The organism is Nonomuraea jabiensis (assembly GCF_014204795.1).
Lineage (GTDB): Bacteria > Actinomycetota > Actinomycetes > Streptosporangiales > Streptosporangiaceae > Nonomuraea > Nonomuraea jabiensis.
Window position 1 is genome coordinate 2677539 of sequence record NZ_JACHMB010000001.1, and the last position, 56353, is coordinate 2733891.

The 56353-nt window shown below is 70.3% G+C and carries 56 protein-coding genes (2 of these 56 only partly in view); 25 read left to right on the forward strand and 31 right to left on the reverse strand.

Annotated features, from left to right (window positions below):
• Window positions 1-752: the 5' end (the start) of a glycoside hydrolase family 9 protein gene (locus HD596_RS11640; RefSeq protein ID WP_185069272.1), read on the reverse strand. 1765 nt of this gene lie to the left of the window's left edge; 752 of the gene's 2517 nt are visible here — the first part of the coding sequence; the start codon lies at window positions 750-752; its stop codon lies beyond the left edge, outside the window.
• Entirely contained in the window at window positions 749-3703 is a 2955-nt protein-coding gene (locus HD596_RS11645) for a glycoside hydrolase family 48 protein (protein ID WP_313043651.1), read from the reverse strand. Before HD596_RS11645 ends, HD596_RS11640 begins: the two co-directional genes overlap by 4 nt.
• A gap of 267 nt (window positions 3704-3970) precedes the next feature.
• Here HD596_RS11645 and HD596_RS64730 point away from each other — a divergent pair, with 267 nt between their 5' ends.
• On the forward strand, window positions 3971-6322 hold the full coding sequence (locus HD596_RS64730; RefSeq protein WP_185069273.1) for a glycoside hydrolase family 6 protein: 2352 nt from the start codon (window positions 3971-3973) through the stop codon (window positions 6320-6322).
• Window positions 6323-6433: 111 nt separating this feature from the next.
• Here HD596_RS64730 and HD596_RS11655 read toward each other — a convergent pair whose 3' ends face one another.
• From HD596_RS11655 to HD596_RS11675, 5 genes are all read right to left on the reverse strand, one after another.
• Window positions 6434-6829 carry a DnaJ family domain-containing protein gene (locus HD596_RS11655; protein ID WP_185069274.1) on the reverse strand — a complete coding sequence of 132 codons (396 nt, stop codon included), beginning with the start codon at window positions 6827-6829 and terminating at the stop codon, window positions 6434-6436.
• Window positions 6830-6839: 10 nt separating this feature from the next.
• Entirely contained in the window at window positions 6840-7739 is a 900-nt protein-coding gene (folP, locus tag HD596_RS11660) for a dihydropteroate synthase (protein ID WP_313043654.1), read from the reverse strand.
• A gap of 45 nt (window positions 7740-7784) precedes the next feature.
• On the reverse strand, window positions 7785-8255 hold the full coding sequence (locus HD596_RS11665; protein ID WP_185069275.1) for an ATP-binding protein: 471 nt from the start codon (window positions 8253-8255) through the stop codon (window positions 7785-7787).
• A gap of 95 nt (window positions 8256-8350) precedes the next feature.
• Complete coding sequence (locus HD596_RS11670) at window positions 8351-9406, reverse strand: NAD-dependent epimerase/dehydratase family protein (RefSeq protein ID WP_185069276.1); 1056 nt, start codon at window positions 9404-9406, stop codon at window positions 8351-8353.
• Window positions 9407-9458: 52 nt separating this feature from the next.
• On the reverse strand, window positions 9459-10640 hold the full coding sequence (locus HD596_RS11675) for a zinc-dependent alcohol dehydrogenase (protein WP_185069277.1): 1182 nt from the start codon (window positions 10638-10640) through the stop codon (window positions 9459-9461).
• A gap of 194 nt (window positions 10641-10834) precedes the next feature.
• Here HD596_RS11675 and HD596_RS11680 point away from each other — a divergent pair, with 194 nt between their 5' ends.
• The 4 genes from HD596_RS11680 (at window position 10835) to HD596_RS11695 (ending at window position 16504) form a co-directional block, all read left to right on the forward strand.
• Window positions 10835-11884 carry a polyprenyl synthetase family protein gene (locus HD596_RS11680; protein ID WP_185069278.1) on the forward strand — a complete coding sequence of 350 codons (1050 nt, stop codon included), beginning with the start codon at window positions 10835-10837 and terminating at the stop codon, window positions 11882-11884.
• A 13-nt stretch (window positions 11885-11897) separates the two neighbouring features.
• On the forward strand, window positions 11898-12839 hold the full coding sequence (locus tag HD596_RS11685) for a 4-hydroxy-3-methylbut-2-enyl diphosphate reductase (RefSeq protein WP_185069279.1): 942 nt from the start codon (window positions 11898-11900) through the stop codon (window positions 12837-12839).
• A 30-nt stretch (window positions 12840-12869) separates the two neighbouring features.
• The gene (locus tag HD596_RS11690; protein WP_185069280.1) at window positions 12870-14294 is read left to right on the forward strand and encodes a family 2B encapsulin nanocompartment shell protein; all 1425 of its coding nucleotides are present in this window, start codon (window positions 12870-12872) and stop codon (window positions 14292-14294) included.
• Window positions 14295-14362: 68 nt separating this feature from the next.
• Window positions 14363-16504, forward strand: coding sequence for a terpene synthase family protein (locus HD596_RS11695; RefSeq protein ID WP_185069281.1), 2142 nt, complete (start codon window positions 14363-14365; stop codon window positions 16502-16504).
• Here HD596_RS11695 and HD596_RS11700 read toward each other — a convergent pair.
• On the reverse strand, window positions 16489-16830 hold the full coding sequence (locus HD596_RS11700) for an STAS domain-containing protein (RefSeq protein WP_185069282.1): 342 nt from the start codon (window positions 16828-16830) through the stop codon (window positions 16489-16491). The genes HD596_RS11695 and HD596_RS11700 overlap by 16 nt on opposite strands.
• 285 nt (window positions 16831-17115) lie before the next feature.
• On the reverse strand, window positions 17116-17436 hold the full coding sequence (locus HD596_RS11705) for a hypothetical protein (protein WP_185069283.1): 321 nt from the start codon (window positions 17434-17436) through the stop codon (window positions 17116-17118).
• Window positions 17437-17810: 374 nt separating this feature from the next.
• On the opposite strand from HD596_RS11705, the gene HD596_RS11710 reads away from it, so the two are divergent.
• Window positions 17811-18332 (forward strand): C40 family peptidase, encoded by a 522-nt coding sequence (locus tag HD596_RS11710; RefSeq protein WP_185069284.1) that lies wholly within the window; start codon window positions 17811-17813, stop codon window positions 18330-18332.
• 179 nt (window positions 18333-18511) lie between these two features.
• Here the strand turns inward: HD596_RS11710 and HD596_RS11715 are convergent, their stop codons facing one another.
• Window positions 18512-18778 (reverse strand): hypothetical protein, encoded by a 267-nt coding sequence (locus HD596_RS11715; protein ID WP_185069285.1) that lies wholly within the window; start codon window positions 18776-18778, stop codon window positions 18512-18514.
• Window positions 18779-19208: 430 nt separating this feature from the next.
• Between HD596_RS11715 and mads6 the strand changes: the two genes are divergently transcribed.
• Together mads6 and HD596_RS11725 are read left to right on the forward strand one after the other, a co-directional pair.
• Entirely contained in the window at window positions 19209-20555 is a 1347-nt protein-coding gene (mads6, locus tag HD596_RS11720; protein WP_185069286.1) for a methylation-associated defense system protein kinase MAD6, read from the forward strand.
• On the forward strand, window positions 20552-21070 hold the full coding sequence (locus HD596_RS11725) for a GNAT family N-acetyltransferase (protein WP_185069287.1): 519 nt from the start codon (window positions 20552-20554) through the stop codon (window positions 21068-21070). Before mads6 ends, HD596_RS11725 begins: the two co-directional genes overlap by 4 nt.
• Here HD596_RS11725 and HD596_RS11730 read toward each other — a convergent pair.
• Complete coding sequence (locus HD596_RS11730; protein ID WP_313043663.1) at window positions 21067-23757, reverse strand: AfsR/SARP family transcriptional regulator; 2691 nt, start codon at window positions 23755-23757, stop codon at window positions 21067-21069. The genes HD596_RS11725 and HD596_RS11730 overlap by 4 nt on opposite strands.
• A 108-nt stretch (window positions 23758-23865) precedes the next feature.
• Between HD596_RS11730 and HD596_RS11735 the strand changes: the two genes are divergently transcribed.
• Complete coding sequence (locus HD596_RS11735) at window positions 23866-24762, forward strand: M23 family metallopeptidase (RefSeq protein ID WP_185069288.1); 897 nt, start codon at window positions 23866-23868, stop codon at window positions 24760-24762.
• Between the two features lie 37 nt (window positions 24763-24799).
• Here the strand turns inward: HD596_RS11735 and HD596_RS11740 are convergent, their stop codons facing one another.
• Complete coding sequence (locus HD596_RS11740) at window positions 24800-25606, reverse strand: FKBP-type peptidyl-prolyl cis-trans isomerase (RefSeq protein WP_185069289.1); 807 nt, start codon at window positions 25604-25606, stop codon at window positions 24800-24802.
• Window positions 25607-25720: 114 nt separating this feature from the next.
• On the opposite strand from HD596_RS11740, the gene HD596_RS11745 reads away from it, so the two are divergent.
• Entirely contained in the window at window positions 25721-26752 is a 1032-nt protein-coding gene (locus HD596_RS11745) for a DUF2293 domain-containing protein (RefSeq protein WP_185069290.1), read from the forward strand.
• Window positions 26749-27129, forward strand: coding sequence for an MmcQ/YjbR family DNA-binding protein (locus HD596_RS11750; RefSeq protein WP_185069291.1), 381 nt, complete (start codon window positions 26749-26751; stop codon window positions 27127-27129). Before HD596_RS11745 ends, HD596_RS11750 begins: the two co-directional genes overlap by 4 nt.
• Here the strand turns inward: HD596_RS11750 and kynU are convergent.
• From kynU to HD596_RS11775, 5 genes are read right to left on the reverse strand one after another with little or no spacing between them, the layout of a single operon-like run.
• Window positions 27122-28321 (reverse strand): kynureninase, encoded by a 1200-nt coding sequence (gene kynU / locus HD596_RS11755; protein WP_185069292.1) that lies wholly within the window; start codon window positions 28319-28321, stop codon window positions 27122-27124. The two genes, HD596_RS11750 and kynU, sit on opposite strands and share 8 nt — an antisense overlap.
• Complete coding sequence (locus tag HD596_RS11760) at window positions 28318-29406, reverse strand: ABC transporter substrate-binding protein (RefSeq protein WP_185069293.1); 1089 nt, start codon at window positions 29404-29406, stop codon at window positions 28318-28320. The genes kynU and HD596_RS11760 overlap by 4 nt, the downstream gene beginning before the upstream one ends.
• 17 nt (window positions 29407-29423) lie before the next feature.
• Window positions 29424-29855 (reverse strand): RidA family protein, encoded by a 432-nt coding sequence (locus tag HD596_RS11765; RefSeq protein ID WP_313043674.1) that lies wholly within the window; start codon window positions 29853-29855, stop codon window positions 29424-29426.
• Window positions 29852-30649 carry a 2-keto-4-pentenoate hydratase gene (locus tag HD596_RS11770; protein ID WP_185069294.1) on the reverse strand — a complete coding sequence of 266 codons (798 nt, stop codon included), beginning with the start codon at window positions 30647-30649 and terminating at the stop codon, window positions 29852-29854. Before HD596_RS11770 ends, HD596_RS11765 begins: the two co-directional genes overlap by 4 nt.
• Entirely contained in the window at window positions 30642-32051 is a 1410-nt protein-coding gene (locus HD596_RS11775; protein WP_313043676.1) for an aldehyde dehydrogenase family protein, read from the reverse strand. Before HD596_RS11775 ends, HD596_RS11770 begins: the two co-directional genes overlap by 8 nt.
• A 123-nt stretch (window positions 32052-32174) precedes the next feature.
• Between HD596_RS11775 and HD596_RS11780 the strand changes: the two genes are divergently transcribed.
• From HD596_RS11780 to HD596_RS11790, 3 genes are all read left to right on the forward strand, one after another.
• The gene (locus HD596_RS11780; RefSeq protein ID WP_185069296.1) at window positions 32175-32888 is read left to right on the forward strand and encodes a dienelactone hydrolase family protein; all 714 of its coding nucleotides are present in this window, start codon (window positions 32175-32177) and stop codon (window positions 32886-32888) included.
• Between the two features lie 40 nt (window positions 32889-32928).
• Window positions 32929-33471 (forward strand): VanZ family protein, encoded by a 543-nt coding sequence (locus HD596_RS11785; RefSeq protein ID WP_185069297.1) that lies wholly within the window; start codon window positions 32929-32931, stop codon window positions 33469-33471.
• Window positions 33472-33623: 152 nt separating this feature from the next.
• Window positions 33624-34376 carry a GntR family transcriptional regulator gene (locus HD596_RS11790; protein WP_185069298.1) on the forward strand — a complete coding sequence of 251 codons (753 nt, stop codon included), beginning with the start codon at window positions 33624-33626 and terminating at the stop codon, window positions 34374-34376.
• A gap of 630 nt (window positions 34377-35006) precedes the next feature.
• Here HD596_RS11790 and HD596_RS11800 read toward each other — a convergent pair.
• Window positions 35007-35984, reverse strand: a complete 978-nt coding sequence (locus HD596_RS11800; RefSeq protein WP_185069300.1) for a hypothetical protein — start codon at window positions 35982-35984, stop codon at window positions 35007-35009.
• A gap of 149 nt (window positions 35985-36133) precedes the next feature.
• Here HD596_RS11800 and HD596_RS11805 point away from each other — a divergent pair, with 149 nt between their 5' ends.
• Entirely contained in the window at window positions 36134-36655 is a 522-nt protein-coding gene (locus tag HD596_RS11805; RefSeq protein ID WP_185069301.1) for a gamma carbonic anhydrase family protein, read from the forward strand.
• On the opposite strand, the gene HD596_RS11810 is transcribed toward HD596_RS11805, so the two are convergent.
• On the reverse strand, window positions 36627-37529 hold the full coding sequence (locus tag HD596_RS11810) for a DUF1349 domain-containing protein (RefSeq protein ID WP_185069302.1): 903 nt from the start codon (window positions 37527-37529) through the stop codon (window positions 36627-36629). The genes HD596_RS11805 and HD596_RS11810 overlap by 29 nt on opposite strands.
• Before the next feature lie 53 nt (window positions 37530-37582).
• On the opposite strand from HD596_RS11810, the gene HD596_RS11815 reads away from it, so the two are divergent.
• Together HD596_RS11815 and HD596_RS11820 are read left to right on the forward strand one after the other, a co-directional pair.
• Window positions 37583-38908 (forward strand): hypothetical protein, encoded by a 1326-nt coding sequence (locus HD596_RS11815; protein ID WP_185069303.1) that lies wholly within the window; start codon window positions 37583-37585, stop codon window positions 38906-38908.
• A gap of 214 nt (window positions 38909-39122) precedes the next feature.
• Window positions 39123-39284: a hypothetical protein gene (locus HD596_RS11820; RefSeq protein WP_020540796.1), complete on the forward strand. Its 162-nt coding sequence runs from the start codon at window positions 39123-39125 to the stop codon at window positions 39282-39284.
• A 109-nt stretch (window positions 39285-39393) separates the two neighbouring features.
• Here HD596_RS11820 and HD596_RS11825 read toward each other — a convergent pair whose 3' ends face one another.
• The 7 genes from HD596_RS11825 to HD596_RS11855 form a co-directional block, all read right to left on the reverse strand.
• Complete coding sequence (locus HD596_RS11825; RefSeq protein ID WP_138670633.1) at window positions 39394-39675, reverse strand: metal-sensitive transcriptional regulator; 282 nt, start codon at window positions 39673-39675, stop codon at window positions 39394-39396.
• A gap of 42 nt (window positions 39676-39717) precedes the next feature.
• Window positions 39718-40785, reverse strand: a complete 1068-nt coding sequence (locus tag HD596_RS11830) for a glycosyltransferase (protein WP_185069304.1) — start codon at window positions 40783-40785, stop codon at window positions 39718-39720.
• Window positions 40782-41585 carry a hypothetical protein gene (locus tag HD596_RS11835; RefSeq protein WP_185078423.1) on the reverse strand — a complete coding sequence of 268 codons (804 nt, stop codon included), beginning with the start codon at window positions 41583-41585 and terminating at the stop codon, window positions 40782-40784. The genes HD596_RS11830 and HD596_RS11835 overlap by 4 nt, the downstream gene beginning before the upstream one ends.
• Window positions 41586-41732: 147 nt before the next feature.
• Window positions 41733-43838, reverse strand: coding sequence for a (Fe-S)-binding protein (locus HD596_RS11840; protein ID WP_185069305.1), 2106 nt, complete (start codon window positions 43836-43838; stop codon window positions 41733-41735).
• A 138-nt stretch (window positions 43839-43976) separates the two neighbouring features.
• Window positions 43977-44561: a TetR/AcrR family transcriptional regulator gene (locus HD596_RS11845; RefSeq protein WP_185069306.1), complete on the reverse strand. Its 585-nt coding sequence runs from the start codon at window positions 44559-44561 to the stop codon at window positions 43977-43979.
• Window positions 44562-44673: 112 nt separating this feature from the next.
• Window positions 44674-45444 carry a class I SAM-dependent methyltransferase gene (locus tag HD596_RS11850; RefSeq protein ID WP_221519290.1) on the reverse strand — a complete coding sequence of 257 codons (771 nt, stop codon included), beginning with the start codon at window positions 45442-45444 and terminating at the stop codon, window positions 44674-44676.
• Window positions 45441-46250 (reverse strand): sugar phosphate isomerase/epimerase family protein, encoded by an 810-nt coding sequence (locus HD596_RS11855; RefSeq protein WP_185069307.1) that lies wholly within the window; start codon window positions 46248-46250, stop codon window positions 45441-45443. The genes HD596_RS11850 and HD596_RS11855 overlap by 4 nt, the downstream gene beginning before the upstream one ends.
• An 85-nt stretch (window positions 46251-46335) precedes the next feature.
• Here HD596_RS11855 and HD596_RS11860 point away from each other — a divergent pair, with 85 nt between their 5' ends.
• The 5 genes from HD596_RS11860 to disA all read left to right on the forward strand — a co-directional run bounded on the left by HD596_RS11860 (window position 46336) and on the right by disA (window position 50635).
• The gene (locus HD596_RS11860) at window positions 46336-47034 is read left to right on the forward strand and encodes a class I SAM-dependent methyltransferase (protein ID WP_185069308.1); all 699 of its coding nucleotides are present in this window, start codon (window positions 46336-46338) and stop codon (window positions 47032-47034) included.
• A gap of 343 nt (window positions 47035-47377) precedes the next feature.
• Window positions 47378-47746 carry a MerR family transcriptional regulator gene (locus HD596_RS11865; RefSeq protein ID WP_185069309.1) on the forward strand — a complete coding sequence of 123 codons (369 nt, stop codon included), beginning with the start codon at window positions 47378-47380 and terminating at the stop codon, window positions 47744-47746.
• A 2-nt stretch (window positions 47747-47748) separates the two neighbouring features.
• On the forward strand, window positions 47749-48054 hold the full coding sequence (gene trxA, locus HD596_RS11870) for a thioredoxin (RefSeq protein ID WP_185069310.1): 306 nt from the start codon (window positions 47749-47751) through the stop codon (window positions 48052-48054).
• A gap of 57 nt (window positions 48055-48111) precedes the next feature.
• Complete coding sequence (gene radA / locus HD596_RS11875) at window positions 48112-49518, forward strand: DNA repair protein RadA (RefSeq protein ID WP_185069311.1); 1407 nt, start codon at window positions 48112-48114, stop codon at window positions 49516-49518.
• 40 nt (window positions 49519-49558) lie between these two features.
• The gene (gene disA, locus HD596_RS11880) at window positions 49559-50635 is read left to right on the forward strand and encodes a DNA integrity scanning diadenylate cyclase DisA (protein WP_185069312.1); all 1077 of its coding nucleotides are present in this window, start codon (window positions 49559-49561) and stop codon (window positions 50633-50635) included.
• A gap of 519 nt (window positions 50636-51154) precedes the next feature.
• On the opposite strand, the gene HD596_RS61635 is transcribed toward disA, so the two are convergent.
• The 3 genes from HD596_RS61635 to HD596_RS11895 form a co-directional block, all read right to left on the reverse strand.
• Entirely contained in the window at window positions 51155-51355 is a 201-nt protein-coding gene (locus HD596_RS61635; RefSeq protein WP_246554366.1) for a hypothetical protein, read from the reverse strand.
• A gap of 240 nt (window positions 51356-51595) precedes the next feature.
• Entirely contained in the window at window positions 51596-52114 is a 519-nt protein-coding gene (locus tag HD596_RS11890; RefSeq protein WP_185069313.1) for a hypothetical protein, read from the reverse strand.
• 88 nt (window positions 52115-52202) lie between these two features.
• Window positions 52203-52877: a hypothetical protein gene (locus HD596_RS11895; protein WP_185069314.1), complete on the reverse strand. Its 675-nt coding sequence runs from the start codon at window positions 52875-52877 to the stop codon at window positions 52203-52205.
• A gap of 79 nt (window positions 52878-52956) precedes the next feature.
• Between HD596_RS11895 and HD596_RS11900 the strand changes: the two genes are divergently transcribed.
• Entirely contained in the window at window positions 52957-53838 is an 882-nt protein-coding gene (locus HD596_RS11900) for an HhH-GPD family protein (protein ID WP_185069315.1), read from the forward strand.
• Here the strand turns inward: HD596_RS11900 and HD596_RS11905 are convergent.
• Complete coding sequence (locus HD596_RS11905) at window positions 53831-54250, reverse strand: cupin domain-containing protein (RefSeq protein WP_185069316.1); 420 nt, start codon at window positions 54248-54250, stop codon at window positions 53831-53833. The genes HD596_RS11900 and HD596_RS11905 overlap by 8 nt on opposite strands.
• 60 nt (window positions 54251-54310) lie before the next feature.
• On the opposite strand from HD596_RS11905, the gene HD596_RS11910 reads away from it, so the two are divergent.
• Window positions 54311-54775 (forward strand): MarR family winged helix-turn-helix transcriptional regulator, encoded by a 465-nt coding sequence (locus HD596_RS11910; RefSeq protein ID WP_185069317.1) that lies wholly within the window; start codon window positions 54311-54313, stop codon window positions 54773-54775.
• A gap of 135 nt (window positions 54776-54910) precedes the next feature.
• Here the strand turns inward: HD596_RS11910 and HD596_RS11915 are convergent, their stop codons facing one another.
• Window positions 54911-55849 carry a sugar phosphate isomerase/epimerase family protein gene (locus HD596_RS11915; protein WP_185069318.1) on the reverse strand — a complete coding sequence of 313 codons (939 nt, stop codon included), beginning with the start codon at window positions 55847-55849 and terminating at the stop codon, window positions 54911-54913.
• 395 nt (window positions 55850-56244) lie between these two features.
• Between HD596_RS11915 and HD596_RS11920 the strand changes: the two genes are divergently transcribed.
• Window positions 56245-56353, forward strand: the 5' portion of a protein-coding gene (locus tag HD596_RS11920; RefSeq protein WP_185069319.1) for a dihydrofolate reductase family protein. It continues 446 nt past the right edge of the window; the window shows 109 of its 555 coding nt (coding positions 1-109); it begins with the start codon at window positions 56245-56247; the stop codon falls past the right edge of the window.

Here is a 56353-nt window from a genome sequence, read left to right on the forward strand (position 1 = left end):
GCGCCCCACACCAGTTCGTCGTTGTAGCCGCTCCAGGAGTTGTAGTAGCCCTGCGCGTCGGTGATGCAGTCGGTGTACTTCTTCCTGACGGTGTCGGCGAAGGAGTACAGCTGCTTGGCGTGCGTCAGCAGCGTGTCAGCATAAGTCGGATTTGTCGGGCGGAAGACGATCGAGGAGGCGGCCATCGCCGCCGCCGTCTCGCCCGCCAGGTCCGACCCGCCGCACGACGCGTCGATCTTGTACGCGGGCCGCGACATCTGCATCGCCTCGGCCGGGCCCCACCAGGCGTGGTCCGTGCCGCCGTTGCCGACCTGGCCGTAGAGCACGTTCGCCGACGGGTGGGCCTTGATGAAGTAGTCGTTGACGAACTTGAGGTTGTTGAGCAGGTGCGTGAGCTGGCCGGAGTTCGCGTACGCGTCGCGGTACTCCACCGCGCCCCAGGCCAGCATGGTCGTGGAGAACGCCATCGGGAAGCCGAACTTGACGTGGTCGCCCGCGTCGTACCAGCCGCCCGTGAGGTCCACGCCCACGTCCTTGCCGTCGTTCATGCCGGAGTCGCCGCGCCAGCCGACGCGGTTCCAGCTCGGCAGGTCGCCCGACTGCTGGGCCTCGTAGAACCACAGCGCCTTCTGCAGCGCCTCGCCGTACGCGAACGCCGGTGCGGCGGCGTGGGCCGCCGGCCCCGCCCCCACCTGCGCAAGCAGAGTGAGGGGCAGGACCAGCGACGCCACGGCGATCAGTGCTTTTCTCACGGGAAGAGCCGCCCGTACTCACCCAGGGCGACGGCGACGTCCACCTGCGCCCAGAACCGGTGATAGTTGAAGACCGGCGCGGGGCCCGTGCCCTTCAGGAAGGCGTCGACCTTCGGCCAGTCGGGGTCGTTCTTGTAGAACGACCGGATCGAGATGAACGTCGAGTTGGAGTTGATGGCGTCGCCGTTGGGCATCTTGCCGCTCCAGCCGGACGGCACGTAGACCGGGTCGTCCACGCGGTTGTAGTCGGTCTTGGTCTCGGGGACCGACACGCCCTTGGCGTCGCGGTTCTTCCACACGCCGTCGAGCAGCGCCTTGGCCATGTTCTTGGCCGCCGTGTTGTTCGCCTTGGCCGCGTAGTACATGAGCGCCTTGGCGTACGCGCCGGCCACGCCCACGTCGTTCGTGTAGTCGGCGATCGTCACGTGCAGGCCGGGGTTGGCCGGAGGCATCCCGGAGGTGGCGTTGAAGTCACCCACGGGCTGGCCGGTCCACCGCAGCGTGGACGGGATCTGGTACGAGCCGTCCGCGTTGATCGTGGTGTTGTTCATGGCCCAGGTGACCCACTTGTCGAGCAGCGCCTTGGCGTCGGCGTTGCCGGAGGCGTAGTACAGCTCGGCCACCCGCTCCATCGTCCACGCCTGGAAGCCGAACCACTGGTTCGACGGCGGGTCGTGGTAGACGGGCTGCCAGTCGTAGGTCAGGCCGTGGAACTTCGGCAGGCCGGCCGGCGGCGTCGCGTAGTGGCCCTCCCAGCTGTTGGTCGCGCCACCGGCGATGGCGCCCTCGGCCGACTGCAGCCAGCCGTAGAACTGCAGCTGCCGGGTGAGGCTGGCGCTCCAGTCAGCCACGCCGGTGCTGCTCTTGGGCTTCAGCTCGGCCACGTTCGCCAGCGCCCAGGCCGCGAGCGGGTTCTGGTAGCCGGAGTGGTTGTGGCTGGAGCCGATGCGCCAGGCCCAGCCGGCGCTGGAGTCGGTCGCACCGCCCCAGGCGTAGTACCAGCTCAGCAGGTAGTTGGAGGAGTCCTTGCCGGTGCCGGCCGCGCACTGCGGGCTCGTGCAGCCGGGCTTCTTGAAGTACTTGTCGTACATCGCGTAGCGCAGGTAGTCGCCCATCTTCGCGGCCTTGGCGACCGCCCCGGAGATCTGCGACTCCTTGCCCTGCGCCTTGGCCCACGTCTGCGCCCAGTACGCGGCCTGCACGGCGCGCGCGTCGGCGTCGGGGGCGTTGGTGTACCTCCACTGCTTGGCGTAGGAGCTGTCCTTGATGAACAGGTCCAGGTAGCCGTTGGGGCCGCCGTGCTTGAAGGTGTCGCAGGACGGCTGCGGGATCGTCTCGAAGACCGACTCCTCCGGGCCGCGCTGGTAGGTGTTGATGTAGGCGGGCTTGGTGGTGCCGTCGCCGCAGCGGCCGAAGCCGTAGGTGTTGTCGACGTCCAGCAGCCAGTGCATGCCGTAGATGTCGCGGGTGCCGTACGCGCTCTGCAGCTCGCCCGCGATCGGGTCGACGCCGGGCGTGACGCTGGAGTCGAGCGGGCTCGGATAGTTGCTGATCTGGTTCGACTCCGGCGCGTACGTGGCCGGCTTGTTCGGCGTGTAGAAGGAGTTCGTCGGCTGGTCGGCCGTGGCCGGGATGATGTACTTCTCCATCGAGGCCCAGGCGTTGTTGAACTTCGTCCAGTCGCCGGTGACCTGCCCGTAGACCGCCTCCAGCCACAGGTAGTAGCTGTAGGCCTCGGACGTGGTCTCGTGCCCGTGGTCCGGCGCCTCGACCATGAACGTCTCGATCGAGTGGTACGGCACGCCCTCGGGCGAGAAGTAGCCGTTGGCCGGGTCGTGGAGCTCGTTGTACATCTCGACGAAGCGCTGGACGTAGGTGTTGTTGCCGCCGACGTCGTCGTCCGCCTCGGTGGCGGTGACGTCCACCGCGGTGTAGCCGGTGGCGCTCACCCGGAACACGCCGGAGCCGGCGGTGGTGTCGCTGTCGTTGGCCGCCGCGAGCGTGACGTTCTGCGCCGTGTTCCAGTTGGACGGCGTGAAGGTCAGGCTGGCGCCGCCGGAGACGGTCAGGTCGGTGTCACCGCTGACGCGTGCCGTGGTGACGGTCACGTTGGCCGAGGGCGCCTGCGACAGCTTCACGCTGAAGCTCGCGGTCGCCGCCTCCGGCACGGACAGGCTCGTCGGGCTCACCACGAGCGCGGGGCCCGTGTTCTGGGAGACCGTGATCCCGACCGGCGTCGAGGTGGTGGTCGCGCCGCCGTTGTCGGTGGCCCGCGCGGTGATCGAGTAGCTGCCGGCCGCCACGTTCGTCCAGCTGTAGCTGTACGGCGCCGAGGTGTCGGTGCCCAGCAGCGTGGTGCCCTGGTAGAAGTCGACCTTCGAGATCGTGCCGTCGGAGTCGGCCGCGTTCGCCGCGATCGGCACGGTGGCCGGGGCGGTGAACGTCTGCCCCGCCGTCGGCGAGGTCAGCGACACCGTGGGCGCGGCGTTGGGGTTCCCGCCGCCGCCGCAGGTGACCCCGTTGACGGTGAACGTGGTCGGGTTCGGGTTGCTGCCGGTCCAGGTGCCGTTGAAGCCGATGGACACGGACGCGCCGGTGCCCAGGCTGCCGTTGTAGGACATGTTGGTGCCCGTGACGCGCGTGCCCGACTGGCTCCAGTTGGCGCCCCAGCCGGCCGGGGTGTACTTCTGACCTGTGGTCGGGAAGTCGAAGCCCAGGTTCCACGAGGTGATGGGGTCACCAGTGTTCTTCAACGTGATGCTCGCGGTGAAACCGCCCTGGCCGGGGCTGCTCGTCCATTGGTTGGCCGTGTACGTCACATCGCACGCCACGGCCGCCTGCGCGGGTCCGGCCGACACGGCCGAGGTCACACCCGCCACGAGGACAAGCGTCGCGGCCACGGCCAGCCGCCGCGACAAGCGGGAGAGAAGGGAAGGAGGTCTGTACTTCACGGGGTCTCCATGGGAGTAGAGGAGTGGGAGCGCTCCCAAACGGGATTGTGGGTGCCCTCACGCGTATGTCAACGGAATGGCGGTCCGGTAACCCCCGTGTTTCCTCTCACCAGGCTGCCCGGGATGAAAGTTTCATCCGCGTTCCGGGGCATTCAACGAGCATGCGGCGCGGCGGACACCTCCGCGAGAACCGCCCTCTGTACACGGATGGAACCACGACAGACCATGGGAGCGCTCCCAGCCCTCTAACACTGGAGATGATCGCTCGTGAGACTCCAACGCGGCCTCCGCAAATGGGCCGTGACCGTGACCGCCGCGAGTGTCGCGGCCTTAGGGCTCGTCGTCGGCCAGAGCACGGCAGCCAGCGCCGCCGTCGCCTGCGACGTGACCTACTCTGCCAATTCGTGGACGAGCAGCCCCGGCCAGGGCGGTTTCACCGCGAGCATCACGTTGAAGAACACCGGTGACCCCATCACCTCGTGGAACCTGGGCTTCGACTTCCCGACCACGGGGCAGAAGTACACCCCGACGGGCTGGGGGGCCAACTGGAGCCAGTCGGGCACGCGGGTGACCGGGACGAGCATGCCGTACAACGGCAGCCTCAGCACCGGCGGCTCGGTGTCCATCGGCTTCAACGGCACCTGGACCGGCAGCAACCCGAACCCGACCGCGTTCACCGTGAACGGGGTCACCTGCGGCGGCGGGACCCCCACCACCCCGTCGGTGGTCACCTCGGCCAGCGCGGTCGCGGTGAACGAGGGCGGCACGGCCACGTTCACGGCCCGGCTCTCCTCGGCCCCCTCCGCCAACGTGACCGTCACCACTACCCGGACCAGCGGTGACACCGACCTGTCCGTCAGCTCGGGCGGCTCGCTGACCTTCACCCCGTCCAACTGGAACACCGCCCAGACCGTCACCCTGGCCGCGGCCCAGGACTCCGACACGACCGCGGGCACCGCCTCCTTCACCGTCGGCGGCACCGGCGTCACCCCGGCCACGGTCTCGGCCACCGAGGTGGACGACGACGCCGTGGTGGAGCAGTCGATCATCGTGACGCCGACCGCGGTGACCGTGCCCGAGGGCGCCAGCGCCACGTACACCGTGCGCCTGGCCGCCGCGCCGACCTCGAACGTGACCGTCACCTCGACGGCGGGCACCGGTGACACCAACATCACCGTCTCCAGCGGCGGCAGCCTCACCTTCACGCCGTCCAACTGGAACACCCCGCAGACGGTCACCCTGGCCGCCTCCGAGGACTCCGACACGGCCAACGGCAGCCGCACCATCACCGTCGCCTCCACCGGCCTGACCTCCAGAACGGTCACCGCCACCGAGGCCGACAACGACGGCGGCACCACCCCCGGCGGCCACGTCGAGAACCCGTACGCCGGCGCCACCGGCTACGTCAACCCCAACTGGAAGGCCAAGGCCCAGGCCGAGCCCGGCGGCTCCGCGGTGGCCAACACCTCCACCGCCGTCTGGCTGGACCGCATCGCGGCCATCGCCGGCTCCTCCTCCGTCATGGGCCTGCGCGCCCACCTGGACGAGGCCGTCAGGCAGGACGCCGCCAACGGCTCCGCGCCGCTGACCGTCCAGTTCGTCATCTACGACCTGCCCAACCGCGACTGCTCGGCGCTGGCCTCCAACGGCGAGCTGCTCGTCTCCGAGAACGGGCTCAACCGCTACAAGGCCGAGTACATCGACCCGATCGCCGCGATCATGAGCGACTCGGCGTACGCGAACCTGCGCATCGTCACGGTCATCGAGCCGGACTCGCTGCCCAACCTGGTCACCAACCTCAGCTTCGCCAAGTGCGCCGAGGCCAACTCGTCCGGCGCCTACGTCGACGGCGTCCGCTACGCGCTCAACAAGCTGCACGCCATCACCAACGTCTACACCTACATCGACGCCGCCCACCACGCCTGGCTCGGCTGGGACTCGAACTTCAACCCGACGGTCAACCTCTTCTACAACACCGTGGCCGGCGCCACCGCCGGTGTGGACAGCGTGGACGGCTTCATCGTCAACACCGCCAACTACGGCGCGACCATCGAGCCGTATTTCACGATCAACTCGTCCCCGAACGGCACGTCGGTCCGGCAGTCCAAGTGGGTCGACTGGAACTGGTACGTCGACGAGCAGTCGTTCGCCACCGCCCTGCGCAGCGCCCTCATCGCCAAGGGCTTCAGGAACGGGCTCGGCATGCTGATCGACACCTCGCGCAACGGCTGGGGCGGCTCCGCCCGCCCGAGCGGGCCGAGCACCGCGACCAACGTGGACGACTTCGTCAACCAGTCGCGTATCGACCGCCGCATCCACGCCGGCAACTGGTGCAACCAGAGCGGTGCCGGTCTGGGCGCGCGGCCGACCGCCAGCCCGGCGGCCGGGCTCGACGCCTACGTCTGGATCAAGCCTCCGGGCGAGTCGGACGGCGCCAGCTCGGACATCCCGAACGACGAGGGCAAGAAGTTCGACCGGATGTGCGACCCGACCTACCACGGCAACAGCCTCAACGGCAACAACCTGAGCGGCGCGCTGCCCGACGCGCCGCTGTCGGGGCGCTGGTTCTCGGCGCAGTTCCAGGAGCTGCTGAGGAACGCCTACCCGCCCGTCAACTGACGCTCCCGGCATGAGCCCGAGAGACCCGCCTGACCCGGGTCTCTCGGAGGGACCCGCCTGACCCGGGTCCCTCGACCACCCGAAGGGGCCCCGTACGCGGGGCCCCTTCAGCTACCTCTGGGACCTGCGCCACTCCGAGACGATCTTGTCGACGTCGAACGGCATCAGGTTGAGCGGCGGCCCCGACAACCCCGTCCTGATCGCGTCGCGGATCTTCTGGTTGATCTCGTCGAGGATCCGCCGCACCTCGCTCTCCGTCCTGGCCCCGCGCGCCTGGGCCAGCGCCTCCTCCGCCTGCTTGCGCAGCGCCAGCGTGGGCGGCAGGGGCATCGACAGCCCTTCGCTCTCGATCTTCTGCTTGATCCACCACAGGTCGTCGTGCGGCCGGTCCGGCAGCGGCTTGCCGGCCCCGGGCAGGTTGTCGAACTCGCCGCGCTCCTGCGCCTCGCGGATCTGCCGGTCGACCCAGCTCTCGAACGGCATGCCCAGGGGTTTCCGTTCGGTCAAGACGCCCTCCTCAGGCCAGGTTGTGACTCGGGGCCAGCGGGCCACGCCAGCCGAGCATGGCCTCGGTCATGCGTACGGACGCGACCGTGGCGGCCACGTCGTGCACCCGCAGGATGCGGGCGCCCTTGACGATCGAGAAGACGTTGGCGGCGATCGTGCCCTCCCTCCGCTCCCCCTGGGGCCGGTCGAGCGTCTCGCCGATGAAGTCCTTGTTGGACAGGGCCACCAGCGTCGGGTAGCCGATCGCGGTGATCTCCTCCAGCCGCCGGGTGAGCTCCAGGGAGTGGAAGGTGTTCTTGTTCAGGTCGTGGCCGGGGTCGATGATGATCCGGTCCGGGGCGATCCCGGCCTCCAGCGCGTACGCGACCCGCTCGCGCAGGTAGCCGGCCACCTCGGCGACGACGTCCTGGTAGCTCGGCCGGAAGACGCGCCTGCCCGGGCCGCCGAGGCTGTGCGTGACGATCACGCTGACCCCCGACTTGGCCGCGAACTCCGCCATGCCGGGCTCGCGCAGGCCGTTGGTGTCGTTGATCACGTCGGCGCCCGCCTCGACGGCCGCCCGCGCCACGTCGGGCCGGTGGGTGTCGACGGAGATGACGGCGTCGGTGGCCTTCCTGACCTCGGCGATGACCGGGGCGACCCGGTCGATCTCCTCGTCCGCGCCGATCTGCGCCTGGGCCGCGCTGAAGGCGAACCCGCCGATGTCCACCCAGTCGGCCCCGTCGTCCACGGCCCGGCACGCGGCCGACACGGCGCGGTCGAGCTCGAACGTGCTGCCCTGGTCGTGGAAGGAGTTGGGCGTCCTGTTGACGATGGCCATGACGGCGACCTGGCGCGCGAAATCGAACTGCCGCCGCCCGATGCACCGGACGGGCGAGATGATCCCGGAGGAAAGCGCTTCGCCGCTCACGTGGCGAGCCTACCTGCCCCGCGACCAGCGGGGGCGGACCGGGGGTCAGGCGGTGAACCGGCCGAAGGGGCGGCAGCCGGCCATCACGCGGATGCGTTTCATGACCTCGTGGGCCGCGCGATCGGGCCCGCCCGGCAGCCGCATCGTGAGCAGGACCGTCGTCCCCTCGGGACCGGTGTCGAAGTCGGCCGTGTCGCACAGCCGGCGGATGAGGTAGATCCCCCTGCCGCCCTGCGCGAGGTCGAGCGGGCTGATGCTGCCGTTGACGTACCCGTTGGGGATGCCCGCCCCCTCGTCGGAGGTCTCCGAGCGGATGACGCCGTTCACGGTCCACAGCTTGAAGTACCCATGCCCGCCTCCGTGCTCCACGGCGTTGACGACGCTCTCGTGCACGGCCAGGACGAAGTCGTCCAGCCGGGGGCTGCTCAGCCCGCAGCTCCGGGCGCACTCGGCCACGCCGCGGCGCAGCCTGGTGACGTCGTCGAGGGTGAAGGGCTGGGCCATCAGGGTCCGCATGCGCTCCCTCCGTGTCGTCCGACAGGGCGGCTACAGGGCGGCTTTCGCGCTTCGGGACCTCGCGTCAGGTGTCACGTTCCCCCGGGGAAGACGACTTACACCCCGGACGTCCCACCGACACCGGTGGCGAGCTCCTTGACGCGGCCGACGGGCCCGCCGTCGGGGGCCAGCGGCGCGGTGTCCATGCCGGCCCCGTCGTGCAGCCCCTCGAACAGCTCCCGCACGGCCTCCCACGACGGGTGCCGCGGCGTCCACCCCAGCACGTCCCTGGCGCGGTCGGTCTTCATGATCGGGGCCTGCAGGACCAGGTCCAGCAGGCCGGGCGCGGCCGGCAGGAGCCGCAGGTGCCAGGCCGCCGACATGACCGTCCTGGCCACGGCGGGCGAGACCGGGACCGTACGGGTGCCGAGCAGTTTGGCCAGGTCGGGCGGGTCGAGCACGGGCGCGGCGGCGAGGTTGAACGCCCCCCGCACCTGCTTGGTGACGGCCAGCCGGTAGGCCTCCGCCGCGTCCTCCGCGTGCAGGGCCTGCAGCCGCAGGCCCGGGATGTCCGGCACGAACGGGATCCGCCCTTCCTTGATCAGCCATCCCGGCACGAACGGCCCGCCGAACAGCCTGCGCTGCTCGGTGGCGGCCACCCGCTGGAAGATGAACCCCGGCCGCATCCGCACCACCCGGATGCTCGGGTGATCGTGCTCGAAGACGTCGAGCACCCGCTCGACGTACGCCTTCTCCCGCCCGTACGCGGCCCCCGGCCAGCCGTGCGTGGGCCAGCTCTCGTCCACCGCCCGGTCGTCGGGCCCCGGCGAGTACGCGCCCACGGACGAGGCGTGGACGAGCGCGGGCACCCCCGCCTCGGCGGCGGCGCGGAAGACGCGCATGCTGCCCAGCACGTTCGCCCGCCAGGTGGTCGCCGGGTCCCTGGTGGGCTGGAACAGCCACGCGAGATGGACGACGGCGTCCGCCCCGTCGAAGATCCGCGTCAGGTCCGCGGTCGCGACGTCCGCCTGCCGCCAGTCGGTGCGGTCGATGCGCCACCCGGGCAGCCGACGGGCGACCCCGACGATCGAGGTCACGCCGTCGTCGGCGGCCAGCGCACGCACCAGGCTGGTGCCGACGTTCCCGGTTGCACCCACCACGACGACTCTCATGGGTGCTTCGCTGCCCGCCGATCGGGCAGCGAAACCCCTGTGACCTGCCAGATTATGGCTGGAGCAGGATCTTGACGGCTCCGTCGGACTTCTTCTGGAACATCTCGTACGCAAGGGGCGCCTGTTCCAGAGGCATCCGATGGGTGGCGAGGTCCATCACGCCGAGCGGATCCGACTCGTCGGTCACCAGCGGCATCAGCGCGCTGGTCCACCGCCGGACGTGGGCCTGCCCCATGCGCATCGTGATGCCCTTGTCGAACATGCGCAGCATGGGCATGGGGTCCGTCATGCCCCCGTAGGTGCCGATGACGGAGATGACGCCGCCGCGCCCTACGGTGTCGATGGCCTGGTTGAGGGCGGCGAGGCGGTCGACGCCCGTGTGCGACATGAGTGGCGCGGCCACCGCGCCGGGCAGCATCGTGGTGAGCGTCTGGGCGAGCTTGGCCGCCGGGGAGCCGTGGGCCTCCATGCCGACCGCGTCGATGACGGAGTCCGTGCCGCGCCCGGAGGTCCGCTGCCGGACCTCCTCGGGGACGTCGGTGACCTCGCTCGCGTCGATGACCTCGATGCCGTGGCGGCGGGCCATCTCCAGGCGCTGCGTGACTCCGTCCACGCCGATCACCCGGTAGCCGAGGTGGCGGGCGATGCGGCAGCACATCTGGCCGATGGGACCGAGGCCGAAGACGGTGACGCTGCCGCCCTCGGGGAGGTCCGCGTCCGCGACGGCCTGCCAGGCGGTCGGCAGCACGTCGGACAGGAAGAGGAAGCGCTCGTCCGGCGGCCCCTCGGGCACCTTGATCGGGCCGAACTGCGCCTCGGGCACCCGCAGGTACTGGGCCTGCCCGCCGGGCACCTGGCCGTAGAGCTTGGTGTAGCCGTATACGGCCGCTCCCGTGCCGTGCTCGCGCACCTGCGTGGTCTCGCACTGCGCGTAGAGCTGCAGGTCGCACATGTGGCAGTGGCCGCAGGAGATGTTGAACGGGATGACCACGCGGTCACCCGGCTTGATGTTCTCGATCGCGGGGCCGACCTCCTCGACGACGCCCATGGGCTCGTGCCCGAGGATGTCGCCCTCGGCCATGAACGGCCCGAGCACCTCGTACAGGTGCAGGTCGGAGCCGCAGATCCCGGTGCTGGTGATCCTGATGACCGCGTCGTTGGGCTCCTTGATGGCGGGGTCGGGAACCTCCTCGACCCGGACGTCGCGCTTGCCGTGCCAGGTGACTGCCTTCATGGTGTCTCCTCACAGAAGGGGCACAAATGCCGCATACCCCCGCATAAGCCGTCAAACGGGCGGCGGCACCGGGTGGCCTCCCGACACGCCCAGCTCTTGGCAAAGCGCGAACGGTCCGCGCCAAAACGCTTTACACGCTCTGTATTGGGTGAGTAACTATTGGTAGCTGACGCCTGACAGAAGGAGCCGCGCGCATGCCGGTGAGCTTCACTCAGCACAACGTTGGATCACGCATCGACCGCCGCCTGGCCGGTTTCCTCGAGACCTGGCGAGCTCCCGTCGACGACCCCGACGTCGAGGCGGCGTACCAGTTGCTCACCGACTTCGTCCTCAACGGCGGCAAGCGCGTCAGGCCGCAGCTCTGCTACTGGGGCTGGCGGGGCGCCGGCGGGGGTGACGGAGACGAGATCATCACCGCCGCCGCGTCCCTGGAGCTGTGCCACGCCGGCCTGCTCATCCACGACGACATCATGGACGGCAGCGAGCTGCGGCGCGGCCGGGCCACCGTGCACAGGAGCCTGGCCGGGCTGCACCGCGGGCCGGGCTCGGACGCGTTCGGGCAGGCGGGCGGCATCCTGCTCGGCACGCTGAGCCTGGCCTGGTCCGACACCATGCTGTCGTCGTGCGGCGTGGAGCCGCACCGGCTGCGGGCCGCGCACCACGTGTTCGACACCATGCGCACCGAGGTCATCAGCGGCCAGTACCTCGACGTCCTGGCCCAGCTCCGCTCGGGCGCGAGCGTGGACGAGGCGCTCACCGTGATCCGGTTCAAGACCGCCAAGTACACCGTCGAGCGGCCGCTGCAGATCGGCGGCGCGCTGGCCGGGGCCTCGCTGGAGCTGCTGGAGTCCTACTCGCGCTTCGGCCTGCCGCTGGGCGAGGCGTTCCAGCTCCGCGACGACGTGCTCGGCACGTTCGGCGTGGAGTCGGAGACCGGCAAGTCGGCGCTGGACGATCTGCGCGAGGGCAAGCACACCGTGCTCGTCGCGCACGCCGTACGGCGGGCCACCCCCGCCCAGCTCACCCATCTCAAGAGCTGGCACGGCAACCCGGAGCTGACCGAGGAGCGCGCCGAGGAGCTGCGGCAGATCCTGCGCGACACGGGAGCGCTGGCCGAGGTCGAGGAGATGATCGAAGACCGCGTGCGCGAGGCCGTGACGGCGCTGGCCGCGGCGCGGATGGAGCCGGAGTCGGCGCGAGCGCTGGCCGTGCTGGCCGACCAGCTCGCGCACCGCACCAAGTAGGGGGTTCCCCAGAATGGGACAGGTTCTTCTCGCGGCCCCGCGCGGCTTCTGCGCGGGTGTCGAGCGTGCGATCAGCACCGTCGAAGAGGCGTTGAGACGCTTCGGTCCGCCGGTCTACGTGCGCAAACAGATCGTGCACAACACCTACGTGGTCGACGACCTCACCCGGCGCGGCGCGATCTTCGTCGAGGAGCTCGACGAGGTCCCCGACGGCTCGCTGGTCGTCTTCTCCGCCCACGGCGTCGCGCCGGCGGTCAAGGACGAGGCGGGTCTGCGTGGCCTGCGGACGATCGACGCCACCTGCCCGCTGGTCACCAAGGTCCACAAAGAGGCCGTCCGCATGGCCGAGGCGGGCTACGAGATCGTGCTCATCGGCCACGCCGAGCACGAGGAGGTCGAGGGCACGTTCGGCGAGGCCCCCGAGCGCATCCACGTCGTGGACCCGGCCAGGCCGGACGAGCTGACGGCGGGCGGCTCGCGCCCGCTGAGCTGGCTGTCGCAGACCACGCTGGCCGTGGACGAGACCCTGCAGGCCGTTGCCGAGCTGCGCAAACGCTTCCCCGAGCTGGTCGATCCGCCCAGCGACGACATCTGCTACGCCAGCCAGAACCGCCAGGAGGCGATCACCAGGATCGCCCCGCGGTGCGAGCTGGTCATCGTCGTCGGCTCCGCGAATTCGTCGAACTCGCGGCGGCTGGTCGAAGTGGCCCTCAACGCGGGCGCGGGCGCGGCCTACCTGGTCGACCGGGCCGCCGACGCCGACGAGCGCTGGCTCGACGGCGTGCGGACCGTCGGGGTCAGCTCCGGCGCCTCCGTCCCCGAGCGGCTGGTCGGGGAGTTACTCGGCTGGCTCGCCGCCCACGGATACGACGACGTGGAGCCGGTGACCGTGACCGAGGAGACCCTCACGTTCTCCCTGCCGCTCGAAATCCGATCCACCCGCAACCCCGGCTAGGTCCCAAACCCAGATTGGTGGTGCAGCACGATGACCGAAACGACCAACTCGAGCACGCCTGAGGCCGTCAACGGCAACGGCAACGGCCAGCTCAGCCTCAGCACCGAGGCCGCCAGACAGCTCTCGACCACGACCAAGACGCCGCCGCAGATGCAGGAGATCACCTCCCGCTGGCTGCTGCGGCTGTTGCCGTGGGTGCAGTGTTCGGGCGGTGTGTTCCGGGTCAACCGGCGGCTGACGTACGAGCTGGGTGACGGCCGCATCACGTTCAGCACGACCGGTTCGGACGTGCGGGTCATCCCGGCGGAGCTCACCGAGCTGCCCATGCTGCGCGGCTTCGACGATACGGAGGTGCTGGGGGCGCTGGCCGACCGTTTCGCCCAGCGTGAGGTGGAGGCGGGCGAGGAGATCGTCTCCGAGGGCCGCCCCGTTGACCGGCTGGTGCTGATCGCCCACGGCCGGGTGGCCAAGGTGAGCCGCGGCGCGTACGGCGACGAGCAGAGCCTCGGCGTCCTGGCCGACGGCGACTATCTCGGCGAGTCGACACTGACGAGTGGTGGCCAGTTCGACTTCACCGCGCGGGCCAAGACCAAGACCACCGTTCTCACGCTGTCCCGGCAGGACTTCGAGCAGCTCGCCGACCAGTCGCCCGGGCTGCGCGAGCACCTGGACCGGTGGGTCTCGGCGAGCGGGGAGCACGCCCACAACGACTACGGCGAGGCGGCGATCGACCTGGCGGCCGGCCACAGCGGCGAGCCCGTGCTGCCCGGCACGTTCGTGGACTACGAGGTGAGCCCGCGCGAGTACGAGCTGAGCGTGGCCCAGACGGTCCTGCGGGTGCACACCCGGGTCTCCGACCTGTACAACCAGCCGATGAGCCAGCTCGACCAGCAGCTCCGCCTCACCATCGAGGCCCTGCGCGAGCGGCAGGAACACGAGCTGGTCAACAACAGGGAGTTCGGCCTGCTCCACAACGCCGACTTCAGCCAGCGCATCCGCACCCGCGGCGGCCGCCCCACCCCCGACGACCTCGACGACCTGCTGGCCACCGTGTGGAAGGACCCGGCGTTCTTCCTGGCGCACCCGCAGGCCATCGCGGCCTTCGGCCGGGAGTGCAGCAAGCGCGGCGTCTACCCGCAGTCCATCGAGGCCTTCGGGCACAAGGTGCCGGCCTGGCGGGGCATCCCGATCTTCCCGTGCAACAAGATCCCGATCTCCGCCACGTACACGACGTCGTTCCTGCTCATGCGGACCGGCCAGGAGAACCAGGGTGTCGTGGGCCTGCACCAGACCGGCATCCCCGACGAGTACCAGCCGAGCCTGTCGGTCCGGTTCATGAACATCAACGAGAAGGCGGTCATCTCCTACCTGGTGAGTGCGTACTACTCGCTGGCGGTGCTGGTGCCTGACGCGCTCGGCGTGCTGGAGGACGTCGAGGTCGGCAGGAACGGCTGAGCGAGGGACCGGACGGCCGGCACCGCCTGCGCGCGGTGCCGGCCGAGTACTTACCTGAAGGAGTTGCCATGAGCCAGCCGTTCGAACTGCCGGACTTCTACATGCCGTATCCGGCGCGGCTGAACCCGCATCTCGAAGAGGCTCGCGCGCACTCCCGGCAGTGGGCGCGCGAGCTGGGCATGTCCGAAGGTTCGGGCATCTGGGAGGAGGCCGACCTCGACGCCCACGACTACGCGCTGCTGTGCTCGTACACGCATCCCGACTGCGACGCCGTCGAGCTCTGCCTGGTCACCGACTGGTACGTGTGGGTCTTCTTCTTCGACGACCACTTCCTGGAGGTCTTCAAGCGCAGCGGCGACCTGGCGGGCGGCAAGGCGTACCTCGACCGGATCGCGCGGTTCATGCCGATGGGCGATGACCTGACCATGCCCGAGCCCACCAACCCGGTCGAGGCGGGCCTGGCCGACCTGTGGGTGCGTACGGTGCCCAGCAGGTCCGCGGACTGGCGGGCGCGCTTCGCCGAGAGCACCAGGAACCTGCTGAACGAGTCCCTCTGGGAGCTGGCCAACATCAACCGGGGACGGGTGGCCAACCCGGTCGAGTACATCGAGATGCGCCGCAAGGTCGGCGGGGCGCCCTGGTCGGCGGGGCTCGTCGAGCACGCGGTGGGCGCCGAGGTGCCCGCCCGGCTGGCCGGGACCCGGCCGCTGCGGGTGCTGAAGGACGCCTTCGCGGACGGGGTCCACCTGCGCAACGACCTGTTCTCGTACGAGCGGGAGGTCGGGGACGAGGGCGAGCTGAGCAACGGCGTGCTGGTGCTGGAGAGGTTCCTGGGGTGCGGCACGCAGGAGGCCGCGGACGCGGTCAACGACCTGCTGACCTCGCGGCTGCAGCAGTTCGAGCACACGGCGCTGGGCGAGCTGGGGCCGCTGTTCGTGGAGTACGGCGTCGACCCGCTCACCGCGGCCGGCGTGCTGGCCTACGTCAAGGGGCTGCAGGACTGGCAGTCGGGCGGGCACGAGTGGCACCTGCGCTCCAGCCGGTACATGAACAAGCGGGTCGCCGCCCGCAAGCCGCTGGGCATGCCGTCCATCGTCAACCTGCTGGGGGCCAAGCGGCTGCGTAACTTCACGTACGTGCCGTACCAGCGGGTGGGGCCCTCGCGGATCCCCGACCTGCCCATGCCCTTCCAGGTCCGGCTGTCGCCGCATCTCGACGCCGCCCGGCGCAACATCGTGGCCTGGTGCGGGGAGATGGGCATGCTCGACTCGACCCTGTGGGACGAGCGGCGGCTGGTCGACTTCGACCTGCCTCTGTGCACCGCGGGCCTGCATCCCGACGGCAGCGCGGAGGAGCTGGACCTGGCGTCGTACTGGATGGCTTGGGGCACGTACGCGGACGACTACTTCCCGGCCGTCTTCGGCCGGTCACGCAACCTCGCGGCGGCCAGGATCGCGGTGGAGCGGTTCTCGGCGTTCATGCCGCTGGACGGCTCGCCCGCGCCGCCGCCCGCGAACGTGCTGGAGCGGGGCCTGGCCGACGTCTGGGCGCGTACGGTGGGGCCGATGCCGCCGGAGGGGCGGCGCGAGCTGCGCGAGGCGGTCGAGACCATGTGCCTGGCCTGGCTGTGGGAGCTGGGCAACCAGTTCGCCCACCGCATCCCCGACCCCGTGGACTTCATCGAGATGCGCAGGCAGGCCGCCGGCAGCGAGCTGACCATGGGCTTCAGCCGGCTGCGGCACGGCCGCCGGCTGCCCCGTGAGCTGCGCGAGAGCGGGCCGATCCGGTCGCTGGAGAACACCGCCGCCGACTGCGGGACGCTGATCAACGACGTCTTCTCCTACCAGAAGGAGATCGAGTTCGAGGGGGACCTGCACAACGGCATCCTGGTGGTGCGGCACTTCTTCGACTGCGACTACCCGACGGCGCTCGGCATCGTGACCGACCTGCTGGACTCGCGGCTGGGCCAGTTCCAGCACATCGTCGAGAACGAGCTGCCGGTCGTGTGCGCCGATCTCGACGCGGAGACCCGGCAGGACCTCGACGCGTTCGTGGACGGGCTGCGTAACTGGGTGGCCGGGGTGTTCCACTGGCACCACAACTGCTCCCGGTTCGACGAGGACTCGCTGCTGCGCCACCACCGGGTGCCCGAGCGGCGGCTGGGCGGGCCGACGGGCCTCGGCACCTCGGCGGCCTACGCGGGCAGGTGATGGGCGCGGGGCTCGTAGAACCAGCCCATCATGCGGAGCAATCGGCGCTGGTACGGCGTGACATTGTGTAGGCGGATCCACCGCTCCGCGGGCGGCAGGGTGGGCATGACGAGCACCCGCAGGCCGGAGACGTCGATGAAGGTCAGCTCGCCCGTGTCGACGACGATGTAGGCGCCCTGGCGGCACCCCGCCAGGGCGTCGGCCACCGCTGGGCTGTTGGAGGCGTCGATCTCGCCGACCAGCGCGACAGCCGGCGGCCCGGGCACCGCGCGCACCGTGACGGTCAGCTGCCCATCCTGGTAGAGCAACCGCTCTTGGACGCTCACGCTCTTCGCCCCCCAACACGCACGCTCTGGGGGTGTAATCCTGCTCTGGCAAATAACCAGAACCCAGGTTACACGAAGTATGTTTGCGTATGTAATTTTCGCCGGAAAATGACCGAATTGCGGGGAAATTATGAAGGGCACGGCATGGCCGTGCCCTTGACTGCTGCGGAAGATCCGACTCGGACGGTGCTGCGCCGGCCCGGGGAGCGCTCCGGCAAGGTGCCGCCACCGGTGCCGCCGCCGGCATCGTGGCTACCGGAGCGCCCGCGCGTCAGGCGTGCGCGCTCAGTTGTTGTCGCCCACGTGGGACTGGTTGTTGAGCAGGTTGATGTCGAGATCCTGCAGGTGACCGATGGTCGCGAGGTCGATGTACTTCACGGAGTCGTTGAGGACGTCGTTGGCCAGCGTGAGATCGTCGAGCAGGCTCAGCTGGCTGAGGATCTGCTGCTTCTTGTTGAACGCATTGGGACCGACGTCGGCGGAGGCGCTCGTCGCCGAGAACCCGAGCAGGCAACCCGCGATCGCTGCACCAGCGAGAATGCGACGCATCATTTCTTGTTTCTCCTTCGTCGGAATTTGCGCGGGATGCGCGTCATCGTGAATCACTCGCACCGGGCTGCGAGATTCCAGGAATAACATTCTCGCGGCGTCCGGAGGGGTCGCAACCCGACTGCGCCAATCAGGAGTCAAATGCGCGCAGCATTTCCTTGATTGTTGATCATGGATCGTCCGGATATATACGATTAATCTGCATTTGCCCTGGGGTGGCATGGGGGCAGTTTTTCAGCTTATGGCCATACGGACGCCCCGTATGGCCAAAGTCCGTTTTATCGCTATAGAGAAGGAGGAATGCTACCGAGAGAACGGGGCGGCGGAGGCGTGGCGACGGGAGCGCTGAATATGTCATGAATGGAACACGGCGGCTGCTGCCAATAGCGCTGGCAGCGGCGATTCTGAGCGCGGTTCCGGCCATTCCCGCGATGGCCCGGCGATCGGCGGGCGGGGCGATCGCGGTGCGCGCGGCGATAGAGATGATCGGCGTCCCGTACTCGTGGGGCGGCGGCGGGGTGAACGGCCCCGGGTTCGGCACCGGGAGAGGCGCGAAGACGTGGGGATTCGACTGCTCGGGGCTCGCGGAATACGCGTGGGCGCGGGCGGGGGTGTCGATCGGCTCGACCACGCGGGAGCAGTGGCGCTCCGGGATCCGGATACCCAAGGAGCAGGCGGAGCCGGGGGATCTGGTCTTCTTCGACAACGACTCCCACAGTCCCGGGCCGGAGCACGTCGGCATCGTCCTGGACGCGACGCGGATGGTGCACGCCCCCTACACCGGGCAGACGGTCCGGGTGGACCCGCTCGGCAGGCGTACCCTCCTCGGCGTGGTCCGGCCGGCCGGCACCTGGATGAACGGCCACGCGCTGAGCTCCGCGGCCCCGGACGGCCGCGACGCCCCGGGCTCCGCCGCCGTGAACGGCCGCGCGACCCAGGCCGTCCTGCAGTGATCGACCTGGGCCACGCGGCGGAGAGCTCGGTGCGCACCGGGCCCATGCCGCGGACTCGCGAACGTCCACGGCCCGTTTTCGCGGTTCACCTCAAGGCACCAGGAAGACGACCTTGGCCGGACGGAATCCCCTCCCGGGAACCGCCGATCGGCTTCCTGCCTACGCCACGAGAGGAGCCGTCAGTTGTTGTCGCCCGTGTTCTCCTGGTTGTTCAGGATGTTGGCGTCGATGTCCTGCAGGTGGAGGAGGGTCAGGATGTCGACGTACTTCACGGAGTCGTTGAGGACGTCGTTGAGCGCGGTCAGGTCGTCCAGGGCGCTCAGCTGACTCAGGATTGACTGTCCGCTGTTGTGCGGGTTGGGGCCGACGCTGGCCGAGGCGCCCGTTGCGGCGAAGCCGAACGCGGCGGCCGCGATCGCTGCACCGACCAGAATGCGACGGATCATGTGTGATTTCCTCCCGGAACGGCGCCGGAATTCAGCGCCTAGTCGTTTGTGCAGGGCTGTGAGGTGCCGGAAATAACCATCGCGGCAGGCGGCCGTAACTGCAACTCAAAAAGCCCACACCGAGGCCCGGGCGGCGCCTCGCTTTCTTGGCACGGGGTTTTCGCACCCGTCAGCGAAAAGCGACTCGCACGCGAGGTTCGGAGTCCTTTTGCCGGGATTTATTTTGGCTCGTCCCGCACCTGATGGGCCGATCCCGCACCGCCGTTTAGCAAACGATCGCCCGAAACTTGAGCAGCGCGGCGGGATACGGAAACGACCATGAATTCCACTCCGCCGCCGGCCGCGTGCCGGAGCCGGGTGCGGCGACGGACCGGTGTCCCACAGGTCGGCCCCCACGCTGTCGATGCGTAGTCGTGGGAGGATACCCCTCATGGCAGAGATCGTCGGCGGGGGACGTCCGGTCAACGACGCCGAACGGCGGGTGATCGCTTATCTGCGCGACCACGCGCCCGCCGACTGGCTGCTGCTGCACAACATCGAGGTTCCGCGCGGCCACGACGTCTTCGAGGTCGACATCATCGTGCTGACCGGCCACTCGATCGTGGTCGTCGACGTCAAGGGCACCAGGGGCCGCATCGAGGTGTCGGGCACGCGCTGGTTCCCGCCGCGCAGGGAGGCGTTCGGCTCGCCCGTGGCCAAGCTGCGGGGCACCGCCAAGGCGCTGAAGGGCCTGCTGGTGTCCAGGGCCACCCAGCTGGAGCGGGTCTACGTCGACAGCCTGGTCGTGCTCTCCTCGCCCGACGCCGAGCTGATCGACCCGGCCGGGCGCGACGCGATCAACGTCACCGACCTGCCCGGTCTGCTCGCCACGCTCAGCGACGTCTCCAGGGTCAGGCGCGGCTGCAGCCCGGACACCAAGCCGTACCTGACCGCGATCCTCGACGCGCTCAACCAGAGCGTCCGCCGCAGCTCCGCGCCGCCGCGGTTCGGCAACTGGGAGGTCGAGGAGCAACTCGGCGGCGACACCAAGATCACCGAATATCGCGCGTTCAACGCCACGCTGCCGGGCAGCGAGACCGTGCTGCTGCGGGTCTACCAGGCCGACCCGCTGGCCGACCACCACGCGCGGGCGGCCGAGCGGCAGCGCATCGCCAACGCGTACCAGACGCTGGCCAGGATCCCCCCGCACCCGTGCGTGGTGCGCTCGCGCGACTTCTTCGCCATCGACGACGAGAGCCGGTTCGTGCTGGTGCTGGACGACGTGCACGGCGAGACGCTGCAGCTGTCGCTGGGCAAGGGCGCCCGGCTGGGCGTGATCCAGGACCTGCTGCGCGGGCTGGCGCACGCCCACGCCCACGGCGTCGTCCACCGGGCGCTGACCCCCGCCTCCGTCCTGGTCACCGACGACGGGCACGCGGTGCTGACCGGGTTCGACTACGCCAAGCCGGGCCCGCGCAACTACACCGTCGCCCACGAGCTGGGCAACGTGCTCGACGCGCACTACGTGGCGCCCGAGTGCCAGGAGCGGCCCGACCTCATGACGACCGCCTCCGACGTCTACGCGGCCGGCGCCATCGCCTACCAGCTCCTCACCGGCCAGTTCCCGACCAGCGCCGACGCCCACGGTCCCGACGTGCCGGAGGTCGTCCGCAGGATGCTCGACCACTCCCCGGCCAAGCGCCCGAGCGCCGCGCAGGCCCTTGACGCCCTGGAGAGCGCCCCGCTCCAGGAGTCCCGCCTCAAGCGACTGGTACGTCGTCTAGTGTCCGGATCATGACTGTTCGCCTGCGTCCCGTCGAAGAGGACGATCTGCCCTTCCTGCACCGGCTCACGAGCGACCCCGACAGCACGGGCGAGTTCCAGTGGTACGGCTTCCGGAACCCCCATCACATGCGGGCGCGCTGGCAGGAGAACGGCATGCTGAGCGACGACGGCGGCATCCTGATCATCGCGAACGGCGACGAGCGGGTCGGCTTCCTGTCGTTCGGCAAGCAGGTCGCCAACCGCGCCAGCTACTACTGGGAGATGGGGCTGATCGTCGCGCCGGAGCACCGCGGCCAGGGCCACGGCACCGAGGCGCAGCGGCTGCTCGCGCGCTACCTGTTCGACCACTCGACGGCCAACCGGATCGAGGCGTCCACGGAGGTCGCCAACGTGGCCGAGCAGCGGGCGCTGGAGAAGGCCGGGTTCACCCGCGAGGGCGTCATCAGGGGCTCCGGCTTCCGGGCCGGGGAGTGGCACGACGGCGTGCGCTACAGCATGATCCGCGCCGACCTCGGCGGAAGGTCCTAGACGGGAAGGCTGCGGCGCAGCGCGCTGGCGTGGCTGAGATAGGTGCGCGCCAGCCCCGTACGGCCGGCCGAGCGGTACAGCTCGCCCAGGAGCTGCGTGGAGGAGGCCGCGCCGCTGAGGTCGCCGAGCTCCTGGAAGATCTCCAGCGACCGCTCGAGCCCGGTGGAGGCCCGCGCCAGGTCCCCGCGCGCCGCCTGCAGCCCGGCCAGGCTCTGCAGCGCGTACGCCCCGCAGTGCCGGTCCCCCAGCGACTCGAAGATCTCCAGGGCGTGCTGGTGGAACGACATCGCCTGGTGCAGGTGCCCCATCTGGAGGCACACGCAGCCCTCCCGATGGGCGTCCCCCAGCTCCTGGGCCAGCCGCATGGCCTGGCCGAGCGACTCCGACGCCTGCTCCAGGTCGCCCGACTTCAGGCAGGCCCGGCCGATGGCCTGGCGGGCGAACGCCTCGCCGTGCCGGTCGCCGGTGGCCACGAAGATGGCCAGCGCGTTCCTGAAGTGGATGAGCGAGTGCGCGGGCCGGCCTCTGAACTGGCTCACGGCCCCGAGCCCGCAGATGGAGGTGGCCTCGGCCCGCCGGTCGCCCAGGTCGCTGAATATCTGGCGGGAGCGGGTGAAGCCGTCGGCCGCCTCATCGTAGCGGTCCTGGTAGAGGCTGACCTGCGCCAGGCCCCTGAGCATGGCGGCCTCGCCGTACCTGTCGCCGGCCGCCCGGGCGGCGGCCAGGGCGGCCGTGTGGGTCCGCCGCCAGGTGCCGAGATGGCAGTGCAGGTCGAGGTACGGGACCATGGCGGCGGCCAGCCCCCACGCCGACTCCGCGAGGCCGGACCCGGCCGCCACGTCCACCGCCCCGGCCAGCGCCTCGTGCTCCGCCTCGAACCACGCCACCGGGTCGGCCGTCAGCCGGTCGAGCGTGCGGCCGGGCAGCCGCCAGCGCGGCGCCCGGGCGGCCGTGAGGCTGAACACGGTGGTCGGCAGCCGCGCCATGGCGTGCTCCGCGGTCGCCGTCCACGCTGCCAGCACCCTGCCCACCGCGTCCGGCCCGGACCGTCCGGGAGGGAGGGCAGGAGCGCGTTCGAGTGCGTGGCGGCCGATGAGGTCGGGGACGCGGTAGCGCGGCTGGCCCACCCCGTCGGTGCCGACCAGGTCCAGCAGGCTGACGTCCACCAGCAGGTCGGTCACGTCGTCGGCCCCGTGCCGCCCGAGCGCCGCGTCGACCACCCATCCGGGCTGCGCGGACGCGCCGAGCAGGCGGAACGTCGCGAGCGTGCGGGCGGCCTCGGCGGGCAGGCGCGCGTACCCGTCGTCGAAGCTGGCCCGCACGTCCCGCAGCTCGCCGAGCCAGTCGTCCTCCAGCCGCTGCCTGAGCACCGACAGCGACCAGCCGGGCCGTGCGGCCAGGCGGGTGCCCGCGTTCCTGACGGCCAGCGGCAGCCCGCCGCAGGCGGCCACGATGGCCAGCGCGGCCTCGCGCTCGCGGGCCACCCGGTCCGCGCCCGCGATGGAGCCGAGCAGGGACAGCGCCTCGTCGGGGGCCAGCGGTCCGAGCTGGACCAGCACCGCGCCGGGCAGCTCGGTGACGCGGCGGCGGCTGGTGACGATCACCGCGCTGCCGTCGCCGGGCAGCAGCGGGCGCACCTGGTCCGCGTCGCGGGCGTCGTCGAGCAGCACCAGCATCGGCCGTTCGGCCAGCAGCGACCTGAACAGCGCGGACCGCTCGCCCACGGTCGGCGGCACGCCGGGGACGCCGAGCCCTCTGAGCGCCTCGGCCAGCAGGTCACCCGGCTCCCGCAGGCCGAGCTCCAGGTGGAGCTGCCCGGCGGGGTAGGCGCCGCACAGCGCGTGCGCCGCGTGCACGGCCAGCGCCGACTTGCCCGAGCCGGGCGGCCCCGAGATCACCGCGACGGAGAACGGCCGGCCCAGCGCGGCCACCTCGCCGGCCCGGCCGGTGAAGTCGGGCAGGCGGGGCGGGAGCTGGCGGGGCACGGCGGGCAGCGCCTCGTCCGCCAGGATCAGCTCGTACGCCCCGCGCAGGTCGGCCCCCGGCTCGACGCCGAGCTCGTCCACGAGCTGGGCCCTGACCGTGGCGTAGGCACGCAGGGCCTCGGCCTTCCTGCCGCCGCTGTGCAGCGTCAGCACCAGCCGCCCCCACAGGTCCTCGCGGTACGGGTGCTCGGCCAGCAGCCCGCGCAGCTCGGACGCGGCCCCGTCGTGGTCGCCGCGCTGGATCCGCCGGTCGATCAGCGCCTCGGCGGCCCACAGTCGTGCCCGGTGGAGAGGTTCGAGGCGGCGGTCCCAGACGGGGCTGCCGGGCAGGTCGGACAGCGGCGCCCCGCGCCAGAGCGCGAGCGCCTCGGCGAACTCGCCCCGGTCGACCAGGGCCTCGAACTCCAGCAGGTCGAGCGCGCCGTCCGCCACGTCGATCGCGTAACCGGCCCCGTCGGCCCGTAGGAGCGCGGGCCCGAGGTCGGAGCGGAGCGAGCTGACGTACGTACGGAGGTTGGCCTGGGCGGAGCGGGGCGGGCGGTGCGGCCAGAGCACGTCGGCGAGCCGGTCGGCGCCGACCACCCGGCCCGCGTCGAGCAGCAGCGTCGCCAGCAGCATGCGGGGCTTCCTGCCGGAGATCCGGACGGGACGGCCATCGCGACGGACCTCCAGCGGCCCGAGCACATGGAAGGTGACCGGCACATCGGCTCCTCTACGGAGGTCTGACAGCTTCCTGTATCGGTTCTGAACGATTCATGTGCGCTTTGTCCAGACCCTGGTCTCAGAGATCCCACGGGAAAGGATCACCCCATGAAGCTCGGCGCAGCAATGGTCGCGGGCCTCGCCTTGTTACTCAGCCTCGGTACGGCGTCAGTCGCCGCGGCCGACCCCGTGCCGGGGTCGGAAGCGCAGCTCCTGGCCACGAACTTCCAGCTCCCGTTCCCCTGCAACCAGACGTGGACGGGCAACTCCAGCAACAGCAGCGCGCACCAGTCGTGGGAGATCGACTTCAACCGGGGCAGCACCGCGGACGCCGACCTCGGCGACACCGTGGTGGCGGCCGCGGCGGGCACCGTGGTGATCTCCGCGCACCAGGGCTCGACCAACGGGTACGGCAACCTCGTCAAGATCGACCACGGCGGCGGCTGGGCCACGTACTACGCCCACCTGAACACCCGTACGGTCAGCCAGGGCCAGGCGGTGTCGCAGGGCCAGCAGATCGGCACGGTCGGCAACACCAGCAAGCCGGGCAACAACATCAGCCCCCACCTGCACTACGAGGTGCGGCTGGGCACCGACTACCCGGCCAACATCCAGAAGGCCGTCTTCAACGGCGTCACCTTCGGCTACCCGCAGCAGTCGGTGACCTCGAAGAACTGCGGCAACCCGCACACCCCGACGGAGGTCTGCGGCTCGGGCTACGACGTGATCGACTCGGCCACGCTCGGCAGTGACGGCGCCGTCTACCTGCTCTACAACTCCTCCAACGGCAACAACTGCGTGACGACGCTGAAGTACAGGAACGTCGGCACGGCCACCGCCACCACGGCCTACCTGGAAGTGGAGGGCAGTACGAGGAAGACGGACTCGGGCAACTTCTCCTACTACGCGGGACCGGTCATCGCCTCGGCGGCCGGCAAGTGCGTCAGGTGGGGCGGCAAGGCCGGCTCCTCGACCTACGACAGCCCGCTCGAACACTGCGACTGACGAGACAGGGGGCCGGGTGGAACGCGCCCGGCCCCTCTCATACGTGAACCGTGCCCAGCACGTCTATGACGTAGAGCGACGGCTCGTCGCCGCGGCCGGAGACCGCCACCCGGCTCCCGACCTGCCGCCCCACGAGCGCGCCCAGCCAGCCGTCGGGCACGTCCCCCTCCTTCAGCGTGAACGCGCTCGGCCCGCCCCTCCGGTAGGACGAGTCCACGACCTTCCGCCCGGGCCATGACGCGGCCACGTACTGGACCACCACCTTCGAACCGGCGAGGACCTCTTCGCCGGAGCCGGCGATGAGCGTGCGGGGCGGCGAGCCGGGCACGATGTCCGCCGGGACCACCGGCAGGGTGCGGCCGACCAGCCGGGCGTCGGGCGGGTAGCCGCCCAGGATGTCGAAGATCAGCACCAGCGTGTCGGCGGGCGAGAGACCGGTCGGCGCGAGGGGCGCGTCCGGGCCGAGCGCCTCGCCCGCGGAGCTGACCACCATGATGCGGCTGCCGGCCGACCGGCCGATGAGCGCCTGCCGCCAGGTCTCCGGCACCCGCCTGCCGTCGAAGACGACCGAGGTGGGCTGGTGGCCGTCGTACGTGCTCAGGTACGGCTGGTTGCCCGACCACCGCCGGATGTCCACGTCGGAGAGCACCACGTCGCCCGGGAGCGTGCGCCGCCCGCTGCCCGTCGACAGCACCGTGATCCGCGGGGTGCGGCCCGGGCTGCCCTTGGGGATGGCCACGACCGGCTTGGTACCGAACGCGCCGGTGACGACGGGCTGCGTGCCCTCCTCGGCCAGGCCACACGAGGTGGCGAGCATGAGCACGGCCGGCAAGAACAGGCGCACGATATCCTCCATGGCCTCACGGCCGGTGGTCCGAACGTGTTACTTGCCGCAAAGGGCAAAAGCAAAGCTGCCGGTCTCGCCATCTCACGACAAAGGCGCGGGAGACTTGGGGTCATGAGCAAGCCCAATCTGGCGCGGAGGGTCGCGGAGGCGGCCGAGGTCGCGCTGGCCACGCGGAAGTACGTGACGTTCATCGACGTGGTGACGGGCCTGCGCTGGCTGCACTCCAGGCACGTGGACACCTGGCGGCAGGGCCGGGCCGGCACGCTGGCCGAGCTCGCGGCCGTGGACGAGGACCGCCTGCTCGCGACGGCCGGCCTGCTGCGGGAGTGGGCGCTGGCCAAGGGGCTCAGGCCGGTGGACACGCCGTACGTGGCCGGCACCCGCGACCGGCGCGAGCTGCGCTTCACCTCCGGGCCCGGGCAGGAGCCGTTCCGCGTGCACTGGCTCTCGCCCGACCTCAGCGAGGCCAGGGTGCGCAAGCTGAGCGAGCCCAAGGTGCCCGACCTGGTGGCGGTGGCCCCGCTCAACGCCTGGACGTGCGCCACCTGCGGCGACACCGGCCCCTACCTGATCATGGAGGAGGACCGGCCGCACTGCCTGACCTGCGCCGACATGGACCACCTGGTGTTCCTGCCGTCCGGCAACGCCGCACTCAGCCGCCGCGCCAAGCAGGAGAGCGGCCTGTCGGCGGTGGTCGTGCGGTACAACCGGCGGCGCAAGGTCTACCAGCGCTTCGGCCTGCTGGTGGAGGAGGCCGCGCTGGCCGCCGCCGAGGAGCGGTGCCTGGCCGACGAGGAGGTGCGCGAGCGCCGCCGCGAACGCGACCGCGTCCGCAGGGCCGAGCAGGACGTCGACTTCCAGGCCCGGATGGCGGCCGAGATCGGCAGGCTGTTCCCCGGCTGCCCCCGGGACCGGGCCCAGGAGATCGCCGAGCACGCCGCCCAGCGCGGCAGCGGCCGGGTGGGCAGGACAGCGGCGGCCAGGGCGCTCGACGAGAACGCCATCACGCTGGCGGTCATCGCCTCCATCAGGCACCTCGACACCGACTACGACCGCCTGCTCATGTCCGGCGTGCCCAGGATGGAGGCCAGGGACAGAATCAGGGAACGCATCGAGCGCAAACTGGAGGAGTTCCGCGGATGAGCGACTGGCACGACGTACGGGAAGAGCTGCGCGCCTTCGCGCTCGGGCTGCCCGAGGCGCACGAGGACCACCCGTGGGGCGAGACCGTCATCAAGGCGAACAAGAAGGTCTTCGTCTTCCTCGGCATCGACGAGCAGACCGAGAAGTGGGACCCGATGTTCAGCGTGAAGCTGGTCTCGGAGGCGCACGGCCACGCGCTGACCGTCGAGGGGGCGGCGCCCACCGGCCACGGGCTCGGCAGGGCGGGGTGGGTGACGGTGCCGTTCCTGTCGGAGCTGCCCGAGACGGAGGTGCTGCTCGACTGGGTGGAGGAGAGCTACCGGGCCATCGCGCCCAAGCGGGCGGTCAAGCGGCTGGACGAGAACCCGGTCAGGTGACCGCCAGGCGCGTGGCGTACCGCTCGTCCCGCCACAGCTCCTTGTCCAGCACCTCGAGCAGCGTGGCCGCCGCGTCGTACACGTCGGCGTAGCCGATGTAGAGCGGCGCGAAGCCGAACCTGAGGACGTCCGGCGCGCGGAAGTCCCCGTGCACGCCCCGGTCGATCAGCGCCCGCATCACCGGGTAGCCGTGGGGGTGGCGGAAGCTCACCTGGCTGCCCCGGGCGGCGGCGTCGGCCGGCGAGACCAGCTGCAGCGCGTCGCCGACCAGGTCCACGAAGAGCGAGGTCAACGCCATGCTCTTGGCCCGCACCTGGTCCATCGGCACCCGCTCCCACACGTCGAGCGCCGCCTCCAGCGCCGCGAACGACAGCACGTGCGGGGTGCCCACCGCGAACCGCCGGACGCCCTCCGCCGGGCGGTAGCCGGTCTCGAACGCGAACGGCTCGGCGTGCCCGTGCCAGCCGGACAGCACGTTCTCGGCGGCGGCGTGGTGGCGCGGGTTGACGTAGAGGAAGGCGGGCGCGCCCGGCCCCGCGTTGAGGTACTTGTACGTGCACCCCACCGCGAAGTCGGCCCCCGAGACGTCCACGTCCATGGCCCCCACGCTGTGGCACACGTCCCAGACCATCAGCGCGCCGGCCTCGTGCACCCGGGCGGTGACCGACGGCACGTCGTGGCGGGCGCCGGTGCGGTAGTCGACCTCCGACAGCAGCACCACGGCCGCGTCGTCGAACCGCCCCTGCGCGAAGTCGCGCACCTCGTAGCCGCCGAGCAGCCCGGCCAGGCCCTGGACCATGTAGTGGTCGGTGGGGAAGTTCCGGACGTCGGAGACGATCACCCGGCGGTCGGGACGCAGCCGCAGCGCCGCGGCCACCGCCTGGAAGACCGCGATCGAGGTGGTGTTGCCCACCACGACCTGCCCGGGGCCCGCGCCGATCAGCGGGGCCAGCCGGTCGCCCGCGGTCAGCGGCTGGGCGTACCAGCCGGCGTGGTTCCAGCCGCCGACGAGCTGACTGCCCCACTCGTCCTCCACCGTCTGCCGCACCCGTTCCGCGGTGCGGCGGGGCAGCGCGCCGAGCGAGTTGCCGACGAGGTAGACGACCCCTTCCGGCAGCACGAACTCGTCCTTGAAAGCCCGCAGCGGGTCGTTCGCGTCTAGGGCGAGGCACTGGTCGCGGTCCACGTTCACTCCTGTTGCGGGGGGATGGTGGCGACTATCCGGTTGACGCCATTCTGGTACTCGCGGACGTACCAGTTCTGCACCGGGTTGTGGGTCGCGTCCAGCCGGAACGGCCCCCGAGGCCCGCCCAGCTCGCCCACCGCCGCCATTCCCCCGCTCGCGGCCAGGCCCCGGTCGATGAGCCGCATGGCGTCCCAGCCCTGGAGGGCGACCGCGGACGGGTTCCGGCCGGTCCTGGCCCGCCACCGGGCCACGAAAGCGGCGTTGTCCGGGTTGTCCAGCGCGGGCGAGTACATGCCGACGGTGGTGATGCCCTCGGCCTCCCGGCCGACGGCCCGCAGCACGTCCTCGTCCGTGAGGTTCTGGCAGCCGAGCAATGCGATCTTGGAGGCGTGCTGCCGGTATCCCTTCAGGAACTCGACCGCCTCTCCCCCGGCGTAGAACGCGTACAGGAGCTTCGTCCCGCGCGGGATCCGCGCGAAGTACGGCTCCAGGTCGGTGACCCTGCCGTAGGGCGTCAGGATGCGTTTGAGCGGCTTTGCGCCGTATCCCTCGGCGAAGCCCCTGAGCGTTTCGACGCCCGCCGAGTAGTCGGAGGCCATGAGCACCACGCCCTCCTTGCCGTACCGGTCGGCGGCGTACCGGCCGGCCGCGTAGCCGTGGTCGTGGTTGGTGTACGACACGCGGAAGACATCCGGGCCGCCCAGCGCGTCGGCGCCCGCGTTGGCGATCACCACGGGCGTGCGGCCCGCCACCTTGACCACCGACTCGGCGACGGGCGAGGAGAGGAGCCCGGTGATCACGTTCACGCCCTCGTCCTCGATGAGCCGCCTGGCCTGCTTCTGGCCCTCCTCCGGGTTGCCCGCGTCGTCGGCCACCACCAGCCCGGCCGGGCGCTCGCCCAGGCGCCCGCCGTGGTCGTCCAGGTAGAGGCGCATGGCGGCCTCCAGGTCGTCGCCGAGCGCGGCGTACACGCCGGTCTGCGAGATGATCGCGCCGACCTTGACCGGGGGATCGCCCTCGGCAAGCAGCGGCGTCGTCCCGCCGCAACCGGCGGCCATCAGCACCACCAGCCCCAGGACGGATGCGCGCACGGCTCACCCCCGGGACGTCATGGCCGCTCCTGCGGGCGGTAGGCGACGGCCTGCATCTCGATGAGCAGGTGGGGGTGCGGGAGCTGGTGGACCGCGACCGTGGCCCTCGTGGGCCCCTCCTCGTCGAAGAACTCGGCGTAGACCTCGTTGTAGCCCTTGAAGTCGTTCATGTTGACCAGGTACGTGGTGATCTGCACGAGGTCGCCGAGCGAGCCGCCGGCGGCCTTGAGGATGTCGCCGATGTTCTCGATGACCGCCCTGGTCTGATCGCGGATGTCCAGGTTCGTCGCGCCGAACGTGTCCACTTCCACGCCCACGAAGGTGCCGTCGGCGCGCCGGCAGTTCGTGCCCGAGACGTACAGGAGGTCGCCTGCCCGCTTGACGTGCGGGAACCTGCCCCGGGGAGTGGCCTTGCCGGGCACCAGGAGCCCTTTGGTGCGTTCGATCACTTCGAGAACACCGCCCGGACGGAGCCCAGCCCTTCGATGCGCGCCTCGAACTCGTCCTGCGGGCCGGCGGGCACGACCGGGCCGAGCGCGCCGGTCAGCACCACGTCTCCGGCGCGCAGCGCGTAGTCGGTGCGGCCGAGCCGGGAGGCGAGCCAGACGGCGGCGTTGAGCGGGTTGCCCATGACCAGCTCGCCGGAGCCGGTCGAGACCTCCTCGCCGCGCCGGGTCATCGTCATCCGGGCGGCCCGCAGGTCGAGCCCGGCCAGCGGGACGGGCGTGCTGCCCAGCACGAACGCGCCGGCCGAGGCGTTGTCGGCGACCGTGTCGGCCAGGGAGATGTCCCAGTCGGCGATCCGGGAGTCGGCGATCTCGATGGCGGGCAGCGCGAACTCCACGGCCCTGAGCACGTCGGCGGCCGTGAAGGGCCCGCCGGCCAGGTCCCTGCCGAGCACCAGCGCGACCTCGGCCTCGGCCCGCGGCTGCAGGAAGGCGTCCACGGGCACGGGGAGCCCGTCGCAGTAGGACATGTCCGCGAAGAGCATGCCGAAGTCCGGCTGGTCGATGCCGAACTGCCGCTGCAGCAGGACGTTGGTGACGCCGACCTTCCTGCCGACCAGCCGCCGTCCCGCTGCGAGCGCCCGCCGCGTGTTGATCTCCTGAATGGCGTACGCCTCGGCCACCGTGCCGACCAGGTCCCTGATCGGCGGGCACGGTTTGCCGGAGCTCGCGGCCTCCGCCAGCCGGTCGGCGACCTGGGATCGGGTGTCCACGGCCTCGGACCATTCGTCATGCATCGGGCTGCTCCAGTCTGATCGTGATCGTGGTGGGTTGGGAGTAGAAGTCGAGTGACTGGACGCCGCCCTCCCTGCCGATGCCCGACAGTTTCATGCCGCCGAACGGGGTGCGCAGGTCACGCAGATACCAGGTGTTCACCCAGACGAGTCCGGCCTCCAGCCGCTGCGCGACCCGGTGGGCGCGGTCGAGGTTACCCGTCCAGACCGTGGAGGCAAGGCCGTACTCGCTGCTGTTGGCCAGATCGACCGCCTCGGCCTCGCTGTCGAAGGGGGCGACATGGCACACGGGCCCGAAGATCTCTTCTCTGTTGAACCTTGACCACTCCGACAAGCCTGCCACCACCGTCGGTTCCACGAAATATCCGCAATCGCGGTTGTCGCCGAACGCGGGGACGCCGCCCCCCGCGAGCACCTTGGCTCCCTCCGAGCGGGCCAGGGCGTAGTAGGAGAGCACCTTCTCGCGGTGCTCCATCGAGATCATGGGCTGCGGCTCGAACTCCTGCGCGCGGGCCGCCAGCCGGGCGCAGAACTCTTCGAAGATCGGCCGCTGCACGTAGACCCGCTCGGTGCACAGGCACACCTGCCCGCCGTTGGTGAAGACCGACTTCGCGGTCCCCTCGACGGCCCGGTCCAACCGGCAGTCCTCGAAGACCAGCCCCGCGTTCTTGCCGCCCAGCTCGAACGAGATGGGCTTGACCCGGTCGGCCACCGTGTTCATGATCGCGGTGCCGGTCCTGGTGGACCCGGTGAACGTCACGGCGTCCACCCCCGGGTGCTCGACCAGGAGGTGGCCGGAGGAGCCGTACCCGAAGATGATGTTGACGACGCCCGCGGGCAGCCCGGCCTCGGCGCAGATCTCGGCGAAGACCGCCGCCGAGCCCGGCGTGTGCTCCGACGGCTTGACCACCACGGTGTTGCCGGCGACGAGGGCGGGCGCGAGCTTCCAGGTCATCAGCAGGAACGGCAGGTTCCACGGGACGATCACCGCGACCACGCCGAGCGGCCGGCGCACGGTGTAGCTGAGCACCCCGGACAGGTGGAAGGCGTCGTCCGGGCGCTGGGCGGCGATCTCGGCGAACGCGCGGAAGTTGGCGATGCCACGCGGGATGTCGAGCGTGCGGGTCTGGTCGATCGGCTGGCCCGTGTCGGCGATCTCCGCGTCCACCAGGTCGTCGAAGCGGGACTCGATGCCCTCGGCCAGGCGCCGCATCCACCCGGCGCGCTCGCCGACGGGCAGCGCCGCCCAGTCGCGGGCCGCCTCCCTGGCCGCGCGCACCGCACGGTCCACGACCTCGGGGTCGGCCTCGTGCACCTGCCTGATCACCGCGCCCGTCACGGGGTCGTGGACGGGGAACGTCTTACCCGCGCCCACCGGCTCGCCACCGATGAAATGGGTCAGCACAACACTCTCCTCTTCCCCCTGTATAGATCGCTGGGCGATGGGCGGACAACGGGTGCGCCGGGACCTTCCTGATCGCATCGTCTCCCCGGAACGCGACCCGCGCCATGCGCGATGCTGTTGCACATGCGAACCAGAACCGATCAAGTGGCTGCCCACGACGGCAGCTTCGACGTCCACCTGTGGTTCCCCGAGGCGGGGACGGGCCCCGGCATCCTGCTCGTCCAGGAGATCTACGGGGTTGGCCCCTACATCGAGAAGGTCGCGCTGGACCTGGCCTCGCGTGGCTACGTGGTGGCCGCGCCGGACCTGTTCTGGCGCCTGCACCCCGGCTGGCTGGGCGAGCACACCCCCGAGGGCACGGCGGCCGCGATCGAGCTGGCCGGCCGGTTCGACTTCGCGCAGGGAGTGGCCGACTGCGCGCTCACGGTGGCCCACCTGGGCGAGCTGCCCGAGGTGGCGGGCGGGGTCGGCGCGCTCGGGTTCTGCCTGGGCGGCTCGATCGACTACATGCTGGCCACGCAGGTGGAGCTGGCCGCGGTGCTGTCCTTCTACGGCTCCGCCGTGCCCGACTCGACGGGGCTCATGGAGCGCATCGCCGCGCCGCTCCTGCTGGTCTTCGGCGGCAGCGACCCGTACATCACGCGCGACCGGGTGGCCGTCGTCGAGCAGGCCGCGCAGGGCCGGCCGAACGTGGTCATGCACGTCGAGGAGGAGGCCGGGCACGCCTTCCACAACAGCGAGGCGCCGATGTTCCACCACCCGGAGGCGGCCGCGCGCACCTGGGAGGTGGCGCTCACCTTCCTGTCGGAGCACCTCCCGGTGACCCTGTCCAGATAGACATCTTCCGGTACCCCTAGATCATCGCCATTATGGGCGGATGGCGCGGACGTGGGAATTGTGGGGAAACGTCATTATTGCTGGTACTTTTGCACTTCCCCTGGCCTTGCTAGCAATCTTGCTCCTCTCCCGTCACCGCGTTCGCGCCGGCCACCCGGCACCGCTGCGCGCGTCGATCGCCGACGTCGGCATAGCGGTCGGCACGGCTCCGTGGATCTGGATGACCCTCACCCCCCGCAACGGTCAGACCGGAGTCAGTCTCGTCCCGTTCAAAGATCTCACCGACCTGGTCAGCGCGCCGTGGGAGGCGGTGTTGGTGCAGGTCGGGGGCAACCTGCTGGTGTTCGCCGCGCTCGGCGCGCTGCTCCCGGTGCGCAGCCGCGCGATGTCCTCTCTCGCGCGCGTTGCGGCGGTCGCGGCCGCATTTTCGGTCATCGTCGAGATCCTCCAGTACGCCTTGCGACTAGGCCGTTTCTCCTCCGTCGACGACGTGCTCCTGAACACGGCAGGTGCCGTGATCTTCGCTTTGGTTACTCGGCGCTGGTGGGCCGATCGGATACCGGCCGGGACCGTTCCACGATAACGGGCTGCTAAAACTCGCCGGAATTCACCACTCGGGCACGATCCGCTCAAAAGAAGGCCGCGACCATCCCTTCTATCTGTGCGATCGTGGACAAGACGGGGCAAGTTCTCTGGAGACGCCACAACCTGGTTGGTGACAGAGGGTGATCAAAGTTGTCTGAATCCCCGGTACCCCACGAGCCCCCTATCTATCGCCGCATCGCCGACGGCCTCCGCGCCCGGATTCTGTCCGGCGAACTGCGCGACGGGGACCGACTACCGGGCGAGAACGCGCTGATGGCCGAATACGCAATCGCACGAGCCACCGCCAGGCAGGCGCTTGCCGTACTGATCAACGAAGGGCTGGCGGTGCCCAAACGAGGTTCGGGGGTTTACGTGCGGCTGTTCAAACCCATCCGCAGGCACGGCTCACGCCGCCTGTCGAGAGAGCAGTGGGGTCAGGGGCGGGCCATCTGGGACGCCGACACGCGTGGCCGGCCTTTCACGGTGGACCGGGTGGAAGTGGTGTTGGAGCGAGCCGGCGAGGAGGTGGCGGGCGTCCTGGAGAGCGGCGAGGTATGGGTACGTCGCCGCCGCTACTCGGTGGACTCCAGACCCGTGCAGCTGGCCACCTCGTATTTCCCGGCGCACCTGGTCGAAGGCAGCGCGATCACCCTCGCGGACACCGGACCCGGTGGCGTCTACGCCAGGCTGGGCGATCTGGGCGTCTCCCCCGCCCACTTCACCGAGGAGGTGCGGGCCCGGATGCCCTCACCCCGCGAGATCGCGCTGCTCGACCTGCCGGGGGGCACGCCGGTGATCGTGATCGCCAGGACCGCCTACACGTCGGGCGGGGTGCCCGTCGAGCTCAACGAGATGGTGCTCGACTCCGCCGCGTACGTGCTCCAGTACGACTTCGATGCCTAGTTTGTCAAGGAAGGTGACCCTGTCCGGCACGATCATTGTGTTCTCTAGAGAAGTGCCGCATCGTCGAAGGAGATGGAAACCTCGCCTGGGGCCGGGAAAGGCGAAACAGCGATGTCCTTTGATCGGCATCTTGCCGAGATTGCCCGGGAGTATCCCCAATGGACCATCTGGCGGAGCGACGCGGGCCGCTGGTGGGCCACGAGACACCGTCCGCTCAGCGCGGCGCAGCGCGATGCCGGATGTGCGATGACCATCGACGCGGACGACCCGGACGGCCTGCGCGGCCGGCTCCGGGACCAGGAGAAGCGGGCCGGCGGGCAGCACCCGCGGGCCGGCCCCGCGCCTCCATGACGCCGGCCGTGGCTCGTCCCACGGCCGGCGCACCAAGAGCAGCCCGGTGCCGTGTCCAGCGTCTCGGCGGCCCCGGCACCGGGCCACCAAACAGGAGGGGCCACTGACGCGGAAGCCTCCGACCCAATCGGGGGCGGGGGCTTCCGCTCCGTGGACCGCCTGCACCGCGGGCCGCGCACCCCTTCCCCGCGCGGTCCCGCGGCTCTCACCGCCCGCTCGGCTGTGGGGCGGTCCCAGCCGGGCGGGCACGCCTCCAGCCGTGCCCGCCCGGGGTGTGGACTACTTGTTCACCTCGGACAGCCGGACGATGTGGATGTCGGTGTCGTCGGAGACGCCCCCCTCCTCCAGGGGCTTTTCCTCCTCGGTCTCCTCCACGATGACCCGCACGTCCTCCTGCGGCGAGACCGGCGAGACCGGCGGGACCGGGGCCGCGACCGCGTCGGGGACCAGCGGCCCGGCCGCCGACTCGGTGCGCATGAGGTCGCCGAGCACGGAGCTGATCTCGGTCAGCCGCCGCACGACCTCCGTGTGCGTGTTGGTCAGATATTCGACCCGCCGCCCCGTCTGCTCGTCGAGCGCGGCGGTGCGCTGCTGCGCGGAGGCCAGCATCGACTCCGAATCGTTGCGCGCGCCCGTCACCAGCTGCTCGGCCTGCGCGTTGGCGGCCTGCAGGATCTGCTCCGCCTCCGCCTGGGCGGCCGTGACCAGCCGCTCGGACTCGGCGCGCGATTCGCGCAGCAGGTCCTCGGCCTCGGTGCGGGCGGCCGCGAGCTGCTCCTCCGCATCCGAGCCCGCCTGGGCCAGCATCCGCTCCGCCGCCTGGGTGGCCTCGTTCACGCGCCGCTCCGCCTCCGCCTGGGCGGAGGTGAGGATCTTGTCGGCGGTCTCGCGGGACGACGTCAGCAGCCGGTCGGCCTCCGACTTGGCCGCGTCGCGCACGCTGGCGGCCTCGGCCTCGGCGTCCTCCCGCTTGGCCGCGGCCTCCTCCTCGCCGAGCCGCAGGATCTGGGCGAGTCTCGGGCTGAGGTCGTCGTAGCTCTGCGGCGCCTCGACCATGCGCCGCCTGGCCTCCGCGAGCTCGATGCGGCCCTGCTCTGCCTGGTCGATGGCCCGGGCCAGCCGCTCTTCCAGATCCCTTACCTGGTTGCGGGTGCGGATCATGTAGTCGTGAACCTGACGGCGGTTGTAGCCGCGCATCACGACCTCGAAGGTGTCCTCTTGCATCAGATCGGGAATGCTCTCGTGCTGGTTCATCATGGGGGTACCTAAGGGTGGTTTGCGTGAGGCGGGGGAAAATTGCGGGTTGTGAGGGTCTGACAACGAGACGTCAGGAAACGACTTTCCTGCCATCTGCCCACGTCCGCAACCGGAACGCCACAGCCGGACGGGGAATTACGATGGCTTGGATGTACATCGCATCATTGGATAACGGGGCAGTCCCGGACATACACCCTGAGGCCTTCATAGCCCCTGGCGCCGTCGTGGTCGGCAGCGTTCGAGTGGGCCGGGCGTCCAGCATCTGGTACGGCTCCGTTCTTCGAGGGGACGACGAGCGGATCGAGATCGGCGAGGAGTGCAACGTACAGGATCTGAGCTGCTTGCACGCCGATCCCGGCGAGCCGGCGATCCTGGAGGACCGGGTCAGCCTGGGCCACAAGGCCATGGTCCACGGCGCCCATGTGGAGACCGGCGCGCTGATCGGCATCGGCGCGATCGTGCTGGGCGGCGCCCGCATCGGTGCGGGCACCCTGGTGGCCGCCGGCGCGCTCGTCGGACCGGGCAAGAAGATCCCGTCCGGCGTGCTGGTGGCCGGTGTACCCGGAAAAATCGTACGCGAACTCACCGACGACGACCGGGCGTCCTTCGCCCGCACGCCGGACAACTACATGGCCAAGGCGCTCAGGCACCGGCAGGCGTCATCGCTTTGATCAGGACCTCGTCCGACACCGAGGCGGTGTTGAGCGCGTCCGCGTACTCGGGCAGCTCCGGGCGTAAGAACCGGACGAAGTCGACGGTCAGCTTCAGGTCGGGCACGCCCTTGACCAGCTTGGCGTTGGCCTTGGCCGCGTCCTTCTTGAGCAGGTTGTAGCTGTCCCAGTCGGTGTAGGCGGTGATGCCCCACTGGAGCACGTCGGGGAGGTTGGACGGCCAGCGCCGGCCGACCTTCCACTTGCCGCCCTCCTCCCTGTAGAGGGCGACGAAGACGCGGCCCACCCGGCCGAGCGCCAGGTCCACCCAGCCGCTCTTGACGGCCAGCTCCTGGGGTTTGGAGCTGCCGTCCTGGGTGTACTTCACCTCGACCTGTCCGCTCTTATCGGCCGTGCCGGTGGTGATCGACACCCAGTTGGGCTTGGCGTACGAGCCGGGCTGGCGGGCCATCAGCCCCCCGAGCGAGAACTTCCGCTTGGGCTGGCCGCCCTTCTTGCCCTCGACCTTGACCCTGGCGTACATGAGGACGTCGCCCGCCAGCTCCTGGTACACGAAGGGGCCACGGAAGCCGTCGAACCAGGCCGAGGTCCTGGGCTCCAGATACAGGGAGCCCTTCACCGTCTTGTTGATGTCGAGCTTGCCGATCCGGTCGACGTCCTTCTCCGTCTCGCTCAGCTTGGTCCACATGGACATGTCCGTCGCGTTCTGGAACTCCGTGGACGCCTCGCCCACCTCGCCGCCGGGCTCCGGCGCCTTGGCCTTGTCCAGCGTGAGCACGCCGGGCCCCGTCGGGGACGGCTGCGCCGTCGTGGTCGTACCGCATGCGGAGAGCGCACCGACCACCGCCAGCACCCCTGCAACCTTCGCCCTCATAACGGTCATTCTGCCGTGAAATGCCGATGGATGATTTGGACGCTCCAAGTACGATGGCGCCCGTGCGACCCTGGGATGCGTTCACCTCCGCCGAGGCGGAGGTCCGAGCGATGGTCGCGGACCCGCGCTGGCAAGGGCTTTCCGTCCCCGACCGGGCCCACGTGCTGGCCGCCAGAATACTTGTGACCCCAGATGGCGACCGATGGCTCTTCGGGGTGCACGCGCGCTGGCATCTGCACGATCCGGCCGACGGCCGCTGGCACCTCGCGCCGCCGCCGAGGGGCGCCCGGGCGCGCCAGGTGCGGCATCCCGCGGCGGTGCTGCCGGAGGACGTGATCCCGTACGGGCCCGACTTCCACGCCGAGCCCGGCTCCACCCAGGCGTTCATCGGTCCGGACGTCTCCGAGAGCCTCACCGAGCGGCTCAGGGTGCTGCTGCGCGCCAGCGGGCTCAAGTCGGAGCTGGACTACCCGCTGACGGCCTTCGACGAGATCTTCGGCTCCGACGTGCCGAGCACGGTGGCGGCCGTCTGGGGCGCGATCATGTGGTGCGCGTACGCGCCCGCGTTCGACGGCAACGAGCGGCTGATCACGGTGTTCGGCGAATACCTGCGCCGCCCGCTGCCCGGCGACGAGTGGGTGCGCTGGCTGCCCGCGCCGCCGCTGCTGGACCTCGCCACGCTCGTCGCCGAGCGGCAGCGGGCCGGGCAGCCGCGGGCCGCGCTCAGGCTCGCCGCCACCATGGCGGACGCGGCCCAGATCCTGATGTCCGACACCCGCTTCAGGCCGCGGGCGCTCGCCCTGCTGACGATGGTCGAGCCCATGCTGCGCCGGCCGGGGCTCGACGACGCCCACACCGACGCCGAGGCCCTGCGCGCGGCCTGGCTGGAGCGTTGCCCGCGGCGGCTGTGCCGGGCCCTGCTCGTCGAGAACGACCCGGCGGCGGACTTCTCGCACGCCGTCTACGACCTGGTCGAGGCGCTGGCCTTCATGCCCGACCCGCCCATGGCCGCCGCCACGTTCCTGGCCGACCTGTCGGACTCCAAGGGGCGGTTGCCGGCCCTGCTGGACCACCGGCTCAGGCGCGCGTACGAGGAACTGGAACGCGCCGGGCTGACCGGGACCTCGGCGAGCGAGTCGACCGAGCCGGACGGCTTCCCCGTGCCCGGTCAGGTGCTGACCAAGCCCGCGGCGGTGGTGGAGATCGCGCCGCCGGACCGGGCGAGCACCGCGGCCGTGCTCGGGGCCGCGTACGCGACCGGGCTGGCATGGGGCCGGCTGACGGGGGCCAAGGTGCCGGAGCGGGGGCTGGCCGGGCAGACGGCGCTCGTGCACAGACTCATCCACGAACGCGACGACAACCACACAGACCACACCTAAACCACTAATATCGTTATTTAACCCTTACTTCGCCTATATCGTTCTAACGCTCAGGTAACAGGCAATTCTCCGAATTGTGATCTTTGATTCGGGAAATGATCCGGACCGGGGCCCCCGCGGTTCGGAAAGGAATGACTCCGATGGGCCATGTTGCCAGAAGGGTCGCCGCCGTAACCTCGTAGAGGGTGTGGGCTGCGGAAGGAAGGACGACGCGGTGGGGCACGACGACCTGGACTCTCGGGTCCACGACCGTGTCGCGTTGGACGAGATTGCGCTCTACGCCGAGGTGCTCACGGCCGTGGCTGTCAGCGAGCGGCGGCTGACCTTGGACGAACTCGACGACGCGCTCGGATTGCGGACTTCGGCGAGCCGCTGAAGGATCAACTCGATTACTAGCCCCGGAGACCTAGTCAGAAGGTTTCCGGGGTTTCCCATAACTAGTTAATCCCTCGGTACGTCCTCCTTCTGGAGGAGGACCGCCGCGCCTATGAGCGGACGAGGCGCGCGATGGCCGCCGAGGCCTCCTTGACCTTCGCGTCGGCCTCCGGCCCGCCACTGTTGATCGCGTCCGCCACGCAGTGGGAGATGTGCTCCTCCAGCAGCCCCAGCGCCACGGCCTGGAGCGCCCGCGTGGCCGCGGAGACCTGGGTGAGCACGTCGATGCAGTAGGCGTCGTCATCGACCATGCGCTGCAGGCCCCTGATCTGACCCTCGATCCGCCTGAGACGCGTCAGATACGCCTGCTTGTCTCCGCTGTACCCATGCATGCTTCTACGGTACCCGTAACGGGTGGGGGGTGCCCTGGTCGTTCAGCGGAGGTCGGCGATGAGCTTCTCCCACTGCCCGGCCACCTCTCCGGCCGCGTGGCGCACCGCGGTGTCCAGGGCGCCCGCCGCGAGCGAGCGCCGCCTGCGCTCGTCGTCGATCAGCGCCAGCAGGGCCGCCGCGAACAGCTCCAGACCGCCCTCGGTCTCCGGCACCAGCACCCCGTTGTAGCCCGTCGCCACGAACTCCCTGGGCCCCCTGGCCCCGTCGAAGGCCACCACGGGCACCCCGCAGCCCATGGCCTCCAGCACCGCCATGCCGAGGTCCTCGGTGAGCGAGGTGGTGGCCACGATCGACGCCTTGGCGAACTCGCCCGCCAGGTCGGGCGTCGTGCCCATGAAGTAGACGTGGTTGTGCAGGCTGAGCTCGCGGACCAGCGCGCGCAGGCGCCGCTCCTCCGGCCCGCCGCCGTACAGGCGCAGCCGCCAGTCGGGGCGCTTGTCCGCCACGATCGCGAACGCCTTGATCAGCCGGTCGTACGCCTTGACCGGCACCCACCGGCCGCCGGCGGCCACGATCCGGTTGTCCATCCGCGAGCGCGGCCACGGCCCGTCGGGCAGCGCGTCCAGCAGAGAGGTCACAGGAGGGCCGTCGGTGAGGAGCTTGCTCCATTCCTCCTGGGCCGACTCCGTGGCCGTCACGACGGCGTTCAGGCGCGGATAGAACCGTTTCACCGGCCCTGGGACGGCCGGCCGCCCCCACTCCCTGGCGATCTTCAGGGTCTCGCGCGGCGCGTGCCTGGCGGCCTGGACGCCGAGCCCCGGCCGCGTCGTGATCAGCACGTCGGACTTGAGGTTGCGCAGCAGCCGCCACAGCGCCACCTCCGCGCGGACCTGCCCGCGCGGGAACAGGTGCCGGACGCCCGGCCTGGCGTCGATCAGGCTGCGCATGGTCACCTTGGGCCCGACGGGGAAGAACGGCTTCTCCTTCTGACGCCGGACGCTGATCACCTCGACGTCGTGCCGGTCGGACAGGGCGGTGGCGAGGTTCAGCGTGGCGCGGACGTCGCCCCTCATCGCGTACGCGGAGGCGAGGACCAGGCTGACCTTCATCCGCCCACCTCGATCCGCAGCTCGTCGTCGGCGGTGTAGCAGGGCCTGATGGGCACGCCGTCCACCGTGGCCGAGGGATAGTGCAGCCGGCGTCTCTTGCCGTCGACGTCGTCGAGCCGCGAGCCCAGCTTGAGCGGCGTGGGCACGCCCTCGACCTCCAGCGCGGGCTCCCAGGTGCCGGAGCTCGCCACGGCGTCGGGGTCGGCGCCCACCACGTCCACGAGCGACACGGCGGCGTGGAAGCGCACGCCCTGCACGGTGGCGGTGGCCGACAGCCGCGCGCTGGTCTGCCTGCGGTCCAGTCTCAGCACGGCCTCATGGCGGGAGTCGTCGTCATCGAGCCCGGTGTACGCCAGCAGGCCCATCACCTCGAAGCGCCCCTCCCTGAACCAGATCGAGCGGACCTCGGCCACCGGCTCGGCGTCGGAGATCTTCAGCGCCAGGAACCCGTTGCGCGTGCGGTACGAGCGGTAGGCGAGGGTCCGCCTGCACAGCGCGTACGCGTCGAGGTGGTCGAGCGAGAAGCCCGGATCGACGCTGCGCAGCCTGCTGCGCTTGCCGTCGCGACGCAGGTAGGCGTCCCAGCGCCCGGCGCTGAGCTCCAGCGGCGCCAGCGAGACCGCGACCGTGGCCTCGCGCGCCCGAGCGCCCGGCGTGCCGAGCCGCACGTCGCGTTCCACCCCCGTGGTGCGGTGCCTGAGCACGAGCTCGGTGCCGTCTTCCAGTGGTGCGTCGATGGCGAGCCGGAGGGCGAGGACGTCGGCCAGAGTGACTTCGGCGTCCGTGACGACGACGCCCATCACGAGCCCCCTCCCCGTCGAATAGAGCCATGCGACGTTGAGGTTACCGTGATTTTCCCGTTATGTGGATGCTGGATTTCGCGCACTCGACCCTCTGACGTGCGAAACTCCTCCACAAAATCTGTGGAGGAGTCCGACAATCGGTGGTCAGGAAGCACCCTTGACCGATTTGATCAACAGCTGGGCCACGTCCACGACTTCGAGCGATTCCTTGGCCTCGCCGCTGTTCTTCTTCTCGTTGATCGCGTCGCCGAGCATCACCATGCAGAACGGGCAGGCGGTCGAGACGGTGTCCGGATCGGTGGTCAGCGCCTCGTCCACGCGTTCGGTGTTGATGCGCTTGCCGATGCGCTCCTCCATCCACATGCGCGCGCCGCCGGCGCCGCAGCAGAACCCGCGGTCCTTGTGGCGGTGCATCTCCTGGGTCCGCACGCCCGGCACCTTGGACATGATGTCGCGGGGCTGGGAGTAGACCTTGTTGTGGCGGCCCAGGAAGCACGGGTCGTGGTAGGTGATCTTCTCCTCGATCGGGGTGATCGGGGTGAGCAGGCCCTCGTCCACGAGCTTCGACAGCAGCTGCGTGTGGTGCACCACCTCGTACGTGCCGCCGAGCTGCGGATACTCGTTGGCCAGGGTGTTGAAGCAGTGGGGGCAGGTGGCGACGATCTTCTTGACGCCGGCCTCGTTGAGCGTCTCGATGTTCTGCTGGGCGAGCATGTTGAACAGGTACTCCATGCCCAGGCGGCGGGCCGGGTCGCCGGTGCACGCCTCCATCGGGCCGAGCACCGCGAACTTCACGCCCGCGATGTGCAGCAGCTCCGCCACGGCCTTGGTGGTCTTCTTGGCCCGGTCTTCGAGCGCGCCCGCGCAGCCCACCCAGAACAGGTATTCGGCGTCCTCGGGCATCTTGTCCTCGACCATCGGGACCTCGAAGTCGAGCTCCTCGATCCAGTCGGCCCGCTTCATCTCGGACATGCCCCACGGGTTGCCCTTGTTCTCCAGGTTCTTCACCATCACTCCCGCCTCGGACGGGAACGACGACTCCACCATCACCTGGTAGCGGCGCATGTCGAGGATGTGGTCGATGTGCTCGATGTCCACCGGGCACTGCTCGACGCAGGCGCCGCAGTTGGTGCACGACCAGAGCACGTCGGGGTGGATCACTCCGTCCTCGCCGACCAGCGGCTTGTCCAGCAGCGCGAGCACGTCGGTGTCCTTGTGCTCGACGCCCTGCTGGGCGGCCAGCAGGTACGGTGCCACCTTGAAGGCGTGGTCACGCTGGTCGAGGATGAGCATCTTCGGCGACAGCGGCTTGTCGGTGTTCCACGCCGGGCACTGCGACTGGCAGCGGCCGCACTCCGTACAGGAGTAGAAGTCCAGGAAGCCCTTCCACGTGGTGTCGGCGATCTTGCCCCGGCCGAGCTTCTCCGGGTCGAGGTCCTCGTCCTCGAAGTCGACGACCTTGCCCGCCACCCGCATCTCCGGCGCGCCGCCCAGGCCGTCGGGACGGCGCGAGAACAGCACGTTGAGCGGCGCGGTGAAGATGTGCAGGTGCTTGGAGTTCACCACGATGACCAGGAACACCAGCATGAAGCCGATGTGCAGCAGCAGCGCGATCTCCTCCAGCAGCGCGCTGGCCGGCAGCACGTCGCCGAGCGCCAGCGAGACGAACGCGCCGGAGGAGTAGGGGAAGTTGCCGTTGGCCGCCGACGCGCCCCTGGCCAGGAACAGCGTCCAGATGATGTTGAAGATCATGAACAGGACGAGCCACGCGCCGCCGAGGTGGGAGCCGGAGAAGCGGGAGCGGCGGCCGAGCTTGTCGGGCGAGTTCTTGATCCGGATGGCCGCGAAGGCGATCAGGCCGAGCACGCAGGCGACCGCGATGAAGTCCTGCAGGAAGCCGAGCACGGCCCAGGTGCCGATCAGCGGGATGTGGAAGTCGGGCGTGCCGGTGATCGCGCCCTGGATGATCGCGCCGTACGCCTCGATGTAGACGGTCAGCAGGATGAAGAACGCCCACATGACGAAGAAGTGCGCGACGCCGGACGGCGTCCACTTCAGCAGCTTCTTCTGCCCGAACACCTCGACCAGCTGCGCCTTCGCCTCGTCGGCCGCATGGGTCTTGGCGTAGTCGATCCGCTCGGGCGCCGGCGGCCCCACGGTCGCCAGCTTGAACAGGAACAACGCCCTGCGGCCGGCGACGGCCACCGCGAGGACGGTCATCACGAGCCCGATGATGGCTACCCAGAGCACAGGGTCCTCCCACAGACGACGTTGGCTGTCAGCGTACGGTCACCCGTCGCACAGACCGTTACCCGGATCCTACCCGCGAGTAACATTTCCGGCGTACGCGACATACCCTATGGTCATCGCCTTGTGCAGAACAATGCTCTAGCCGGTGAAGTACCTCTGGATGGTCGGCGCGAGCACCTCCACGAGCTCCTCGTGACCGGCGCTCGCCAGCGGCTCCAGCCTGATCACGTAACGGGCCATGACGATGCCGTACATCTGCGCGAACGCCGCCTCGATCCGCAGGTGCGGCACCTGCATCCGGTCGGCCACCTGGAAGAGCAGCGCGTTCGTGAAGAACTCCCGGACCATCGTGACCGCCTGCTCGTTCGTCATGGCCGAGCGGATCAGCGCCAGCATCGGCTCGCGCGTCTCCGGGTTGGCGGTGACCTGGAGGAGCATGCGTACGAGCCGCTCGCCGACCTCCTCGCGCGGACCCTCGACCAGCACCTTGACGAGGTTCTCGGGAGAGAACGGCAGCCGCATGGCCGCCGCGAACATGCCCTCCTTGGTCTCGAAGTAGTGGTGCACGAGGGCGGGGTCGACGTTGGCCTCGCGGGCGATGCCGCGCACGGTGGCCTTGTCGAACCCCTTCTCCGCGAACACCTTCCTGGCCGCGGCGAGGATCTCCCCCCGCGTGTCAGCCGACCCCGGCCGACGCCCAGGCCTTTTTTTATCCGTGCTCATGGCCTCCGCTCCGCAGAGGCGGCTCGGTCGCTGGGGAGCCGCCGCCTTCCCTCGTCGCTCTGGTCGCTACGCTCCCGCCGCTCCTCAGTCCAGGCGACGGCGCTCCCTCGCGTCACCTACCCACCGCCAGGTACACCCGCATGGGAACGGAGAGCACGCCTTCGGGAAACTCCCTGCGCAGCTCGGCGCGCTGCCGCTCGACCAACTCGTCGGCGGCCTCCGGCGGCAGGGCCGCCATGTAGGAGTGGGAGCGCAGGTCGAGCAGGAAGTCCTCGATGCCGACCAGCCGGGTCCAGGGGATCCAGCGCTCCTCGATCACCTCGAAGGCCGAGGCGATGGGCGGCGCCGACCACTGCTCGACCGCCGGCCCGTAGTAGGTCGGCACCGCCTCCGCCAGGCGGGCCTCGTAGGCGGCCAGCCATTCGGCCTGCGCCGCGTGGTTGAAGTTCCAGCAGCCCACGATGGCCCCCTCGGGCCGCAGCACCCGCCGGGCCTCGGCGATCGACGCCACGGGGTCGAGCCAGTGCCACGACTGCGCGTACGTCACCAGGTCGGCCACGCCGTCGGCCAGCGGCAGCGCGTTGCCGTCGGCCAGCACGGCCGCGACGGAGGGCGTCCCGCTCTCCGACCGGGAGACCAGGCGGGCCAGCATCTCCGCGCCCGGGTCGACCGCGATGACATGGGAGCCGCGCGCCCTGAGCGCGCGCGTCATGATGCCGGTGCCCGCGCCGACGTCCACCGTGGTGGCGCCGTCGAGGTCGAGGCCGGTCACCTCGGTCAGGGCGCGGTACATCTCGTCGGGATAGTGCGGCCGGCCCGCGTCGTACGCGTCGGCCACCCGCTCGAACATCCGGCCCAGACCCCTGATCGGCCCTATGTTCATGAGGACGCCGCCAGGTGCAGCCGGGCGAACGCCAGCCCCTCCGCCAGGTCGTCGATCCGCTCGGTGCGGCTGGCCGCCTTGCGGGTGTTGATCTCCAGCACCACCAGCCCCGAGTAGCCGGTGTTGGCCAGCCGCTCCAGCATCGGGGCGCACGGCTGGTTGCCCCTGCCGGGCACGAGGTGCTCGTCCTTGTTGGTCACCCCGAGGCCGTCGGCCAGGTGGAGGTGGGCCAGCCGGTCGCCGAGCTTGACGGCCATCTCCATGGCGTCGGAGCCCGACACGGCCGTGTGCGACAGGTCGAGCGTGACCTGCGGGAAGTCGTAGTCGATCGGATTCCAGTCGGGCGAGTAGGGCACCACGTCGTTGCCCCGCGCCTTCAGGGGGAACATGTTCTCGACCGCGAACGTGACGTCGGTCTCGTCACGCATCCTGGCCAGCCCCGTCTCGAACTCGCGGGCGTACTCGCGCTGCCAGCGGAACGGCGGGTGGACCACGACCGTCGCGGCGCCCAGCCGTTCGGCGGCCTTCTGCGCCTTGACCAGCTTGGCCCAGGGGTCGCGGCCCCAGACGCGCTGGGTGACCAGCAGGCAGGGCGCGTGGATGGCCAGGACGGGGACCTGGTAGTGGTCGGACAGCCGCTCGATCACGTCGATGTCCTGACTCACGGGGTCTGCGCCCACCATGATCTCGACACCGTCGTAACCCAGGCGCGCGGCCAGCTCGAACGCGTCGGGAGTGCGTTCCGGATATACCGAAGCAGTGGACAATGCGATCTTCGCATTGGGCACGCGGATGACATCAGCCACGCTGCCAGCCTAAGCCGGTGGAGCCGATCTGGCGCGAAAGCCCCTTTGGTGAGCCGCGCCCGGCGGGCTGGCTTAACTTTGGGGCATGCCACGGATAGCGAAAGGTGCGATCCCCAGCCCGAACATCTGGAACGCGCCTCAGATCTACGAGCTGGAGAACCGCGCCGTCGACCCCGAGGGCGCCGCCGACGAGGCGATGCGCGCCCTGCGCCCCTGGAAGGGCGCCACCGTGCTCGACATCGGCTGCGGCACCGGGTTCCACCTGCCCGCGCTCGCGTCCGAGGCCGCGCAGGTGATCGGCGTGGAGCCGCACGGCGACCTGGCCGCGCTCGCCGTACGCCGCTGCGCCGCGCTGGCCAACGTGGCCGTCCACGCCGCCGCGGCCCAGGACCTGCCGCTGCCCGACGCGAGCGTGGACGTGGCCGTCGCGCGCTGGGCGTACTTCTTCGGCCCCGGCTGCGAGCCGGGCCTGCGCGAGCTGAACCGGGTGGTACGCCGCGGCGGCGCGGCCTTCGTCCTCGACCTCGACGCCACGCGGGGGGCGTTCGGCCGCTGGTTCTCGCGTACGGTGCCGACGTACTCCGTCCGGGAGGTCGAGTCGTTCTGGGACCGCCAGGGCTGGCAGCGGCGGCCTCTGGACCTCAGGATGGCCTTCGAGCGGCGGGCGGACCTGGAGGCGGTGCTGCGCATCGAGTTCACGCCCGAGGTGGCCGAGCAGGCCATCGCCGAGACGCCCGGCCTGGAACTCCCCTACCCGAACGTGCTCCGCTGGCGCTACTACTGAGTTCATGGCCTCTGCTCCGCAGAGGCGGGCTCGGTCGCTGGGGAGCCGTTGCCTTCCCTCGTCGCTCTGGTCGCTACGCTCCCGACGCTCCTCAGTCCAGGCAACGGCGCTCCCTCGCCTGTTCATGGCCTCTGCTCCGCAAAGGCGGGCTCGGTCGCTGGGGAGCCGTTGCCTTCCCTCGTCGCTCTGGTCGCTACGCTCCCGACGCTCCTCAGTCCAGGCAACGGCGCTCCCTCGCCTGTTCATGGCCTCTGCTCCGCAAAGGCGGGCTCGGTCGCTGGGGAGCCTGTTCATGGGCGCGCGGCTTGACATTGACGTCGGTGTCAACGTTTACCGTTGTGGCATGCGCATCGGAGAGCTGGCGGAACGTACGGGGGTGAGCACCCGCTCACTTCGCTATTACGAGCAGCACGGCCTGCTCAGAGCCCGCCGCGGATCCAACGGCTACCGTGACTACAGCGAGGACGACGTCAGGCTGGTGTCCGAGATCCGGGCGCTGCTCAGCATCGGGTTCACGCTGGAGGACACCCGGCCCTTCATCGACTGCCTGCGCCGGGGGCACAGCTCCGGAGGCTCGTGCGCGGAGTCGGTCGAGGTCTACGAGCGCAAGCTCAGCGAGATCGACGAGGAGATCCGCGTCCTGCTCGCCCGCCGTGCCGAGGTCGCCGCCCAGCTCGCGCAGTCGTGCCCAGGTTGCTTCGTAAGGGGATAGAAATGATCACGTTGACCACCGAGAACTTCGAGGAGCAGGTGCTCAAGAGCGACAAGCCGGTGCTGGTCGACTTCTGGGCGGAGTGGTGCGGGCCGTGCCGCATGGTGGCGCCGGTGCTGGACCAGATCGAGGCGGAGCACGGGCTGACCATCGGCAAGCTCAACACCGACGAGAACCCGGAGCTCATGGCCCGGTACGGCGTGATGGGCCTCCCGACGATGCTGCTGTTCGAGAACGGCGAGCCGGTCAAGCAGATCGTCGGCGCCAAGCCCAAGCGCATGCTGGTCTCCGAGCTGGGCCTGGAGTAGCGGCCGGGGGCGCGTACCTGTCGAGGATTGTCGGCACGTCCCGCTAGCCTGCTCGACATGGCCAAGACTGCCCAGAAGCCCGGATACCGCTGCGCCGAGTGCGGGTGGCGCACCACCAAGTGGGTCGGCAGGTGCGGCGAGTGCCAGGCGTGGGGCACGGTCGAGGAGGAGGGCGCGCGGGCCGGCGCCAACGTCGTCCAGGCGGGCGCCACCACCGCGCCCGCGGTGCCGATCGGGCAAGTCAAGGCCGAGATCGCGACCGCGCGCACGACCGGCGTGGGCGAGCTCGACCGGGTGCTCGGCGGCGGCCTGGTGCCGGGGGCGGTGGTGCTGCTCGCGGGCGAGCCGGGCATCGGCAAGTCCACGCTCCTGCTCGAGGCCGCGGCCCGCATTGCCGAGCGCGAGACGGTCCTCTACGTGACGGGCGAGGAGTCGGCGGCCCAGGTGCGGCTGCGGGCCGACCGCATCGGCGCGATCCGCGACCGCCTCTTCCTCGCGGCGGAGACCGAGTTGTCGGCCCTGATCACCCACGTGGAGAAGGTCGAGCCCACGCTGCTGGTGGTCGACTCGGTGCAGACGATCGGCTCGGCGCAGGCCACCGGCGTGCCCGGCGGGGTGACGCAGGTGCGCGAGGTGGCCGCCAACCTGGTCCGCCTGGCCAAGGAGCGCAACATGGCCACCGTGCTGGTCGGCCACGTCACCAAGGAGGGCTCGATCGCGGGCCCGCGCACGCTGGAGCACCTGGTCGACGTCGTGCTCAACTTCGAGGGCGACCGCCACTCCAGGCTGCGCATGGTGCGCGCGATCAAAAACCGCTTCGGGCCGACCGACGAGGTCGGCTGCTTCGACCTGCACGAGCGCGGCATCGAGGGCATCACCGACCCGAGCGGCCTGTTCGTCTCGCGGCGCAGCGAGCCGGTGCCCGGCACCTGCGTCACCGTCACGGTCGAGGGCACCCGCCCGCTTCCCGCCGAGGTCCAGGCCCTGGTCGCCCGCACCGAGGCGCAGCAGCCCAGGCGCACGTCGTCGGGGCTCGACACCTACCGCGTGCAGATGATCCTCGCGGTGCTGGAGCGCCGGCTCAACGCCCGGCTGGGCGGCTGCGACGTGTTCACCGCGACCGTGGGCGGCATCAAGCTGGCCGACCCGGCCGTCGACCTGTCGGTCATGCTCGCCGTCGCGAGCGCCGCCGGCGACAAGCCGCTGCCGCCGGGCCTGGTGGCGCTCGGCGAGGTGGGCCTGGCCGGCGAGCTGCGCCCGGTCAAGGACGTACGCAGGAGGCTGACGGAGGCGGCCAGGCTCGGTTTCAAGCGGGCCCTCGTGCCGACCGGATCGCTCGAAGAGGCCGGCCGCAAACGTAACGGACAGCGTGCTCTGGTGCCGGTGGGGCCGGTGGCGTTCGCGCCCGGGTTCGAGGTGGTGCAGGCGGAGAACGTCTGGGACGCCCTGACGCACGTGACCTAGCGCGGCTAAGCTGAGCGTGACCGATCGACACGGGGGTCAGGTGGATAGGAGTCTGGACGACCGCCGTCGCGAGGCCTTGGCCGCGGTGGCCCCGGGCACGCCTCTGCGCGACGGCCTGGAGCGGATCCTGCGCGGGCAGACCGGCGGGCTGATCGTGCTCGGCTACAACAGGGTCGTCGAGGAGCTGTGCAGCGGCGGCTTCGAGCTCGACGTCGACTTCTCCGCCACCAGGCTGCGCGAGCTGGCCAAGATGGACGGCGCCATCGTGCTGAGCGGCGACCACAAGATCGTACGCGCCGCCGTGCACCTCGTGCCCGACCCGTCCATCCCCACCGACGAGTCCGGCACCCGCCACCGCACCGCCCAGCGCGTGGCCCGGCAGACCGGCCTGCCCATCATCGCCATCAGCAAGTCGATGCGCATCATCGCCCTCTACCTCGACGGCATCCGCTACGTCCTGGAGGAGTCGGCGGCCATCCTCTCCAAGGCCAACCAGGCCCTGGCCACCCTTGAGCGCTACAAGCACCGCCTCGACGAGGTCTCCGGCACCCTGTCGGCGCTGGAGATCGAGGACCTGGTCACGGTCAGAGACGTCTCCGCGGTGGCCCAGCGGCTGGAGATGGTCCGCAGGATCTCCGACGAGATCAAGGGCTACGTGGTGGAGCTGGGCACGGACGGCCGCCTGCTGTCCCTGCAGCTCGACGAGCTGGTGGCGGGGGTCGACTCGGAGCGGGAGCTGGTCATCCGCGACTACCTCCCCGCCCCCTCGGGCCGCCGCCAGCGCCGCCTGGTCGAGGCGATGCACGACCTGGACAAGCTGTCCGGCAGCGAGCTCCTCGACCTCTCGGCCGTCGCCCACGTCCTGGGCCACGCCGGCGCCGACAAGCTGGAGAGCCCGGTCAGCCCCCGCGGCTTCCGCCTCCTGGCCAAGGTCCCCCGCCTCCCGGCCACGGTGGTCGACCGCCTGGTCAACCATTTCGGCGGCCTGCAGAAGCTGCTGGCGGCGAGCATCGACGACCTGCAGGCGGTGGGCGGGGTCGGGGAGTCCCGCGCCCGCAGCGTCCGCGAGGGCCTCTCCCGCCTGGCCGAATCCTCCATCCTGGAGCGCTACGTCTAAAAGCATCGTCTTCGCATGAGGGGGGCGCTACGCGCCATCCGGCTGCTCAGGCAGCGCCTCCCAGGGGCTCCGCCCCTTCGACCCCGCAAACCCCCGCTCGCTCCGCTCGCCATCACCCGCCCGTTGCCCGATTACCCGGTGGGCCTGCTGGAGCCCGCCCCGAGCGGCCGTCCTCGCCGGTTCCGTACTCGGAGATGTGCTCGCGCAGGATCTTGACCAGTTCGGGAGGGATGGGCACCGGTCGAACGTCCTGCCTGCCCCGGTGCTTGAGGCCGCGTTCCTCGTGAGCGTCCCCGGTACCGGTCCGCTGCGTGTTGACCTCGGGGCGAGACACGTCGATCGTCAGCCGTCCCCAGCCCTCAGGCGGTAGGTGGCAGTCCTGAATACGGAGGCCACCGCTTCGGCCGGTCGGAGGGCGGCGTAGTACATGCAGGCGAAGAGGGCCATGAGCCGCCGGGCCTCTGCCGCGACGGCCGACATAGGTCACCGCGGTCAGCAGTTCTTGCGCCTGGCACGGGTTTACCACAACGCGGGGTCTACTGTCTCTGTGGTCTTGGGCGGCTTCCACTTGATCTTGTGCAGCGGATTTGCCGGAAGTTCGTCCAGCTCTACCGCGTACTCCAGGAAGGCGTGGAAGACGGCACGCTTGCGGGCGATCGTTGTGGAGGTTGCCGCCTTGCCGTCGAGGCGCAGCGTCAGGGCGTGCAGGGCGAGCCGCACCGTCTTGGTCTCCTCCAGGTCGGTCAGGTCGAGCGAGGCTGAAGTCGAACTGCCGGCGCAGCAAATCGCATCGAGATACGTTCATCAGGACACGTTGACAGGCTCCGCCGGCTCCGGCGGGGGTCACGGGTCGATGGCGTAGTGCCGGGTGGATCAACTGACCCCTCAACAGTCCTCCGGGGCCATCGCGGCGCTGGGGCCAGCTCGACCGACGCCCAGGTTCACACCCGGCCTGGACGTTCAGACCCTGAGGCAGTCCTGCTTGGCCATCACGAGGCTCATCTCGACCACTTCGCCCTTGCTCTCGTTGAAGAGGTAGTACGCCTTCCTGTTGCCGGGCACGGTGGCGGCGGGGTAGCCGCCCGGGCCGCGCCGCAGCTTGGGATAGGCGGCCTTGAGCTGCGCGCTGGAGGAGCCGATCCCGATACCCTTGGGGGTCCTGGCGCCGGGAGGCGCGACGATCACGACCACGCCCAGCTTCTTCGAGATGTACATCCCCACTCGGTACTCGTTGTACTGGCTCTCCTTGAGGTCATACGTCGTGCACCTGGCGGAGTCTCCGTCAGGCTTGCGAACGATCCTCCCGGTGGCCCTGGCCTTCGCGGCGGTCATCCCGAGCTTCAGGTTGCCGTACCCGAGCGGCCCGAAGGCCGGCTTGCGCTCGACGGCGGCGGGCGCGGACGCGGACGCGACGCCGACCGGCACCAGGCCCACCGTCAGCGCCGCTACCAGAACCGAACGGCCGATCGTCTGTCTCATCACGACTCCTCCATGATCACATGACCGGCTCACCCTACTGTGCGTCCAGATCATGTGTGGAGAAATCACGACATGTGTGCGGGCCCTCTCAGCGGAGGTGGAAGACGCCCTTGACGGTGCGGAGCTGGCCCATGCGCACGGTGGCCACGTACGTACCGGGCAGCGCGGCGGCCGGGGTGGAGCGGCAGTCGCTGCTGGAGCGGTGCCGGTTCCAGACCAGGGACCGGACGTACGGCACCCCGCGCTGGAGCTCCTTGACCTCCGAACCCGCCCCGCTGACACAGTCGGCGGTGGACCAGATGCGGTCGGCCCCCGAGGTGATGCGGATCTCCATGGCGCGCGGCCCCACGTCGGCGGTGCACATCACGGAGCCCGTGTTCACCAGGGTGACCAGGAACGTGGGCTGGCTGTCGCCCGTGTAGATCGGCTCCTTGCCGCCCTGCATGCTGAGCACCAGGTCCTGCTCGGTGCAGGGGTCGCCGGGGCGCCTGGGGAGCGCCGCGGGGGTCGGCCTGGGGGCGGACGGGGACGGGGACGGGCTGGCCGTGCCCATCGCGAGGGTACGCAGGCCCGCCAGCAGGGGATCGACCACGGGGGTCGCACTCGGTGACGACTTCGCGCTGGACGCGCGTTCCGGCCCGCTGCTCCCGCTGGAGCACGCCCACGCCACGACGGCCACCACGACGAGCACCGCCACCAGCACGCTCATCCGGCGCCGCCAGTAGACGTCACCGCCGTCGCCGCGCATAGTATCCGGATCCATAGGCACAGGATGGTAGCCGTACAGCTACAAGGAGTGACGACACGCCGAGGGGCCTCGTTCTCCGAATACGCTTGACCGCGTGGTTGAGCCGAACCTCCTGCACGTCCCCGTTCTGGACTGGTACGAGGACAACGCCCGAGACCTCCCGTGGCGCGCCCCCGACGCGACCCCGTGGGGCGTGCTGGTGAGCGAGATCATGCTCCAGCAGACCCCGGTCGTACGCGTCCTGCCCATCTGGCACGAGTGGATGGACCGCTGGCCCACCCCCGCGGCGCTGGCCGCCGAGCAGCCGGGAGAGGCCGTACGCCACTGGGGCCGGCTCGGTTACCCGCGCCGGGCGCTGCGCCTGCACGCCTGCGCCAGGGCCATCACCGACGAGCACGGCGGCGAGGTGCCGTCCGACCACGAGACCCTGCTGTCCCTGCCCGGCATCGGCGAATACACCGCCGCCGCGGTCGCCAGCTTCGCCTACGGCGGCCGCCACGCCGTCCTGGACACCAATGTCCGGCGGGTCTTCGCCAGGGCGGTACGCGCCGAGGAATACCCTCCCACGGCCACCTCAGCGGCCGAGCGGCGGCTGGCGGAGACCCTCCTGCCCGAGCTGGGCGCGCCCCGCTGGGGCGTGGCCGTGATGGAGCTGGGCGCCCTCGTCTGCACGGCCCGCGCCCCGCGCTGCGCCGACTGCCCGATCAGCCAGGTCTGCGCCTGGCGCCTGGCGGGCAAGCCGCCGCACGCCGGCCCCGCGCGCAAGGGCCAGACGTACGCGGGCACCGACCGGCAGTGCCGGGGCCGCCTGCTGGAGGTGCTGCGGAAGGCCCACGGCCCCGTCCCCAAAGCGGCCCTGGACGTGGTGTGGGACGACGCCGTCCAGCGCGAGCGCGCCCTCGACGGCCTGATCGCCGACGGCCTGGCCGAGCACCTGGACGACGGCACCTACCGCCTCCCCCACGCGGCTATCTGACCCAGAGCGGCACGAGGCGCTCGGCGTCCTTGGGCGCCAGGTCGCAGGCGTCCGGCTCCGACAGCCCGCTCGGGTTGTAGGCCTGCGCCCCGGCGGGGGCGGCCACGATGGACACGAATCCGCGCTCCGCGTCCGCGAACATCTGGCGGCTCACGTCGGCCGGCAGCACCATGGTGTCTCCCGGGCCCACCTCGACCCGCTCGCCGCCCAGCTCGACGACGGCGGACCCCTCGAGCCAGGTCCACACCAGCTCGACGTCGAACGCGTGCACCGGCCCCACCATGCCCGGCTTGGCGTCCACCCGCCACATGGCCTGGCCCGTCGCCCCGCCCTGGGTCGGAGAGGCGAGGGTGGTCATGACGCCGTTGGGCGTCTCGGTCTTGCGGGAATCGGCGGCCATGACAACAGACATCGATGAACTCCCCTAAGATAGGCAACTACGTTGTCTATATAGTTAACCAGGTTGTCTATCATGTCAAGCCCAGGCTTCGAACTTCCGCTGCGACTGCTGCTCGCGTTCAGGATGCTGATCGACGAGCTCCACGCCGAGCTCGCCCGGCAGGGGCATCCGGACATACGGCCCATGCACGGATTCGTCATGCAGGCGATCGGCCCGCACGGCACCACGGCCGTCGAGCTGGGCCGCACGCTGGGGGTGTCCAAACAGGCGGCGGGCAAGACCATCGACACCCTGGAGCGCATCGGCTACGTGGAACGGACCGCCGACCCCCACGACACCAGACGCAAGATCGTCCGGCTCACCCCGTACGGGATCGACGCCCTGGACCGGTCGGCCCGCATCTTCGACACCCTGCGCGCCCGCTGGGCCGCCGAACTCGGGGAGGACCGCCTGCAGGCCCTGGAATCGGACCTGCGCAGAATGACCCCGGCCAACCTCTGGCGCCTCGACACCCCGGGCTGGTTCGGCAGCCTGTAACGCACCCTGTCCCCGGTCACGGATGCCGCCCGGCCGGGCTCACGGATGCCGCTCGGGCGAGCGGCGCTCGGCCCGGGTGGCGGCCCTACAGGCCGCGCTCAACCCGGGCGTTGCCCCTACAGGCCACGGCCACGCTCAGGCGGCCAGTTGAAGGCCCAGGCTGGTCAGGTTCGTACGGGCCCAGGCCAGCTCTTCGGCCAGCAGCGACACCAGGGCACCCGGCCCCTTGGCGCGCCCCGGCACCATCAGGTTGTGCGTCTCGACCTCGATGTGCGCACTGCCGCTCACCGCGCCCGACAGCATGGCCGTCAGCGTGTCATGCAGTACGGCCCCCGTGCTCGGCGTCTCCCCCGTGTGGTTGTGCACGTGCCCCAGCTTGACCACCGGCGCGCCGGCCTCGGCCAGCCCCTTGAGGGCCGCGCCCGGCTCCTCGGCCCCGCAGGCGAGGTGGCAGGCGTCCAGGCACACGCCCAGGTGCTCGGAGTCGATGCCGCCGACCCGCTCAAGGGCCTGCTCGGTGGTCTCCAGCACGCACCCGGGCCACGGCTCGAACCCGACCCTGATGGTCTTACCCGTCACGCTGTAGATGCCGCGCAGCTCGCGCGCCAAGCGCTCCAGCCGGCGGGTGGCGATGGAGTGCAGGTCGGCGGGCCAGTCGCGGCGCCACCCGATCGGGATCGTCGAGATGCTCCCGAACCGCACGTCCTCCGGCAGCAGGAACGCCAGGATCTTGGCCAGGGCCATGGTGTAGCGGTAACGCTCGGGCTTGGCCCAGTCGGGGCCGGGGACCTCCTGGTTGCGGCCGCCGGTGCCGTTGAGGCTCACGACCTCCAGGCCGCGCTCCTCCAGGGAGCGGCGCAGCCGTACGAGCTCGATACGGTCGGCCGTGAGGTGGTCGGCGACGCTCGGCGACAGCCACAACCCGATGCCCATCCGCTCCACGCCCAGCCGCTTGCGCACCGGAACCGCGTAGCGGGTCAGGTGGGCGATCAGGTTCTCCAGGTCCTCGGCAGGGTGGATGCCCGCGTTGTAGGCGAGGTGAACGAGCGTTCCGTCATTGTGACGCAGGCGCATCGGTTTCCTCCACGGCTTGCTCTTGTGTTCCGTCGCCCGCCTTGGACGATGCTGACCCTTGAGAGCATGGCTGCTCGTTCGGGAGGTGCGCGTCAGCCCTGAGTTGATTTGACGCTACTCCCCAGGGAGCAGACCTCAGCCTAGGAACACGATCTTGTGATTCGCTTGGATGCGACTTGGCGGTGCTCTACGCAGTGTAGTACTACTCGCGGTGGCAGCACACCCGGTACCCCAACAATCACGCAAGGCCGCTTCACCTTCGGCCCTGGCCGTCCGATACACCAACGGTTCCGGTCCATCCAGAAAAGCGCCGTACGGCCGCCCCGCCGACGATGAGTTCCGGCGCTCCATCGAGTCTCCATTCCGGACGACCGCTACGGCCAAGGAGGAATTTTATGGGCAAGGTCATCTACTGGATGAACACCTCCATCGACGGCTACCTCGAGGGTCCCGACGGTGGCATGGACTTCATGGAGCCGGACGACGACTTCCGGCAGGCGGCGA

Coding starts and splice junctions, on each gene's coding strand:
- HD596_RS11725 (WP_185069287.1), top strand. CDS start 20,552: ATGACTGTTCGCCTGCGTCCCGTCGAAGAGGACGATCTGCCCTTCCTG.
- HD596_RS11675 (WP_185069277.1), bottom strand. CDS start 10,640: ATGAAGGCAGTCACCTGGCACGGCAAGCGCGACGTCCGGGTCGAGGAG.
- HD596_RS11810 (WP_185069302.1), bottom strand. CDS start 37,529: ATGAGGGCGAAGGTTGCAGGGGTGCTGGCGGTGGTCGGTGCGCTCTCC.
- HD596_RS11750 (WP_185069291.1), top strand. CDS start 26,749: ATGAGCGACTGGCACGACGTACGGGAAGAGCTGCGCGCCTTCGCGCTC.
- HD596_RS11890 (WP_185069313.1), bottom strand. CDS start 52,114: ATGAGACAGACGATCGGCCGTTCGGTTCTGGTAGCGGCGCTGACGGTG.
- HD596_RS11865 (WP_185069309.1), top strand. CDS start 47,378: ATGCGCATCGGAGAGCTGGCGGAACGTACGGGGGTGAGCACCCGCTCA.
- HD596_RS11690 (WP_185069280.1), top strand. CDS start 12,870: ATGACCGAAACGACCAACTCGAGCACGCCTGAGGCCGTCAACGGCAAC.
- HD596_RS11735 (WP_185069288.1), top strand. CDS start 23,866: ATGAAGCTCGGCGCAGCAATGGTCGCGGGCCTCGCCTTGTTACTCAGC.
- radA (WP_185069311.1), top strand. CDS start 48,112: ATGGCCAAGACTGCCCAGAAGCCCGGATACCGCTGCGCCGAGTGCGGG.
- HD596_RS11850 (WP_221519290.1), bottom strand. CDS start 45,444: ATGAACATAGGGCCGATCAGGGGTCTGGGCCGGATGTTCGAGCGGGTG.
- HD596_RS11785 (WP_185069297.1), top strand. CDS start 32,929: ATGGCGCGGACGTGGGAATTGTGGGGAAACGTCATTATTGCTGGTACT.
- HD596_RS11780 (WP_185069296.1), top strand. CDS start 32,175: ATGCGAACCAGAACCGATCAAGTGGCTGCCCACGACGGCAGCTTCGAC.
- HD596_RS11915 (WP_185069318.1), bottom strand. CDS start 55,849: ATGCGCCTGCGTCACAATGACGGAACGCTCGTTCACCTCGCCTACAAC.
- HD596_RS11800 (WP_185069300.1), bottom strand. CDS start 35,984: ATGATGAACCAGCACGAGAGCATTCCCGATCTGATGCAAGAGGACACC.
- mads6 (WP_185069286.1), top strand. CDS start 19,209: ATGGCAGAGATCGTCGGCGGGGGACGTCCGGTCAACGACGCCGAACGG.
- HD596_RS11770 (WP_185069294.1), bottom strand. CDS start 30,649: ATGCATGACGAATGGTCCGAGGCCGTGGACACCCGATCCCAGGTCGCC.
- trxA (WP_185069310.1), top strand. CDS start 47,749: ATGATCACGTTGACCACCGAGAACTTCGAGGAGCAGGTGCTCAAGAGC.
- HD596_RS11825 (WP_138670633.1), bottom strand. CDS start 39,675: ATGCATGGGTACAGCGGAGACAAGCAGGCGTATCTGACGCGTCTCAGG.
- HD596_RS11910 (WP_185069317.1), top strand. CDS start 54,311: ATGTCAAGCCCAGGCTTCGAACTTCCGCTGCGACTGCTGCTCGCGTTC.
- HD596_RS11715 (WP_185069285.1), bottom strand. CDS start 18,778: ATGATCCGTCGCATTCTGGTCGGTGCAGCGATCGCGGCCGCCGCGTTC.
- HD596_RS11670 (WP_185069276.1), bottom strand. CDS start 9,406: ATGAGAGTCGTCGTGGTGGGTGCAACCGGGAACGTCGGCACCAGCCTG.
- HD596_RS11710 (WP_185069284.1), top strand. CDS start 17,811: ATGGCCCGGCGATCGGCGGGCGGGGCGATCGCGGTGCGCGCGGCGATA.
- HD596_RS11695 (WP_185069281.1), top strand. CDS start 14,363: ATGAGCCAGCCGTTCGAACTGCCGGACTTCTACATGCCGTATCCGGCG.
- HD596_RS11895 (WP_185069314.1), bottom strand. CDS start 52,877: ATGGATCCGGATACTATGCGCGGCGACGGCGGTGACGTCTACTGGCGG.
- HD596_RS11860 (WP_185069308.1), top strand. CDS start 46,336: ATGCCACGGATAGCGAAAGGTGCGATCCCCAGCCCGAACATCTGGAAC.
- HD596_RS11805 (WP_185069301.1), top strand. CDS start 36,134: ATGTACATCGCATCATTGGATAACGGGGCAGTCCCGGACATACACCCT.
- HD596_RS11905 (WP_185069316.1), bottom strand. CDS start 54,250: ATGTCTGTTGTCATGGCCGCCGATTCCCGCAAGACCGAGACGCCCAAC.
- HD596_RS11845 (WP_185069306.1), bottom strand. CDS start 44,561: ATGAGCACGGATAAAAAAAGGCCTGGGCGTCGGCCGGGGTCGGCTGAC.
- HD596_RS11830 (WP_185069304.1), bottom strand. CDS start 40,785: ATGAAGGTCAGCCTGGTCCTCGCCTCCGCGTACGCGATGAGGGGCGAC.
- HD596_RS11680 (WP_185069278.1), top strand. CDS start 10,835: ATGCCGGTGAGCTTCACTCAGCACAACGTTGGATCACGCATCGACCGC.
- HD596_RS11685 (WP_185069279.1), top strand. CDS start 11,898: ATGGGACAGGTTCTTCTCGCGGCCCCGCGCGGCTTCTGCGCGGGTGTC.
- HD596_RS11815 (WP_185069303.1), top strand. CDS start 37,583: ATGGCGCCCGTGCGACCCTGGGATGCGTTCACCTCCGCCGAGGCGGAG.
- HD596_RS11835 (WP_185078423.1), bottom strand. CDS start 41,585: ATGGGCGTCGTCGTCACGGACGCCGAAGTCACTCTGGCCGACGTCCTC.
- HD596_RS11665 (WP_185069275.1), bottom strand. CDS start 8,255: ATGCGGACCCTGATGGCCCAGCCCTTCACCCTCGACGACGTCACCAGG.
- HD596_RS11745 (WP_185069290.1), top strand. CDS start 25,721: ATGAGCAAGCCCAATCTGGCGCGGAGGGTCGCGGAGGCGGCCGAGGTC.